At 71.6% G+C, this 56,696-nt stretch carries 53 protein-coding genes (2 of these 53 running past the window's edge); 30 read left to right on the top strand and 23 right to left on the bottom strand.

All coding sequences use genetic code 11. The annotated features are described in order from the left end of the window. Window positions 1-189 carry the 5' portion of an MFS transporter gene (locus tag ACFY7E_RS18610; protein ID WP_389486109.1) on the bottom strand. The gene continues 1,068 nt to the left of window position 1, outside the view, so only the first 189 of its 1,257 coding nucleotides appear in the window; the start codon lies at window positions 187-189; the stop codon falls past the left edge of the window. A 140-nt stretch (window positions 190-329) separates the two neighbouring features. On the opposite strand from ACFY7E_RS18610, the gene ACFY7E_RS18605 reads away from it, so the two are divergent. The 8 genes from ACFY7E_RS18605 to ACFY7E_RS18570 all read left to right on the top strand — a co-directional run bounded on the left by ACFY7E_RS18605 (window position 330) and on the right by ACFY7E_RS18570 (window position 10,194). Beyond that, a complete protein-coding gene (locus ACFY7E_RS18605) occupies window positions 330-1,211 on the top strand; it encodes a winged helix-turn-helix transcriptional regulator (RefSeq protein ID WP_389486107.1) in 882 nt (293 codons plus the stop codon). Between the two features lie 377 nt (window positions 1,212-1,588). Beyond that, the gene (locus ACFY7E_RS18600; protein ID WP_389486143.1) at window positions 1,589-2,746 is read left to right on the top strand and encodes a pyridoxal-phosphate dependent enzyme; all 1,158 of its coding nucleotides are present in this window, start codon (window positions 1,589-1,591) and stop codon (window positions 2,744-2,746) included. 25 nt (window positions 2,747-2,771) lie between these two features. Further along, window positions 2,772-3,458, top strand: coding sequence for a transcriptional regulator (locus ACFY7E_RS18595; RefSeq protein ID WP_389486105.1), 687 nt, complete (start codon window positions 2,772-2,774; stop codon window positions 3,456-3,458). Between the two features lie 589 nt (window positions 3,459-4,047). Continuing rightward, window positions 4,048-5,667 carry a choice-of-anchor P family protein gene (locus ACFY7E_RS18590; RefSeq protein ID WP_389486103.1) on the top strand — a complete coding sequence of 540 codons (1,620 nt, stop codon included), beginning with the start codon at window positions 4,048-4,050 and terminating at the stop codon, window positions 5,665-5,667. Between the two features lie 371 nt (window positions 5,668-6,038). Next, window positions 6,039-6,203 (top strand): hypothetical protein, encoded by a 165-nt coding sequence (locus tag ACFY7E_RS18585; RefSeq protein ID WP_389486102.1) that lies wholly within the window; start codon window positions 6,039-6,041, stop codon window positions 6,201-6,203. A 290-nt stretch (window positions 6,204-6,493) separates the two neighbouring features. After that, a complete protein-coding gene (locus tag ACFY7E_RS18580; protein WP_389486100.1) occupies window positions 6,494-8,743 on the top strand; it encodes an FG-GAP repeat domain-containing protein in 2,250 nt (749 codons plus the stop codon). Between the two features lie 97 nt (window positions 8,744-8,840). Then, window positions 8,841-9,215: a hypothetical protein gene (locus ACFY7E_RS18575; protein WP_389486098.1), complete on the top strand. Its 375-nt coding sequence runs from the start codon at window positions 8,841-8,843 to the stop codon at window positions 9,213-9,215. 49 nt (window positions 9,216-9,264) lie between these two features. Continuing rightward, window positions 9,265-10,194, top strand: coding sequence for a hypothetical protein (locus ACFY7E_RS18570; protein ID WP_389486096.1), 930 nt, complete (start codon window positions 9,265-9,267; stop codon window positions 10,192-10,194). 180 nt (window positions 10,195-10,374) lie between these two features. On the opposite strand, the gene ACFY7E_RS18565 is transcribed toward ACFY7E_RS18570, so the two are convergent. Both ACFY7E_RS18565 and ACFY7E_RS18560 read right to left on the bottom strand, forming a co-directional pair. Next, a complete protein-coding gene (locus ACFY7E_RS18565) occupies window positions 10,375-11,970 on the bottom strand; it encodes a phosphodiester glycosidase family protein (RefSeq protein ID WP_389486094.1) in 1,596 nt (531 codons plus the stop codon). Continuing rightward, on the bottom strand, window positions 11,967-12,674 hold the full coding sequence (locus ACFY7E_RS18560; protein WP_389486092.1) for a peptidase inhibitor family I36 protein: 708 nt from the start codon (window positions 12,672-12,674) through the stop codon (window positions 11,967-11,969). Before ACFY7E_RS18560 ends, ACFY7E_RS18565 begins: the two co-directional genes overlap by 4 nt. A gap of 559 nt (window positions 12,675-13,233) precedes the next feature. Here ACFY7E_RS18560 and ACFY7E_RS18555 point away from each other — a divergent pair. After that, on the top strand, window positions 13,234-13,476 hold the full coding sequence (locus ACFY7E_RS18555; RefSeq protein ID WP_389486090.1) for a WYL domain-containing protein: 243 nt from the start codon (window positions 13,234-13,236) through the stop codon (window positions 13,474-13,476). A 141-nt stretch (window positions 13,477-13,617) separates the two neighbouring features. Here the strand turns inward: ACFY7E_RS18555 and ACFY7E_RS18550 are convergent, their stop codons facing one another. Together ACFY7E_RS18550 and ACFY7E_RS18545 are read right to left on the bottom strand one after the other, a co-directional pair. Beyond that, window positions 13,618-14,523 (bottom strand): PaaX family transcriptional regulator C-terminal domain-containing protein, encoded by a 906-nt coding sequence (locus ACFY7E_RS18550; RefSeq protein ID WP_389486088.1) that lies wholly within the window; start codon window positions 14,521-14,523, stop codon window positions 13,618-13,620. After that, window positions 14,520-15,167, bottom strand: a complete 648-nt coding sequence (locus ACFY7E_RS18545) for a GNAT family N-acetyltransferase (protein ID WP_389486086.1) — start codon at window positions 15,165-15,167, stop codon at window positions 14,520-14,522. The genes ACFY7E_RS18550 and ACFY7E_RS18545 overlap by 4 nt, the downstream gene beginning before the upstream one ends. Before the next feature lie 107 nt (window positions 15,168-15,274). Between ACFY7E_RS18545 and ACFY7E_RS18540 the strand changes: the two genes are divergently transcribed. Both ACFY7E_RS18540 and ACFY7E_RS18535 read left to right on the top strand, forming a co-directional pair. Next, window positions 15,275-16,330: an alpha/beta hydrolase family protein gene (locus tag ACFY7E_RS18540; protein ID WP_389486084.1), complete on the top strand. Its 1,056-nt coding sequence runs from the start codon at window positions 15,275-15,277 to the stop codon at window positions 16,328-16,330. 362 nt (window positions 16,331-16,692) lie between these two features. Continuing rightward, window positions 16,693-17,376 carry an SMI1/KNR4 family protein gene (locus ACFY7E_RS18535; RefSeq protein ID WP_389486082.1) on the top strand — a complete coding sequence of 228 codons (684 nt, stop codon included), beginning with the start codon at window positions 16,693-16,695 and terminating at the stop codon, window positions 17,374-17,376. A gap of 278 nt (window positions 17,377-17,654) precedes the next feature. Here the strand turns inward: ACFY7E_RS18535 and ACFY7E_RS18530 are convergent, their stop codons facing one another. The 7 genes from ACFY7E_RS18530 to ACFY7E_RS18500 all read right to left on the bottom strand — a co-directional run bounded on the left by ACFY7E_RS18530 (window position 17,655) and on the right by ACFY7E_RS18500 (window position 26,532). Then, on the bottom strand, window positions 17,655-19,055 hold the full coding sequence (locus ACFY7E_RS18530) for a sulfatase (RefSeq protein WP_389486080.1): 1,401 nt from the start codon (window positions 19,053-19,055) through the stop codon (window positions 17,655-17,657). Window positions 19,056-19,181: 126 nt separating this feature from the next. Next, window positions 19,182-19,274, bottom strand: a complete 93-nt coding sequence (locus ACFY7E_RS18525) for a putative leader peptide (RefSeq protein WP_383446154.1) — start codon at window positions 19,272-19,274, stop codon at window positions 19,182-19,184. A gap of 204 nt (window positions 19,275-19,478) precedes the next feature. Continuing rightward, window positions 19,479-19,679 (bottom strand): hypothetical protein, encoded by a 201-nt coding sequence (locus ACFY7E_RS18520; RefSeq protein WP_389486078.1) that lies wholly within the window; start codon window positions 19,677-19,679, stop codon window positions 19,479-19,481. A 779-nt stretch (window positions 19,680-20,458) separates the two neighbouring features. Beyond that, window positions 20,459-23,881, bottom strand: coding sequence for a tetratricopeptide repeat protein (locus tag ACFY7E_RS18515; protein ID WP_389486076.1), 3,423 nt, complete (start codon window positions 23,879-23,881; stop codon window positions 20,459-20,461). A gap of 31 nt (window positions 23,882-23,912) precedes the next feature. Beyond that, window positions 23,913-24,242 (bottom strand): trypco2 family protein, encoded by a 330-nt coding sequence (locus ACFY7E_RS18510; protein ID WP_389486074.1) that lies wholly within the window; start codon window positions 24,240-24,242, stop codon window positions 23,913-23,915. A 78-nt stretch (window positions 24,243-24,320) separates the two neighbouring features. Continuing rightward, complete coding sequence (locus ACFY7E_RS18505; protein ID WP_389486141.1) at window positions 24,321-25,700, bottom strand: NAD(P)/FAD-dependent oxidoreductase; 1,380 nt, start codon at window positions 25,698-25,700, stop codon at window positions 24,321-24,323. 289 nt (window positions 25,701-25,989) lie between these two features. Further along, complete coding sequence (locus ACFY7E_RS18500; RefSeq protein WP_389486072.1) at window positions 25,990-26,532, bottom strand: DapH/DapD/GlmU-related protein; 543 nt, start codon at window positions 26,530-26,532, stop codon at window positions 25,990-25,992. A 130-nt stretch (window positions 26,533-26,662) separates the two neighbouring features. Here ACFY7E_RS18500 and ACFY7E_RS18495 point away from each other — a divergent pair, with 130 nt between their 5' ends. Further along, window positions 26,663-27,043 (top strand): thiol-disulfide oxidoreductase DCC family protein, encoded by a 381-nt coding sequence (locus ACFY7E_RS18495; protein WP_389486070.1) that lies wholly within the window; start codon window positions 26,663-26,665, stop codon window positions 27,041-27,043. A 627-nt stretch (window positions 27,044-27,670) separates the two neighbouring features. On the opposite strand, the gene ACFY7E_RS18490 is transcribed toward ACFY7E_RS18495, so the two are convergent. The 3 genes from ACFY7E_RS18490 to ACFY7E_RS18480 form a co-directional block, all read right to left on the bottom strand. After that, window positions 27,671-28,204, bottom strand: coding sequence for a hypothetical protein (locus ACFY7E_RS18490; RefSeq protein ID WP_389486068.1), 534 nt, complete (start codon window positions 28,202-28,204; stop codon window positions 27,671-27,673). Window positions 28,205-28,388: 184 nt separating this feature from the next. Continuing rightward, window positions 28,389-28,775: an STAS domain-containing protein gene (locus ACFY7E_RS18485; RefSeq protein WP_389486066.1), complete on the bottom strand. Its 387-nt coding sequence runs from the start codon at window positions 28,773-28,775 to the stop codon at window positions 28,389-28,391. A 160-nt stretch (window positions 28,776-28,935) separates the two neighbouring features. Beyond that, a complete protein-coding gene (locus tag ACFY7E_RS18480) occupies window positions 28,936-30,606 on the bottom strand; it encodes a PP2C family protein-serine/threonine phosphatase (protein WP_389486064.1) in 1,671 nt (556 codons plus the stop codon). Between the two features lie 225 nt (window positions 30,607-30,831). Here ACFY7E_RS18480 and ACFY7E_RS18475 point away from each other — a divergent pair, with 225 nt between their 5' ends. The 5 genes from ACFY7E_RS18475 (at window position 30,832) to ACFY7E_RS18455 (ending at window position 34,947) form a co-directional block, all read left to right on the top strand. After that, window positions 30,832-31,167, top strand: a complete 336-nt coding sequence (locus ACFY7E_RS18475) for an STAS domain-containing protein (protein ID WP_389486062.1) — start codon at window positions 30,832-30,834, stop codon at window positions 31,165-31,167. A gap of 460 nt (window positions 31,168-31,627) precedes the next feature. Next, window positions 31,628-31,921: a hypothetical protein gene (locus ACFY7E_RS18470; protein ID WP_389486060.1), complete on the top strand. Its 294-nt coding sequence runs from the start codon at window positions 31,628-31,630 to the stop codon at window positions 31,919-31,921. Window positions 31,922-32,040: 119 nt separating this feature from the next. Continuing rightward, window positions 32,041-32,436, top strand: coding sequence for a hypothetical protein (locus ACFY7E_RS18465; protein ID WP_389486058.1), 396 nt, complete (start codon window positions 32,041-32,043; stop codon window positions 32,434-32,436). An 82-nt stretch (window positions 32,437-32,518) separates the two neighbouring features. Further along, window positions 32,519-33,655, top strand: coding sequence for a PLP-dependent cysteine synthase family protein (locus tag ACFY7E_RS18460; protein ID WP_389486056.1), 1,137 nt, complete (start codon window positions 32,519-32,521; stop codon window positions 33,653-33,655). A gap of 50 nt (window positions 33,656-33,705) precedes the next feature. After that, window positions 33,706-34,947, top strand: coding sequence for an MFS transporter (locus tag ACFY7E_RS18455; RefSeq protein WP_389486139.1), 1,242 nt, complete (start codon window positions 33,706-33,708; stop codon window positions 34,945-34,947). 90 nt (window positions 34,948-35,037) lie between these two features. Here ACFY7E_RS18455 and ACFY7E_RS18450 read toward each other — a convergent pair whose 3' ends face one another. Further along, window positions 35,038-35,982 carry an SDR family NAD(P)-dependent oxidoreductase gene (locus tag ACFY7E_RS18450; protein WP_389486054.1) on the bottom strand — a complete coding sequence of 315 codons (945 nt, stop codon included), beginning with the start codon at window positions 35,980-35,982 and terminating at the stop codon, window positions 35,038-35,040. A gap of 318 nt (window positions 35,983-36,300) precedes the next feature. After that, on the bottom strand, window positions 36,301-37,227 hold the full coding sequence (locus ACFY7E_RS18445) for a helix-turn-helix domain-containing protein (RefSeq protein WP_389486052.1): 927 nt from the start codon (window positions 37,225-37,227) through the stop codon (window positions 36,301-36,303). 443 nt (window positions 37,228-37,670) lie between these two features. Here ACFY7E_RS18445 and ACFY7E_RS18440 point away from each other — a divergent pair, with 443 nt between their 5' ends. The 8 genes from ACFY7E_RS18440 (at window position 37,671) to ACFY7E_RS18405 (ending at window position 47,763) form a co-directional block, all read left to right on the top strand. Further along, window positions 37,671-40,664: an amino acid adenylation domain-containing protein gene (locus ACFY7E_RS18440; RefSeq protein ID WP_389486050.1), complete on the top strand. Its 2,994-nt coding sequence runs from the start codon at window positions 37,671-37,673 to the stop codon at window positions 40,662-40,664. A gap of 7 nt (window positions 40,665-40,671) precedes the next feature. Then, window positions 40,672-41,451, top strand: a complete 780-nt coding sequence (locus ACFY7E_RS18435; protein WP_389486048.1) for a leucyl/phenylalanyl-tRNA--protein transferase — start codon at window positions 40,672-40,674, stop codon at window positions 41,449-41,451. A gap of 97 nt (window positions 41,452-41,548) precedes the next feature. Continuing rightward, complete coding sequence (locus tag ACFY7E_RS18430; RefSeq protein WP_389486046.1) at window positions 41,549-42,307, top strand: N-acetyltransferase; 759 nt, start codon at window positions 41,549-41,551, stop codon at window positions 42,305-42,307. A 41-nt stretch (window positions 42,308-42,348) separates the two neighbouring features. Continuing rightward, complete coding sequence (locus ACFY7E_RS18425; RefSeq protein ID WP_389486044.1) at window positions 42,349-43,398, top strand: methyltransferase; 1,050 nt, start codon at window positions 42,349-42,351, stop codon at window positions 43,396-43,398. Next, a complete protein-coding gene (locus ACFY7E_RS18420; protein WP_389486042.1) occupies window positions 43,395-45,191 on the top strand; it encodes an acyl-CoA dehydrogenase family protein in 1,797 nt (598 codons plus the stop codon). Before ACFY7E_RS18425 ends, ACFY7E_RS18420 begins: the two co-directional genes overlap by 4 nt. Then, window positions 45,184-45,846 carry a hypothetical protein gene (locus ACFY7E_RS18415; RefSeq protein ID WP_389486040.1) on the top strand — a complete coding sequence of 221 codons (663 nt, stop codon included), beginning with the start codon at window positions 45,184-45,186 and terminating at the stop codon, window positions 45,844-45,846. Before ACFY7E_RS18420 ends, ACFY7E_RS18415 begins: the two co-directional genes overlap by 8 nt. Before the next feature lie 57 nt (window positions 45,847-45,903). Next, a complete protein-coding gene (locus ACFY7E_RS18410) occupies window positions 45,904-47,133 on the top strand; it encodes a cytochrome P450 (protein ID WP_389486039.1) in 1,230 nt (409 codons plus the stop codon). 117 nt (window positions 47,134-47,250) lie between these two features. Beyond that, on the top strand, window positions 47,251-47,763 hold the full coding sequence (locus ACFY7E_RS18405; protein WP_389486037.1) for a pyridoxamine 5'-phosphate oxidase family protein: 513 nt from the start codon (window positions 47,251-47,253) through the stop codon (window positions 47,761-47,763). A gap of 17 nt (window positions 47,764-47,780) precedes the next feature. Here the strand turns inward: ACFY7E_RS18405 and ACFY7E_RS18400 are convergent, their stop codons facing one another. Continuing rightward, window positions 47,781-48,362, bottom strand: a complete 582-nt coding sequence (locus ACFY7E_RS18400; protein WP_389486035.1) for a TetR/AcrR family transcriptional regulator — start codon at window positions 48,360-48,362, stop codon at window positions 47,781-47,783. A 94-nt stretch (window positions 48,363-48,456) separates the two neighbouring features. On the opposite strand from ACFY7E_RS18400, the gene ACFY7E_RS18395 reads away from it, so the two are divergent. The 3 genes from ACFY7E_RS18395 to ACFY7E_RS18385 all read left to right on the top strand — a co-directional run bounded on the left by ACFY7E_RS18395 (window position 48,457) and on the right by ACFY7E_RS18385 (window position 51,060). Then, window positions 48,457-49,863, top strand: coding sequence for an MFS transporter (locus ACFY7E_RS18395; RefSeq protein WP_389486033.1), 1,407 nt, complete (start codon window positions 48,457-48,459; stop codon window positions 49,861-49,863). 205 nt (window positions 49,864-50,068) lie between these two features. Then, a complete protein-coding gene (locus tag ACFY7E_RS18390; protein ID WP_389486031.1) occupies window positions 50,069-50,392 on the top strand; it encodes a hypothetical protein in 324 nt (107 codons plus the stop codon). Between the two features lie 296 nt (window positions 50,393-50,688). Continuing rightward, window positions 50,689-51,060, top strand: coding sequence for an STAS domain-containing protein (locus ACFY7E_RS18385; RefSeq protein ID WP_389486029.1), 372 nt, complete (start codon window positions 50,689-50,691; stop codon window positions 51,058-51,060). A gap of 6 nt (window positions 51,061-51,066) precedes the next feature. On the opposite strand, the gene ACFY7E_RS18380 is transcribed toward ACFY7E_RS18385, so the two are convergent. The 5 genes from ACFY7E_RS18380 to ACFY7E_RS18360 form a co-directional block, all read right to left on the bottom strand. Continuing rightward, a complete protein-coding gene (locus ACFY7E_RS18380; RefSeq protein ID WP_389486027.1) occupies window positions 51,067-51,354 on the bottom strand; it encodes a hypothetical protein in 288 nt (95 codons plus the stop codon). Next, complete coding sequence (locus tag ACFY7E_RS18375; protein WP_383442939.1) at window positions 51,351-51,761, bottom strand: DUF1622 domain-containing protein; 411 nt, start codon at window positions 51,759-51,761, stop codon at window positions 51,351-51,353. Before ACFY7E_RS18375 ends, ACFY7E_RS18380 begins: the two co-directional genes overlap by 4 nt. A 178-nt stretch (window positions 51,762-51,939) precedes the next feature. Continuing rightward, window positions 51,940-52,200 (bottom strand): hypothetical protein, encoded by a 261-nt coding sequence (locus tag ACFY7E_RS18370; protein ID WP_389486024.1) that lies wholly within the window; start codon window positions 52,198-52,200, stop codon window positions 51,940-51,942. A 250-nt stretch (window positions 52,201-52,450) separates the two neighbouring features. Next, complete coding sequence (locus tag ACFY7E_RS18365; protein WP_389486022.1) at window positions 52,451-52,888, bottom strand: hypothetical protein; 438 nt, start codon at window positions 52,886-52,888, stop codon at window positions 52,451-52,453. A 164-nt stretch (window positions 52,889-53,052) separates the two neighbouring features. Further along, window positions 53,053-53,964 (bottom strand): LysR family transcriptional regulator, encoded by a 912-nt coding sequence (locus tag ACFY7E_RS18360; RefSeq protein WP_389486020.1) that lies wholly within the window; start codon window positions 53,962-53,964, stop codon window positions 53,053-53,055. Window positions 53,965-54,664: 700 nt separating this feature from the next. Between ACFY7E_RS18360 and ACFY7E_RS18355 the strand changes: the two genes are divergently transcribed. Both ACFY7E_RS18355 and ACFY7E_RS18350 read left to right on the top strand, forming a co-directional pair. Next, window positions 54,665-55,462: a serine/threonine protein kinase gene (locus ACFY7E_RS18355; protein ID WP_389486018.1), complete on the top strand. Its 798-nt coding sequence runs from the start codon at window positions 54,665-54,667 to the stop codon at window positions 55,460-55,462. After that, window positions 55,459-56,696, top strand: the 5' portion of a protein-coding gene (locus tag ACFY7E_RS18350; protein WP_389486016.1) for a serine/threonine-protein kinase. Its footprint extends 307 nt past the window's final position; 1,238 of the gene's 1,545 nt are visible here — the first part of the coding sequence; the start codon lies at window positions 55,459-55,461; the stop codon falls past the right edge of the window. Before ACFY7E_RS18355 ends, ACFY7E_RS18350 begins: the two co-directional genes overlap by 4 nt.

Raw genomic sequence — 56,696 nt, 5'->3', positions numbered from 1 at the left:
CAGGGCGATCTCGAAGGCGGTGGCGTCGAGAACGGTGAGGGCGACGAGCGGCAGGGCGAGGGCGGTGACGGCGGTGCCCGCGCCGCTGACGGTGGCGGCGGCCCAGTAACGCCAGAAGACGCCCGGCGGCGAGGTGTCCCGCTCGTCGTCGCGTCGGTCCTGTTCCGGGACCGCCCGTGTTCCGCTCATACGGCGCCCACCCCCCTGAATCTTGTCAGTCTCTTTTGGGAACTTAATCGTTCCGGGTGAGTTTCTATCGGGAACCGACCTCATGGCGCAAGATGGTCCCGATGGGCGGTCGCCGTGCGCGGAGGAGTGGGAACGCTGTGATGAGGTCGGTGCCCGAGAGGGACGCGGCCTGCGCGATCGCGCAGGCGGCAGCGGTGGTCGGCGACTGGTGGAGCCTGCTCCTGCTCCGGGAGGCCGCGCGCGGACACCACCGCTTCGACGCGCTCCAGCAGGAATTGGGCATCTCCCGGAAGGTGCTCACCGAGCGCTTGGCGCACCTCGTGGAGACGGAGGTCCTGGAGAGGGTCCCGTACCAGGACAGGCCGGTGCGGTACGAGTACCGGCTGACGGAGCGGGGCCGGGGGCTGCTGCCGGTGCTGCTGTCCATGCAGGACTGGGCGGACCGCTGGGTCTTCGGCGACGGCTCGCTCAGCGGTACCGCCGACGAGGCGGGCGCGGAGGCGCGGCGCGTCGCGGGCCTGGTGGGTGAGCGGCTGCCGCGCCTGGAGCTGCCGGGCCATCGGGACGGCACGCCGGTGGACCCGGTGGCCGGCGGTGCGGCCACCGTCCTGTTCTGCTATCCGGCGACCGGGGCCCCCGGTCCCCTGCCGGAGGGCTGGGCGGGCATCCCCGGCACCGTCGGCTGCACGCTGGAGAACCGGCTCTTCCGGGACGCGTACGAGGACTTCCGCGCAGCGGGTGCGGAGGTGCACGGTGTCAGCACCCAACGTCCGGACGAACAGAGGCTGTTCGCGGTCGAAGAGGGGCTCCCTTTCACCCTCCTCTCGGACGTCGACCTGCGCCTCGCCGCCGCCCTACGGCTGCCCACCTTCCGCGCCGGGCAGCTGCTGCGGCTGAAGCGGGCCGTGCTGGTGGTGGACCGCGAACGCGTGGTGCGGCACGCGCGTTTCCCCGTGGCGGACATCCCGGCCGCGGTGGGGGAGGCGCTGGCGCAGGTGCGGCGCCTGGCGAGGGAGGAGTGACGGTAGCTCTGCGAACTTTCCGTCCGGCTGCCGCGGACCACGGCGGGTGGACTTCCCGCCCTTGCGCCAGACCGCTCCCCCACCGTCTTCGAGGCCGACGGAGCGCAGCACCGCGATCGGCCGGACCCGGCCGGCGGGCAGAGCGACTGGGCGGGTGCGTCTGGAGGCCGACTACGGCCGCGTCAAGCAGTTGGATCACTTTGCCGGACCTCGTCGACACCGGTCATTTCCTGCTCGGCGTGATGCGGCGCATCGACGAGTGGTTGGACTCATTGTCTAAAGTTGGAAGTTTTGTCTATCGTGGGGGGTGACAGGGTGCCTGCCGGGTCGTAGGAACCGGTGACGGCATGACGAACGAGGAGAGGCCGGAGCCGACCATGAACGCCGAACAGCCCTTAGCCGTCACCGCCCCCGGCCTGTACGACCGGTCCGGAAAGCGCTATCCCCTGGACGGGCTCCGCTGGCGGGGGGAGGACGGCGGCCCTCTCGCCGTCAGTGCACTGCCGGGCTTGCGTCCCGAGCAGATCGACACCGCCGAACGGTCTCTGTGGCGCTACCACGCGGTCCTGCCCGTCGAGGCCGCCCGCCGGGTGAGCCTGGGCGAAGGATGCACCCCGATGATCCCGGTCGACTGGGCGGGCCAACGCGTCCACTTCAAGCTGGAGTGGTTCAACCCGACCTCCAGCTTCAAGGACCGGGGCGTGTCGGTGATGATGTCCCACCTCGTGGCACAAGGCGTCGACCGCGTACTGGAGGACAGTTCGGGCAACGGCGGTTCTGCCGTGGCCGCCTACGCCGCCGCTGCCGGCGTCCGCGCCAAGATCATCGTTCCCGCCGCCACCTCGGAGGCCAAGATCCTCCAGTCCCGCGCCTACGGAGCGGAGGTCGAACTCGTGGACGGCACCCGCGACGAGGTCTCGGACGAGGCGATCCGCCAGTCGGAGCGGATCCCCTACGCCAGCCACAACTGGCACCCCATGTTCATCCAGGGCACCAAGACCATCGCCTACGAGATGTGGGAGTCCCTCGGCTTCACCGCTCCCGACAACATCGTCCTGGTGGCCGGCGCGGGCAGCAACGTCATCGGGTGCGACCTCGCCTTCGGCGAGCTGCTCGAGATCGGCCAGATCGACCGGCGTCCGCGCCTGTTCGTCGGGCAGCCCGAGCACTGGGCGACCATCGCCGACACGTTCAACGGCATCGATCCGGCCGACCGCGGTGAACGGGTGCCGACGATCGCCGAGGGCGCGTCGATCGCCCGCCCGGTCCGGCTGCCCGAGGCGGTAGAGGCCATCCGCCGCTCCGACGGCGCCGCCTACGCCGTCCCGGAGGCGGAGATCCACGCCGCGGTCCGCGCCCTGAGCGCGCGGGGTCTGTATGCCGAGCCGACCAGCAGCGTCGCCGCGGCAACCCTCGACCACTTCCTCGCGACGGGCGACATCGCACCGGGCGAGACGACCGTGGTCGTACTGACCGGTGCGGGACTGAAGTCCGCCGAGAAGATGGCCTCGGTCTTCGCCCGGCCCGCCACCTGAGCCCGCACCAGAAAAGGAGAGCGCGATGGCACACCGCTCCCAGGACGATCTCGCCGACGAACAACCCGTAAAGGAAGAGGAGCCGCTGGTAGCCGAGGACGAGCACCTCATACGGGAAGCCGAGCGCATCGCCGTCGCCGTCGGACGCATGTTCCCGGGCCTGTGCGAAGTCGTCCTGCACGATCTGCGCCGGCCCGACAGCGCCATCCGCGCCATCGAGAACAACCTGTCCGGGCGTCAGGTCGGCGACTCCGCCACCGAGCTGGGGCTGCTCCGCATCGCCGATCCCGACTACCCCAGCGTCATCCAGAACTACAGCAACCGGTTCCCCGACGGACGCCCGGCCAAGAGCACCTCGATCGGCATCAAGAACGCCGACGGGCGTTACATCGCGGCCCTCTGCCTGAACCTCGACGTCAGCACGCTGTCCCCACTGGCGCTGACCCTCGCCAATCTCGTCGCCACGGACATCGGACACCCGAGCGAGGCTCTGGAGACGCTGCGCGACCGCACCGGACGCGAACTCCAATCGGCCATCGACGCCTTCGCCGCCCGGCACTCCAGCACCCCTCGCAGCCTCAACCGCGACCAGAAGCGCGAACTGGTCCGGCAGCTGCACCGCGAGGGGTTCTTCGAAACCCGCAGTTCCGCACGGCTCATCGCCGACCGGCTCGGCGTCTCCCGAGCAACCGTCTACAACTACACGAAGTAGCCGGGGACCTGTGTCAGGGACGACCCCCTCGAGACGAAGAGCTTGCTCACCCTCTGTACGTGGGCGTGAGCGGTGCTCTCGCCGATAGGGAAGCCTGCTACGAGCTTCACGTGGATGGTGCGCTCACACAGGTGCGCCAGAACGATGGCCGCACGCTGTGAGGACCGCGGCTTGTACCAGCGGTCTCCCCCACGGGTCCCGTCGCGGCCGGATACCCGAGGCGGCAGTCCCTCGGCGTGGCCGGAGAGGATCTGACGGCGCATGCGCCCGGCGCGCGCCGCCCTGCCCTCCCGCGTGCGCTGCTGCCGGGTCCGGGCGCGGCAGCCAGACTGGTCATCGTTTCGCGGCCGGGCATCGCCTGCCGGGTCGGGCCGCGACCGTCGGGCGGCCCGCGCCGCTCGACGACGGGCGTCCCGCACACCGCGGTGCGGTCTGCGAGGCGAATCGAGGAGGGGAAGACGTGTACAGACACTTACCGGGTCGGCCGCGCCGGACCGTACCGTTCCTGCGTGCCGTCGCGACGTCCGGCCTGTCGTGCGTGGCGTTGCTGGCTGCCGCATTGCCCGCGGCCGCCGCACCGGACGCACCCGTGCCCACCGGAACCGCGACCGTGTCCGCGCCGGTACCCCGCGCGGCGACCGTGCTCTTCGAGGAGGGGTTCGAGAACGCCCCGGGGGCTCCCCGACTGCTGACCGCGTACACCGGGGCTCCGCCGCTCGCCGAGACGTACACCGCCGACCCGGCCTGGCTGACCGCCTGCAACGGCTGGCTGGTCTCGGCGGCCGACCCCGCCACCGCCCCGGCCGGCAGCGGCTGCGGGACGTCCTGGCCCTCTCAGCAGGCCATGGCGTCGGCGCTGGCCGAATGGGCCGGCGGCGACCCGGCCGCCAATCACGCCGTCACCGCGTACACTGCGGGGAACCCCGGAGCCGGAAAGACGCAGTTGGAGACGGTGCAGCCGGTGCCGATGGCGTCGACCGGCCGCTTCCTGACCTTCTCGGTGGACGCGGCGGCCGTCAACTGCTTCGCCGCGCACCCGCTGCTGGAGTTCTTCCTGCTCGACGGAGAGCGGGCCGTACCGGCGTTCACCGATCCCGTCGACACGTGCACCGACGCCGACACGGTCACCGCGAACGGCACGCGCGTCGGCACCTACGCGGGTGACGACGCCGTGCTCTTCTCGGGCTCCTCGGCCGGTGTCCGCATGGTCAACGCGCAGGCCAGCGGGACCGGCAACGACGGCGCGATCGACAACCTCCGGATCCTGGACGCCACACCGCAGCTCAGTACGTCCTTCGACCCCGACCCGGTGGGCGTCGGCGACCCGACCACACTGAACTTCACCGTCACCAACACCACCGAGAAGGCGGCGAAGCGCGGCTGGTCCTTCACCGAGCAGCTGCCGCCCGGGCTCGTCGCCGACCCCGGCTCCGCCACCACCGGCTGTTCTTCCGGCACGGTCACCGTCGACCCCGACGGGCGCGGTCTCACCTCCGGAGGCGACCTCGCCGCCGGTCAGGAGTCCTGCACGATCACGGTCCGGGTGACCTCGGCCCGCAGCGGCACGTACACCCTGTGCGCCGCGGCGACCACCGCCCGGCACGGCATCGACCCGCCCGGCTGCACCTCGGTGACGTTCGTGGCGCTGCTCATGGACGCGCACGCCCAGGCCGTCACGGCCGCTCCGGCCGCGCCACTCGCTCCTTCGGACGTCACCTGCACCGAGGACCCGGCCACCGACAACGCCCAGCTCGGCAACACCCATGTCGGCTCCTCCACCGGTTCGTTCACCTCCGCCACGACCCACGCGGCGGGCACCGCAGGCACCGGTAGTGCCCGTACGGCCACCTCCACCGCCACCGTGAACGGGCTGCACCTCCTCGGCGGCCTGGTCAGCGCGGGCACGGCAACCGCCACGGCCACCGCGACCGCACCCACGGCACTCGGCGCGATCACCGTCACCGGCGCGACCACCCTGACCGGAGCCCGTGTCGGCAACACCACGCTCGCCGCCCACCCGGCGCCGAACACCGTCATCACCCTCCCGCAACTCGGCACGGTCACCCTCAACGAACAGCGGGTCTACGGCGACGGGCGCGGTCTCGTCGTCAACGCCCTGCACGTCCGGCTGTCCGACGGCACCGACATCGTCGTCGGCGGCGCCCGCGCCTCCCTCACCCGAACCCCGGGCCCCTGCCCCTCGCCCTGACAACGGAATCCCCTGATCGGCCCCGTCCAACTACCCCGGCGATCGCCGGCCCGCGCGGCCCCTCCCGTACACATTGGCGGCGAGGGGCCGCGCCGTGCCCAGGTGCAATCGACACGTCCCCCGGCGCCGGGTAGAGGGCCGGCCTCACGCGCCGGGTGGTCAACGGCGAGATCCGGCGGGCGGGTTCGCCGCCGGCGTGCCGGACAGCCGGGCGCGCTCCCGGGGCGACGGGCGAGATCGTCGGTCGAGGCGCTGGACGCCGGTGCCGTGCGGGCCGCGATGAGCAGGGAGCCGATCTCCGGAGGGGAGGAACAGCGGACCGGATCGCCGAGGCGCTCGGCACACCGAATGTGCGCGGGCAGAAGGCGGCGGTGACGTCCTTCGTGGTCGGCCGGTTCATCACCCGTGACTTGCGGTCGGCCAGCGTGCAGGTGCCGTCCGCGTTCTTCTTCAGATCCTTGCTGTACCCGGACGGCGTGACGAGCGTGCCGTCGGCGTTCTTGGTGAAGCGCACCGCCGCGCCGGTGGCGTCGTAAAGGAATTGCAGGTCCGGGTCGGCGGCGGCTTCTGGCCCACTCCGGCGATGTCGAAGTCGGTCGCGGCCGGCATCAGGTTGCCGTTGGACAGGTTCGCCCGTGCCACCAGGGCGTCGGTCAGGCGCGTGTCGGAGTGCAGGCGAAAGAAGCGGCTGTCCGGGAAGGTCCGGGCGGCCGCCTCTTCGGATGCCGAGCGGGCGGGCGGGTCGTACAACCTTGCGAGGCCCTCAGAGGTCATGTGGGTGCAGCATGGATCGCCGCACCCACAGCACCCGAGGGGAAATTCCGCTTTGTCCCATGCCCGTACGCCCCGCCGCCACCTCACCGCCGCCGTCGCCGTGGTCCTCGCCGCCGCCTGCGTGGGCACGCTCACGACGGGCGCGGCGGGCGCCGCGACTCCCGGGGCCACGACGACAATCACCGTTTCGAGCGGTACGGCCCAGGAGGGCGTCGCCGCGCTCCTGCCGGACTCCGTGGTCCTCGGCCACGGGCCGACCGGGTTCCTGACCTCGCACAAGGACGGCGCGACCGGTGCGACCGTCCACCGGTGGACGCGGTACGCGGACGGCGTCAGCACCGTCCTGCCCGCGGGCACGTACCGGGGCGGCCTCGGCACGGACGTGATCGTGAAGGCCGAGGGCAGCACGTACACGCTGCACGACATGGTCACGGGCGCCGCCCCCACGGTCATCGACACCAGCTCCCTGGGTGGGAACGCCACGCTCGCCTCGCTCCACGGCACGACCCTCGTCATGCGGGTCCCGCGTGCGGCGGGCGGTGTCGATCTCCACCTCGTCGGCAAGCCGGCCGGCACGTTTGAGGACCGTGTCGTCACCGGGATTCCGGCGGCCGCCCAGAACGTCGAGTTCCTCGTGGACGGGCCGAACACCCTGGTGATCCGCTACGCGGTCCCCGGGGAGGCGGACTCGCGCGCGGCCCTCGTGAATGTCGCCACCGCCCGGGTCGTGGGCGACCAGGTCCTCACGGCCTCCGGCACCAGTCCCGTCCTGACCGCGTCCGACGCCCATCTGGCCTGGACCGAGCCGTATGTCTACGGCAGCGACTCCCGGGCGCTCCGGGTGGCCCCGGTCGGCCGGCAGGAGTCCGTCCGTATTCCGATCGGCTCGGGTAACCGGATGGCGCTCGGGTTCTTGGGCGACGACTGGGTGACGTACGCCGACAGGGAGGGGCCCTGGTCGTACAGCCCCAAGCCTCTGCACGCCCTGACGGCCCACTCCCTGACCGACGGCCGGACGGTCAAGCTCCTCGACCTCACGCTCCGCATCCTGCCCGGCAGCGACGGCGAGCTGCTCGTACACGGCGCCACCCTCGAACACGGCGAGGGCCTCTACCGGGTCACCACCGGCCCGGACGGGACCCCGGCCGCCACCCTCGTGGCGAGCACCGGCCGCCCCCTCGCGTACACCGTCACCGGCGTGAACGTCCCCGCGACCGTCGACCTGACCACGGCGAGCGGCGACCCGACGCTGTCGTGGACGGCCACCGGCATCAGCATGGGGAAGCTGACCATCGAGCTGACGCACACGGCCACGGGCGTGCGCCGGACCATCCTCACGATCGCCACCCGTGACGCGGCGCAGAGCTGGGACGGTCTGCTCGACGACGGCACGGCCGCACCTCTCGGCGACTACACCTGGCGGATGACGACAGAACCCACCAACGGCATCGGCCCGACGACCGAGCGGCAGGGCACGCTGAAGGTCGTCGGCGAGCCGGGGCCGCACGACTTCTCGAACAGCACCGCGCCCGATCTGCTCTTCCGCAGCGGTGGCCGGCTCTCCGTCTTCGACGCCCGGCAGATCCTCGGCACCGATGACCGAGACACCCTGTCGGAGGTCGTCGTCGGATCCGGATGGGACACGTACGACCGGATTGTCACTCCTGGAAATCTGGGCGGCACCGCCCACGCCGATCTGCTCGGCCGGGACAAGAGCGGCGTGCTGTGGTCGTACGCGGGCACCGGCAAGGCCTCGGCCCCGTTCGCGACCCGGGTGAGGGTCGGCGGCGGCTGGGGAATCTACAACCAGCTCACCGCGGGCCTCGACGTCAGCGGTGACGGCCACCGCGACCTCCTCGCCACCGACATGGACGGCGTCCTGTGGCTCTACAAGGGCACGGGCTCCCTCAGCTCGCCCTTCTGGCCGCGCGTGCGGGTCGGCGGTGGCTGGGGGATCTACAACAAGGTCACCGCCACGGGGAACGTCGGTGGCGGCCCGGCCGGAGACCTCATAGCCCGCGACGCGAACGGTGTCGACTGGCTCTACCTCGGCAAGGGCGACGGCACCTTCGCCGGCCGGACCCGGGTGAACAGCACCTGGGGCTACTACACCGACCTGATCCCGCTCGGCGACGCCGACCGCGACGGCCGTGCCGACCTCGTCGTCCGTCATGTGACCGGCGGCGGCTCGGGCAGCCTCAGCTTTTACCGTGGCAGTGGCGACTGGCGGGACCCCTTCCCGAATGTGGAAGACATCGACGCATCGTGGCGCTTCATCGGCGACGGCTCCCTGCTGTTCTGACCCGCTGCCCGCCCCGTGCACCCCAAGAGAGCGGAGCCGCCACCCCGCTCGACTCGCCCACCTGGTGTCTGGGGCGTCGGCGGTTGCCTCCGGCAGGGTGACGCTGTCGGCCGCCGGCAGAAAGGCGGGAAACAGGGGGAGGGTGGTGAGAAGAAGAGCGGGCAGACCGCGTCGCATCAGGGTGGAGAGGGAGGATGACCGGCCGGTGCCCCGTGTGCACGGCGAGGAGATCACGGTCGACGGCGAGACGCAGCCGGTGACCGTGAAACCAGGCGTATGGATCTCCAACACCAAGAGCCGGCGAGACAAGCCCACCACCGACCAGCTCGCCGTCCTCGCCAAGCTTGGCAGGGACTGGACGAAGCCTGTTGCGGTCCCCCAGCCGCCCCGGACACCTCTTGACCACCTCATTGATCATTTCAGGATGAGGTTCGGAGGCGACGGAGGCGTACGGGGCCACCAGCCCGGCTGAGGCCACCGTCCCCGTCCCGTCCAGGCTGGAGGGCGGGGAGGGGGCGAGCGTGGTGCAGTTGGAGAAGGCGTCGGCGCGGGTGAGATCCACGTACCGGCGGAGTGCGTGGACCACGCTCACCGGTTGGGGGATGCTGCTCAGCGGCGCGGGGGCGGTCGGCTGCGTGTTGTGGGGCGTCAGCCCGTACCCGCCGCTGGTCACCGAGACGGGGCTGGCCGCGCTGGCCGTGGTTTTTGCCGTTGCCTGGATCGTGGCCTCCCGTCGGGCCCCGCAGCGCACCGGTCTTCCTCCGGACAGAGGCCGCGCGCTGGTGTGGTTGGTCGCCTGGCTGGTGCCGCTGGCCACGATGGCCTGCTTCAACCTCAGGTTCATGGTGTCCCCGGAGTACGGGCGGGAGACCGAGCGTCTGGAAGCGGCCCGGTACGGGGAGTATTCCGTCACCGTCGTCCGGCTAGCGGGGAACCCGGTCCGTGGCGACAACGCCTCCGACGAGCCGGTGTTCTTCGAGACCGACCTGGTCCTGCGCATCCCGTACGACAGCGGTCCGCGCGAAGTGACCGTGCCCAAGATGTACACCCGTCACAAGCCGCCGAAGGCGGGCATGAGGATCGACGTCTCCTACGCGCCGGGCGACCCCCGCCCGGACTCGCCGGTCCTGGAGGACGGTCGCCGCTGGGGCACGGGGGTGATCGGCTCCCGAATGCTCGTCCTCACCATCGTCCCGGTCATCTGTGCGGGAGCCATTCTGACGGGGGCGCTCTCGTACGGAACGCCGCGCGCGGCAGGGCGATTCACCCCGTCCGTACACCTGCCCGCCTTCGGCATCCTCCTCCTCGGTCTGCTCCTCCTCCTGCCGACGGCCCTGGGCCGGGAGGCCGGCGGCCCGGCCGGCCTGGCGGCCTTCCTGTCCTGCGTGACGCCGGGGGCCGCGCTGGCGTGGATCTGGTGCTCGTCCTTCCGACTGATCGATTCGGAATGAGTCGAGCTGCAGGTCCTGTACTCGCCGATCCGGGCCGTACCCCGGGCTGCCGCCTTCGCATGAATGCGGAGCTCCGCATTCGAACCGCGACAGTGAGGGTATGCAGCGCGCAGCCTCCGCCGGTGCTCCGGTGGGGGCTGCGTGCTGCTCAAGGGACTGGAAGGGCGGAGGGCGAGGGCTTCAGCCGCCCGGGGTGACGACCTCTCCGCCGAGGCCGACGTACACGGTGTCGAAGACCGGGCGGTGCTTGAGGTCCGTCAGGCCGCTGTACCGCCGGTAGTTCGCCGCCGTGTCGGCCGGGTTGGTGTTCTTCTGCCGGATGAGGAGGGTGGTGGAGCCGCCGCCGTCCAGGTTGATCGCGTCCATCACGCCCAGCTCCCTCAGCGGCTTGGTGACGTCCACGAAGAACCCACCGTCGTAGACCGCGATGTCGGCCTCACCCGTCACGGGGTTCTCGTCGCGGGGGCCGGTGAGCGTCGCGAGCACGGTGCGGCCCCGGCCGTCCACGCCCACGACCGTTCGGGAGTCCTTGCATATGATCTGCTCGTCTTGGCTGACCAGGCGCGCGCACGATGTCGGATCGCCCTGTCCGTCACGGTTGCTCGGGAACTTGTTCATCCCGTTCATGATCAGACGGTGGCCGCCGGAGACGATGTCCACGGACTCGTCGAGCGGTATGTCACGGCCGTCGAAGATGTCGGTGACCCTCTGCTCCAGCGTGAGCTTGGCACCCGCGGCGTACATCTCCTTCAGCCACGCGGTCGGCTGCGTACCGACGGTCTGGAGGACGTGCTTGCCCCTGGGAACGTCCTTGCCGCCGCGGACGGTGCTCCAGGTGGAGGGACGGGTCAGACTGCCGTCCGGCTCGATGACCACCTCGAAGCCCTCGGAGTTGTCCGAGCCGATCGCGGGGTTCAGGTCCGGCTTCGGGGTCTTCATCCCGTACCGGTCGTTGAAGAGGACGAATTCCGTCGGGTCCTGGTAGGCGGTCATCGACCGGCCCTCGGAGTCCGTGTACTTGCGTCCCTCCGCGTCGTTCGGGTCGTCGGGGTCCTTGTCGCCGACCCCGTCCGTCTCGTCGCGCGGGCAGGCCAGTGCACCGCCGGGGTTGCGGTTGACGTCGTCGACGACCTGACGGGTGGGGCCCCCGGCCGCCGGAGCCCGGTCACTGGTGACGGCGATGCTCGTCGACACCTCCGTGATGTACGGGATGCCGTACTGGAGGACGAGGGACCGGCGGCTGGTCTTGTCGGGGTTGCAGGCCGCGCCCAGCAGGACCCCGTCCCGGACCGTCGCACCGTAGCTCTGCACCGACTCCTCCTCCCCCACGACGGCTTGGGCATGGCGGCCCTCGGGGGAGAAGAAACTGCCGTTGATCCCGGCAACGGGGAGATTCTTGTTGAGGTTGAGCTGGTCGCGGACGATCTCGGCGTCGCCGGCGGCGCGCCCGTACGAGCTCTCGATCCGCAGGGCACCCCCGGCGGGGTCGATGCGCAGGACGTTGAGTTCGCGGCGCGGCTTTCCGTGGCGGAGATCCCCCGGCGGCGAGGCGGCCTCCTGGTAACGGAAGTGCTCGACGCCGGGGGCGAGGATCTTGTTGCTGTCCGTGGCGGTGATCGCTTCCCAGCCGGCCAGCGGCGGTGCGGCCGTGGTGGCGACGGCGGCGGAAGGGCCGGGAAGGGGCGCGACGAGCAGGGCGGTCGCCAGAGCGGTGACACCGGCCAGCGCGGCACGGCGGGTGCCGCTCCCGGCAGTGCGGCGGAGGACTGTGCTCACGAGCAGTTCTCCTCGGCGCTGAATCGGTGGGAGTTGAAGGTGTTGGCGTGGCTCCCGCTGATCGAGGTCGCATCGCCGGGCAGTACGCGGAAGGGCTGGTCCGCCGCGGTGAGCTGGTCGAGGTGCTTGGTGTAGAAGCACACCGTCTTGTCGGTGCGGTTCACGACCGACTCGACCTGGTTGCCCCAGACGTCGGGGTGGTAGGCGCGGTAGTCCTGGGTGACGCCGGTCGTCCGGCCCCGGCCGGACGGCTCCTGGAAGAGGCACAGCATGCCGTCGGCGCAGCGCTCGAACCCGGTGAAGCAGTGGCCCTGTGAGGGAGCCAGCTTGTGCGAGCTCACCTTGCCGCCGAGGTTCGGGGCGAGGGCTGCCAGGTTGCCCTTGGTCCCGGGCGCCACGGCCTTCACCTCACCGCCGTAGCCGGATTCGGCATAGAGGCAGGCCCAGTAGGGGGAGTTGTTGTACAGGGACTCGGCGCGGTTGCTCCACGCACCGTAGGACTGGGCATCGGAGTTCGCGGTCACTCCGTACGCGTGCACCGCATCGCCCTCGTCACTGGTGCCGTCGGCGGCACTGTAGAGGCAGAGGGAAGCAGTCGGACAGGCCTCGTAGCCGGCGGCACTCGCGGGCCAGGCCACGAGCGCCGATCCGAACAGGGCCAGGACGCTCGCCGTCAGGGCGGCGCGCAGTGTGGTGATCTTCAAAGCTCTCCTACGTGGTTTCCGGGGCGTTCGCACGAGCCGGGTCCCCAGGTCCGGCAGGACCCGTGACGGACTCCGGCCGCACTGCGGTGAGCGGCACGCGGCATGTGATCGCAGCGCGCGCGGCAGGAACTGCGCCCACGCGGCCGGCGAAGGTGCGACATCGGCGGCGTGGCTCGGCGCAGGCTGTGTGAACAGGCACATTGTCGTTCGCCCGGACGTACGGAACAAGTGGCTTTGTCGACGAGCGAGGCGCAGGACCGGGCCTCCGCCGACCTGAAGGAGCAGGTCGGGTCCGCGGCTCCTGGTTCAGGGCGAGGTATCCGCCGAAGGCGCCCTCGCCGGATGTCTCCACCGTGCGTTTGTAATCGCCGGGAAGGCGCGTGCCCACCTCTGCCTCGATCTGCGACCAGCCCACGTCCGGCCGCTGCGGGGGGAAAGGTCCAGGCCGTGATGCCGATGAGCCGCTCCGCCCAGTCCTCGTCCTGTCCGGTCGCTCCTGGAGGCGGCACCTGTACCCGCCTCGGCGCGACCGCCAGCACCGGCCGGCGTCGTCTACCCGGTGTACACGACGATCCGTCTTCCGCTGCCTCTGGACCGCGCCCTGCAAAAGGTCCCGCCTACCATCGGCACACACAGTCCCGACGGGCCCGAAGCCACCGTGGTCCGGATCGGTGGCAACAGTACGGACTGCCTCGTCACCTACCTCCTCGGCCTGGCCACACCCCTCACGGTGCTGTCCCCGGACGAAGTACGCCAGGAACTCGTCCGGCACGCCCAGGCCCTCCTGGCAGCCAATCGCTGAAAGCGACGGACGCCGAGGTGAAGGACGTCGCATTCTTCGGAGCGAATCCACGGGAACGCGGTCGCACAGCCCGCAGTGGGTTCGGCCCGCCCCGGGGTACTGCCGCTTCACACGGCCGTCGTGTCGCGCTGGAAGGTCCGGTCACGAGGGATCTTTCTCGTGCGTCGAGAGCAGGGCGTCGGAGTAGAGGGCGAACAGGAGGGGGGTGTCGGTGCCGTCGGGAGAGGTTTGCCGGAGGTGGTTCCAGCAGGTGGCCGCCAGGCTGCGGGCGCGTGCCCCGGACCAGGGTCGGGGCAGGAGTTCCGGTGGCAGGAGGGGGTCGGGCTTCATCGCCGTGGTGAAGTGGGCGGCGAGTTCGACGGCCATGGTGAGTCGTTCGGTGCCGGAGAGGGCCGGTTCCTCGGTGAGCCTGGCCAGGCAGCCTTCGGTGAAGGCTGCGAGGTGGTCGTGCTTTTGAGCGATCTCGGTGAGCGGCCACAGTGCGGCGGCCAGCGCGCGGGGTTCGTCGGTGTCCCCGATTCTCAGGTCCGTCGTGGTGAGGCAGGTGAGGGTGTCGATGACGCCGAGGTGCCGGGCGTGGGCCTCGACGACCTCGGCGACGGGGTTGGCGGCGACGTACAGGCCGTTCTGGATCGAAGCGGCGCCGAGGTGGAGCAGGTGTTCGCGCAGCGTGTCGCGGGCGGTGCGGCGCGATTCGGGGACGGCGAAGGCGAACAGGTGCCAGGTTCCGTCCCAGGGGTTGTGCCCGGCGTCCTGTCGATAGGCATGGCGGACATAGGCGGCGTCGGGTGCGAGGGAGCCGGTGACGTCGGTCAGGGCGCGGAGGGTGGCCCTGCGGCCGCGGCCTTCCTGGGTGAAGCGGCCCTCGGCCACGAGGCGCTTGACGCAGAGTCTGATCTGCGTCTCGCTCATGCTGAGCAGGTAGGCGACGTCGTACAGCTGGTCGGCGTCGACGGTGCCGTCCTTGCGGACCAGGGAGTGGACGACCAGCCGGGTGGGGATCTCCGGCCGCTCGGTGCGGCCACCGGTGTGGGTGCTGTCGGTCATCGGGTCTTCCGTTCGCCGGTTCCGTCCGTCGCGGTGATCGGGCGGTGCATGGTGGTGACCGCGCCGAAGCCCATCAGGCGCCGCAGGTAGGGGGTCTGTTCGGTGCGGTGGGTGGTGAAGCCGTGCCGTTCGTACAGTGCGCGGGCGCGGGGGTTGGTGTCGATGACGTCCAGGCGGATGCGACGGCAGCCGTGCTCGGCGGCGACCGCCGTGATCTCCGCGAGGAGGAGACCGCCGACGCCCCGGCCCCGGTGTGCCGCGTCGACGGCGATCCCGTCCATGACGAGTTCACCGGCGGCGGGAGTACGTTCGAACAGGGCGAGTACCGCCAGTCGGGGCAGGCCGCGGAGCGGACCGTAGGCGGACAGGACGTCTCCCGCACCGCCTCCGGTGAGCGCCCTGCCGCCGAGCCGGTAGCCGGCCACGCCGATCACCCGGTCTCCCGCGAGTGCGACGACGCCTCGATCGTGCTGGAGGTGGGCGGCGATGAACGCGCGTCCCTTCTCCGGCGGGTCGAGCGCCGGGGCCAGCTTGCGGCCGAACGCCTCCCAGTACAGGGCTGCCACCCGGTCTTCGCTGCCGGCGGGGACACCCCGGCGCACCGCCGTTCCGTCGCTTCTCGCAGGACTTCTGCGCTCTGTCATCTCCGTACCGGTCCTTCCATCGGGAGGATCACCCTTGCACGATCAACTCTAGTACGTTCATTGTGGGAACGATCGTTGTTGAGTTGATCGTATGATGAGGAGTGTTCATGGGGCTGCGGATGCCGAAGCGACGCGGATGGCGCTGGACGGTGTGGGCGCTGGTGGGCGTTCTGGTGGCGGGCGCGGGTCTCACCGGGTTGACGGTCTGGCAGAACACCTACGCCCTGCGCGAGGAGACGGTGGCGCTGCGGTACGAAGGGAAGTCGCTCAAGGGGGTGCTGGCCCGGCCCGATCGGGGCCCGGGGCCGTTCGGGCTGGTGGTGTTCGTTCACGGTGACGGGCCGGTCGATGCGACGCACGAGACGTTCTACCGGCCGTTGTGGGAGGCCTTCGCCCGCGCCGGGTACGCGTCGCTGTCGTTCAGCAAGCCCGGCGTCGGGGACTCGGAGGGCGCCTGGCTGGAGCAGAGCATGGACGACCGGGCCGAGGAGACGCTGGCCGCTGTGAGGTGGGCCCGCAGCAGGCCGGACATCGACGGCCGCCGTATCGGTCTGTGGGGAGCGAGCCAGGCGGGCTGGGTACTGCCCAAGGTCGCCGTACGGGATCGGCGGCTTCAGTTCGTCATCGCCGTGTCTCCGGCCGTCAACTGGCTGCGGCAGGGCCGTTACAACCTCCTTGCCGAACTGGATCGGGACGGCGCGAGCGACCGGGAGAAGGAGACTGCGCTGCGCCGGCGCGACGTCGTCCTGGACCTGCTGAGGAGGAGGGCGTCCTTCGCCGAGTACCGGGCCACGGTCGGTGATGCGGAGGGCATGACGGCGGCACGGTGGGCATTCATCGCCAAGAACCACCGGTCGGACGCGACCGCCGATCTGCGGGCCGTGCCCGGCACGCCGATGCTGCTCGTGCTGGCCGGCCACGACGTCAACGTGGACGTCGCCGAGACCGAAGCCGTCTACCGTGAAGCGCTGCCCGGAACGTCCTTGAGCATCGCTCACTATCCGAACGCCACGCACTCCCTGGTCGACCACGACGTGGAGAGGTCGGACTGGCGCCTGACGGCGACCGCGATTTTTGCACCTCGCAGGCTGTACACCGATCACTTCCTCGCGGATCAAGCCCGTTTCGTAGAGCAGTTGAACTCCGGCGAGGGTGTGCGGTGACCGGGATCGGAGCACGCCGCCCCATGGGCGTAAGTACGTGTCCTTGAACGTCGACCGCAGTCAGCCGGAGGGTGTCGCCGGTGCAGCAGAAGCGGCGGACGACGCCCGGGCCGGGCTCGCGCGGCTCGCCGGGGCACGGGTCGTACAGCGCCCGCCCGCCGGGCCACCTCGACAGCTCGGTGGCCAGGGCGACTCCGTCGTCGGTCTCCTCGGTCCGCCGGCCGTGGCGCTGCCGTTGAACGCCCCGGCGCGAGGTGTCCTGAGCGCGGTTCTCCTCCGGGCGGCGACGTTCGATTCCGCCGGTCCGTTCAGGCAGTCTCCGCCGTCCCCGCCGCCTCTCAGACACTCATACGGTTGGCGCCGTGAGCGGTGTCATACAGGCCTGGACCCGTATCGAGAACTGGCTTCATCAGCACCGATGCACCGTCGATCTCGAAGCTCTGCATCCTCCTGTCTCCGAAGAGGCACTCCAGTCCCTCCAGAGCACCGTCCCGTACCCGCTTCATCCACACCTCGTGGAGTGGCTCCGGATTCATGACGGCGCCCTTCAAGATCGTTCCGTCTGGCCGTTCCGTTACTTCCCCATCAGGGCTGAGGGGATGGAGGACGGGCCGCAGTATTTCGGGGAGGCTTTCGAGGATTTCCGCGCCGAGTTCACGGATGACGGTTTGGAACCCGAAGGGCCTGAGGGGGCATGGGACCCGCCGAATGCGTACGAGTTCTGGGTGCCCATCGCGATCACCGTCACCGGAGAGTACCTCGCGGTGGACCACCGGCCCGGTGACACCTACGGAACGGTCCGGGAGATCGACTACGAGTGCTCCTACATGTGGGGCGTGATCCTCTGGGAGAATCTGGGGAAGATGTTCGAGGAGATCGCGGACGGTCCGGAATCCGGCTCCGGTGTCCGGGGCCGCGGGCGAACGTACCGGCACGTCCCGCTGGTGGTCGAAGTTCCTCCGACCACCAGCATGCCGGAGTCGTACAGCACGCCTGTCGTGGTCGACGGCGATCCGGTGAAACGCCTGCAGTGGCGCATCGAGTGACCCGGGGGCGCCGATGAAGTACGGGGCGTTGTCCGGCGTCCTCTCCACGGAAGCCCGCGCCCCGGGCGTCCTCGGCCCCTCGTGCGGCATGCCGGGGCCCAGCCTGCATCAGTGCGTACAAGGCCGTGTGCCGCCTGGCCGCGATCCGACGACTGCCGAAGGAGACGTTGCCGGGGTCGTCGGACTTCCGGTACGTGCCCGCGCGGACGGGGAGCAGAGGACGCACCCCCTCCGCACGACCGACGGGACGGATCCGCTCCCGCGCGGGCCGGCCGCGCTCAGTAGCGGAGCAGTTCCGCGTCGACGCGCTCCCAGGCCGTCCGTAGCTCGGCGAGCCGTGCCTGTTCGAAGGGTGCTCGGTCCGCCTGTTCGCGAGCGTCCTCGGACAGGTGGAAGAGCTGGTCCCGGCCGGACTTGCCGCGGTAGTACTTCCAGTCCCCACGGCGCAGGGCCCGCTCGCCCCGTACCCGCCAGAAGAGGTCTCGCTCGGGCACCTCGGCTCCGCGCAGCAGGTACCCGGCAAGGCTGGAGCCGTCGAGGGGGTACGCGGGGTGGGCGCGGGCGCCGGCCAGGTCGAGGAGGGTCGCCGTCCAGTCGGGCGTGAACACCGGCAGGTCGCTGACCTGTCCGCCGTCGATCCGCGCCGGCCAGCGCAGGATCGACGGGACCCGGATCCCACCCTCCTGGAGGGAGCCCTTGTTTCCGGCGAGCGGCCAGTTGTAGGAGAAACGCTCCCCGCCGTTGTCGCTGGCGAAGAAGACGAGGGTGTCCTGCTCCTGGCCGGAACGCTTCAACGCGTTGAGGACCTGCCCGATCGAGCGGTCGAGATCCTCGACCATCTCCTTGTACTTCTCGATCGAACCACCGTCCTGGTGCCAAAGGGCGGAGCGGTCGCCGGCCTTGATCCGGCGGACGATCTCGGCGCTCGCGTCCTCGTCGCCATCGGCGATCCAGGGCCAGTGCGGGGTGGTGAAGTTGAGGTTGAGCAGCCAGGGCTTGTCGTGGTCGCGGCTGACGTACTCGCTCGCCCGCTCGGTGAGGATCCGTGTGTAGTAACGCAGGTCCTTGTACTCGGCGTCCCCCTCGTAGAGGTCGTACTCACCGGCGAGGCCGAGCTTGGAGTAGTACTCCAGGGCTCCGCCGAAGTTGCCGAAGAACTCGTCCCAGCCGGAGCGGGTGGGAGAGTAGTCGGGAAGGTGTCCGCAGTGCCACTTGCCGATGAGGGCGGTGGCGTAACCGGAGTTTCGCAGCAGCGAGGCGAGCGTGGGATGGGTGGGCTCGAGGCCTGCCGACTTGTCGGCGATCGGCTCGGCGAGTCCTCCCTTCGTACGGCCCGGGTAGCGGCCGGTGTAGAGGCTGAAGCGGGTGGGCGAGCAGGTGGCGGAGCCGGAGTAGGCGTTGGTGAAGCGGATGCCGCCGCGCGCGAGGCGGTCCAGGTGGGGGGTGCGGATGTGCGGAGACCCGTAGGAGGAGAGGTCCGCCCAGCCCAGGTCGTCGCCGAGGACGAAGAGGATGTTGGGCCGCCGGGAGTGGCGGCGCGGGCGCGCGGCGCGGAAGGGGCGCTCCCTCAGGTCGTTCGGGGTCGCCTGCGCGGAGGGCGCGGTGGCACCCAGGACGGCCGCGGCGGCGACACCGGCGGCGGCCCCGCCGAGGACGCGGCGGGACAGGGGCGTGGACATACGGATCTCCAGAAGGACGTGCGGATGACGGGCATGCCTCCGAACCCGGCGTGCGGGGACGGCACCGCGGGCGATGCGGGCGGAGGGGAATGCGACTGTGACCGGTGGAGCGGGAAGACCGGACGGTCAGGGGCAGCGACAGGCCGCGCTCGTGACACGGACGAGATCCACGTGCCGGCGCTGGACGAGGGTGACCGAGTGGCCACGCGGGGGCTGCATGAGCCAGGAGTCTCGCCGGGGTGGGCGGGGGCGTCAACCGTGCCGGGGCAGGTCGACGCGCGTAGTTCGCATGATCGACATGCCACCGCGCGCCGGCTGCTCCACGCCCTCCTCGTGATCCGCGTGTTCCTGGCGCGCCGCCGTTCGGCCGGCCGGCTCGAAGACCTTCGGCCTTCCCGGGCACGCTTCGCCGTGCGGGAAGCCTCAGTACGTCCCGGACACGTCCGGGTAGACGTATCCCCCGCGGAGCATCGCGGCCCGGGTGGCGGTCGCCATGACGCCGTACCGGTACAGCCGGCGTTTCCGCCGCGCGCGGATCACCCCGTACAGGCCCGTCCACGGACCCAGCCGGCTCAGGCAGCCGAACAGGATCGTGACGACCAGCACGCCCCACTCGTCCAGCACGCCGGTACCGCACAGACGGTGACGAGCACCAACAGGTGCCACGGCGCGTCCCGCAGGATCCGGCGGTGGAACCCGGTACGCCGGGCGGGGGCAAGCGAACGGGGCCCCACCGAGCGGCCCTCGATGCGTGTCCGGCCCGGCCCATCGGGAGTGGAAGTGGCCTGCTCGCGCGGGATGTCGAGGACCAGACCGACGTCTCCGGCGGACAAGGCGGCCCCGCCCGGCTGGTCTACCTCGGCCTGGTGGCCGCGGCTGCGCTTCCCATGGTGTTCGCCCCGGCGACCGCGGACAGCGGCTTCGCAGCCGCCCGGATCCTCTTCACCACCGCGCCCACCAGCATGATCCCGCTCCTTCCCGACTTCGCGAACGGCGACTCCGGGGAAACCCGGCGCAGCAGGCCCGCACCACCATGTGAAAACCCTCCCCCGGCTTCGTGAAGCGCCGTGCTGTTCAATCCACGGGGAGCAGAGGCCGTGTCCTCCACGCGGACAACAGCTTCCGCGCCACGTGCGGGACCGGATGACGGCGCGGTCGCGGCGGTGACGGTGAATGCGCGGGCCGGTCACCCGGCTGCCGGTCTTCCCGCACGGCCGCCCCTGGCCGGGTCCGGGCACCTCGGTCGTGCTCGACCGGGGGGCCACCGTGCAGGTCTTCCGTCGACGGCATCATGGTCCGGTGGCCGGCGGTGAGGACCATCGTCTCGTGGGCCGTCACCGAGGGGGAACAACGGCCCGCCCCGACCTGGCCGTCACCCGGTCCGGCATGACGCGTCCATTGGATCAGCGCCGCTCGTACAGCGCCAGTTCGGGCAGGAGGCGGAACGCCTCACGGACCGCGGCAAGCGCCTCGTCCCACCGGTGCAGCCCTTCCAGCCTGCGGGAGAGGGCGTACAGGGCCCTGGCGAGGTCGGGGACGTGGGCAGGACGGGTCGCGGCCAGGGTGCGGTAGACGGCGACGGCTTCCTCGACGGCGGCGAGGGCCTCCCCCGGCCGGGCGGACTGTTCCCGCCGTACCGTTACGGCGATCAGGCTGCTCGCCAGGCCGGGCAGATGGGCGTCCGGATCGCGGGAGGCGAGGGTACGACGGATGCTCAGAGCCTCCTCGACGGCCGCCAGGGCTTGCTCCGTACGGCCCACTGCCGCCAGCCGAGTGCCCAGGGTGTGCAGTTGTACCGGCAGGTGGGGCGTGTGGGCGTCAGGGTAAGCGCGCGTCAGGCCACGGAGGATCCGTACGCATTCCTCGGTGGCGGCGAGAGCCCGGTCGGGCCGGCCCATGGTCGCGTGGAGCGCCGCGACCGTGCTCAGGCTCGCGTTGAGCGCCATGAGGTGGGCGTCGGGATGGACGGCGACCAGGTCACGGTGAATGGCCAGCGCCTCTTCGGCGGCGGCCAGGGCCTCTTCCTGTCGGCCCGAGTCCTCCAGGGCCCAGGCCAGTCGGCCCAGGCCCTGGGCCAGCTGGGGCAGGTAGGCGTCGGGACGGGTTCTGGCCATGACGCGACTGAGTTGCACCACATGCTCGGCCACCGAGAGGGCGCCTTTCAGCCAGCCCATCTCCGCGCCTTTGACCGCCATCTCGCTCAGCGTCGCGACGTGGGCGGAGGAGTACGCGGAGCCCGCACCGGCCATGTGGTCGTGCAGGCGGGCGGCTTCGATGAGCACTTCCATGGCCTCCTCCTTCCGGCCCAGGTCCCACAGGCGTCCGGAGTGGGTGTTCAGGCTCCGGGCGAGCTGACGGACGTCGGCGTTCGAACCGGTCGCGGCATCACGGCGCAGGCGCACCGCTTCTCCGGACGCGGCCAGCGCCGCTTCCCGCCGTCCGAGATCCCCCAGCAGGGCGGCGAGCCCGTTCAGACTCTCGACGAGATCGGGGATGTGGCCGTCGCCCAGGCCGCGGGAGAGGGCCACGGCCTCCGTGATCATGGTCATGGCCTCCTCACGGCGTCCCAGGTCACGCAGCCGGTCGGCATACGTGTTCAGGCTCGCGACCAGGGGGATGGCGTCAGCCAGGGAGCGGGCGACCGCGACCGCTTCCCCGGCGGGGACCAGGGCCTCCTCACGACGGTCCAGGGCCGCCAGGCGCGACGAGAGGGAGTGCAGGCTCCACACCAGGTCGGGGGTGCGGGAGAGGTCCCGGTGGCGGGAGACCAGGCACCGGGCCAGGTCACAGGCCCAGACGGCCAGACGCTGGCTGCGCGGGAGCCGGTCGTCGAGCTGTCCGAGGGTCTCCAGCGGGGTCCGGGGGTCCGCGACGATCTGCTGCAGTGCGACCACGAGCGGGCCGGGGCGCTCCACTTGGGTGGCGGCGGCCATCGCCGCGGGCGCCAGGACGGTGCGGTGCCGGACGCACAGTGCGGTCAGCCGGTCGTCTAGCCGTCCCGCGAAGACGGCGTGTGCGGCCGCGCGGCTGTAGAGGGTCAGCAGTCGGCCCGCCTGCTCCTCGGTGATGCCCGGTACGAGGTCGTGGGCGAGCCCGGGGTGCGCTTCCAGACGACGGCCGATCAGTCGCTCCGTCAGCCGGTCGGGCTGCAGGCTCCCCCACGGACCCTCATCGGACGGTGGGTAGAGAGCGGCGATCCAGGCCAGGACGGCATCGCGGCGGTCGCGCGGCTGGTCGGTCAGCCCACCCACCCTGCGCAGGACCCCTGCGGCCTGATCGCGATCGGCCGCCCCCACCAGCAGGGCGGCGGCAAGCGCGGCGTCGAGGGTGGCCGTGCTCAGCGCCGGACCGAGACCCGAGGCGGTCGCGCTCTGCTCCCAGTAACGGCGCTCGTGCAGGAGGAGGCGGTCCTCGACGCCGGCGGCGGGTCGCGCCGCGTCCTCGGCCGAACCGGGGTCGGCGGCATCCAACAGGTCGGCCAGGGCCGTCATGTGCAGGGTCAGCGCGTTGTCCATGCCCGCCCGGTCCACGTCCGGAAGGGGAAGAGCGGCGGCCAGCGCCGGCCAGTCGGGACCCTGCCGGCCGCGAACGCCGGGCAACGCGGCCGCGAAGGCCTCCGCCGCCCGCCGGTACGCCTTCGGACGTACGGCCGTATCGCTCTCCAGCACCGGCAGCGCGACCACCGGGGTGCCGTCGAGCAGTTCTTCGGCATGACGACTCACCGCCTGCGCGCTGGTCCACCAGTCTCCGGCCGTCCGGGCCAGCAGGAGGACCTTGAACGGCGTGGCGCCCCCGTGCTCGGCGGCGGCCTCCAGGAGCGCGGCGAGCTGTGCCGCGCGGGTCTCCGCGTAGTCCAGCACCACCAGCAGCGGCTTGGCGGCCCGGCCCACCGCCCGCAGCTCTGCCGGAGTGGCGGTGGCGCGCGGCCGGAGCACCGCCCAGCCGTCCGGAGCCATGGTGTTGGCGAGCTGGTGAGCCAGCCTGGTCTTCCCCTGTCCGGCCGGACCGTGCAGCAGCCAGCTGCCGAACCCCTCCTGTCGGCACCAGCGAGCCAGCCGGTCCAGCAGTTCCTCCCGGCCGTGGAACGCCACGACCTGCCGACCCGCCTGCAGCAGCGCCGCCGCCGAACCCAGACCGCCGGCCGACGCCACCGGGTCGGCCTCGGCGACGTCCTGGAACTCGACCGCTTCGAGCATCGTCGCACCGGCGCAGTGCTCGGCCAGCACGGCCCGGAAGTCCGCGTCGTGGTGCAGTACGTACGCCGGCACCACCGAGAGCGCGGCGTGTCCGGAGCGGCCCGCGTCGGCCGCGACCACCCCGGCCAGCAGGCGGCCGCAGAACACGGCGGCCCCCGACAGGCCGCCCCAGGGCGACGACCCGTCGGCCGGCCAGACCGGCGGAAACGAACCGAGGTCCATCAGGTGCCGGTTGGCCACGAAGCCGCTGCCCGGATTCACCGTCCCCGCCAACTGTGCGGCCTCCACCGCCGCTCCCGGCCGCTGCACCACGTCCGGTACGCCCCAGGTCGTACAGGGCTGCCCGGGCTGCTCGGTCACCAGGCGGCCCCAGTGCACCCCCGCGCCCGCCGGTGGTCGCCACCCGGCGTCGTCCACTTCCACCAGGGCGGCATCGTCGCGCCCACCGGGCGTGCCGCACCACACCACGGTGCCGCCGGACACCGCGTCGCCGCCCGGCCGGAACACCTGCACCGGCGTGCCGCGCCGACCGGTCACGTGTGCCGAGGTGAGCACCAGCCGGGGGCCGATCACGTACCCCGATCCCGGCCCGCCCGGTCCTCCGACCGCGACCAGACGATCCCGCCTCACCGCATCCTCCGTTTCCCGCGCCGACGCCCGGTCAGTCCTGGATCCGCCCGCTCACGTCACCGGGGCCGGCCTGCCGGTCCGCACTCCCGCCGACCAGCAGATCGCCGCCGGTGGAATTCCTCGGGGTGAGGGTGAACGACACCCGGTGCGTGCGGCCGCGGGCCACTCCGGCCTCCGCGTCCGCCGTCACGGCCCACACCCGGAAGCCCGCCCTGGCCCGCGCATCGGCGCGCAGCTCGACTTCGAACTCCATCTCCACCGGCCCGACCACGAACGAGACCTCGTGCCCCGCACCGCGCGCCGCGGCATCCAACAGCTCGTCCCGTACCGCCGCCACCGCGTCCGCCAAGCCGATCTCCACGCATCCCACCCCGTTCCCGTCGACCGCACGCCTTCCCCGGGCCGAGCGTAGAGGCACGGCATCGCTCGGCGCAGGCGGTCATGAACAGTCGTCCGATTCCGGGTGGGGGCAGAGCGGCTGCCCGCTGCGCCGGCGGGACGGACGGCGCGAGGGACATGCGGACGCCGTGGACGGCGGCGAAGCCGTGGCCGGACCCGTTCCCGTGCGGGTGGAGCGGGAGGAGTTCTCGGCCGCAGGCGTCTTCTCCGCGCTTCGGGGGGTGACCGCCGTCTTGCCGTCGGGCTTCGGCGTGCCGGTCAGGTGGTGCTTGCGCGTGGGCAGGCCGAAGGTGGGACGGGAGGTGATCCACAGGGACATGCGAAGAACGGCGGCCTTGATCCGTGCGGCTTTCCGGCCGCCCAGGTATTTCGGCTTCGCCCGCGCTTCGTGGTCGACTATCTGCAGGATGCCGTCACGCCGCCCGAGGCTGATGTGGTTGCCGATGTACTCCAGCCCGGTGTGCTCGACCTCGCGGCCGGTCAGGCACGCCACGATCGAGGCCGCGGCCTGCCGGCCGGTGCAGCCGGCCGAAGCACAGGACATCGGCAGAGGCAAACAGTTGTCGCCCATGGCGCGGGCGCTGTCACCCACGGCGTAGACATTCGGGTGCGAGACGGAGCGCATGGTGCGGTCGACGAGGATTCGGCCGTCGTCGGCGACCTCGAGGCCCGCGGCGGCGGCAATCGGGGCGACTGCGAACCCGGCCGCCCACACGGTCGCGTCGGACGCCAGAACGGTGCCGCCCGCACACAGGACCCGCCCGGCCTCGACGGCTTCCACACCGGCCTGTTCCAGGACCGTGACGCCGAGCCGGTCGCAGGCCCGGCGCAGGTGGTCGCGCGCTCCGGCGGAGAGCGAGGCGCCCAGCTCGCCACGAGCGATCAGCGTCACCGCCGACCCCGGACGGGATTCGGCGATCTCGGTGGCGGTCTCGATCCCGGTCGGCCCGTCGCCGACGATCACCACCTTCCCTCCCCCGCTCCGCAGGTCCAGACCGTCCAGGTGTTCACGCAGCCGTAGCGCGGAGGGCCGGCCGGCGACGTCGAAGGCGTGCTCGGCGACACCGGGGACGCCGCGGTCGTCGCTGCGGCTGCCGAGTGCGTAGACGAGCGTGTCGTAGCCGATCTCGTCGGCGCCGCCGTCGGTGTCCGCCACGGCAACGATCCGGCGCTCGGGGTCCAGGGCGGTGACACGGGCCAACCGGAGCCGGATCCCCGTTCCGGCAAAGACATCGGCGAGCCGTGGGGCCTCGATCTCCTGGCCGGCTGCGAGTTGGTGCAACCGCAGCCGCTGGACGAAGTCCGGCTCTGCGTTCACCACGACGACCTCGGCGCCCTCCGGCGTCAACCGTCGCGCCAGGGTCCCGGCCACGTAGGCGCCGGCGTAACCGGCACCGAGGACGACGATGCGGTGTTTCACGCCACTCCTGCTGGACATGGTCTCCTCCTCTGCTCCGAACCGCTCGAGCACAGGACACCGCGTCACCAGGCAACGTGACACGAAGCGACCCGAAGTGACCCGGATCACATCCTTGTCGAACACGTAGTCCTTTCACCGAAGCCCGGGGGTCCACCGCCGGTTTCTGCCGATGCCCCATACCGCCGCGTCGGCGCACCGACTGTCATCGGGCCGCGCCGGGGCCACCGTCGACCGGGCCGAAGCCCGTACGGCTGCGCACAGGCGGGCTCGGCGTGGTCCGGCGGTCCCGTCACCACTTCCGGTGCACGGTCGCCTTGCTCCCGGTCACCAGGCTCGCCGGCGGAACGTCGTCGGCCACGACCGCGCCCGCCGCGATCACGGCGTCGCGACCGATGCTGACGCCGGGCAGGATCGTCGCACCCGCCCCGATCCATACGTTCTCCGCGATGTCGATGGGTGCGCCGGTGAGGTACAGCCGCCGTTCCCCGGGATCGACCGGGTGGCCGCTGGTGATGAAGGTGACCTTCGGGCCGATCATCACGCGTTCGCCGACACGGATGCCGGCGTAGTCCAGGAACGTGCAGTTCTGGTTGATGAAGACGCGTTCGGCGAGGTCGAGGTTCAGGCCGTGGTCCGTGTAGAAGGGCGGGTAGATCGTGACCCTGTGCGGCAGCGGCTTGCCGAGGATCCGCTCGAACAGTTCCGCCTTTCCCGCTTCGTCCGCGAAGGGCAGAACGTTCAGGCGGGAGGTGAGCTCGGTGACCTCCAGGACCCTCTCGGCCATGGCCCGGAACTCGGCACTGTGGATGCGCATGAGACGTTCGCCGGTCATGCCGTGATTCTTTCCGCGTACCGGCGGCCGGGCAAGACGGGCCGGACGGCCGGGCCCGGGAGGTGCCGGTGACGGTGTTCCGGTGGGCGCGGCTTCGGCCGACGGGGGCGCGGCGCAGGATGATGGAGGTATGCGTTCTCGACCTGTGCTCGTCTATGACGGAGACTGCGGATTCTGCACGACGGCGGCGCGTTTCACCGAACGGCGTGTGCGGCCCCGCTGCGATGTCGTCCCGTGGCAGTTCGCAGACCTCGGCGCCCTCGGCGTCACCCGGGAGCGTGCCGCGTACGAGGTGTTGTGGGTGACGCCGGGCGGAGGGGTCGACGGAGGCGCGCGGGCCGTCGCGAAGGCGCTTGTGAGCGCGGGGGGAACCTGGGCGCTGCTGGGCCGGACGCTCTTGTTGCCCGGCGCGCGGTGGATCGCTCGGCGGGTCTACCGGGTCGTGGCGGCCCATCGCCACCGACTGCCGGGTGGGACGCCGGCTTGTGCGGTGCCTCGTCGGGACCGGTGATCCGGGCCGGGAGTCCGGTAGGCGGGGTTCGAGCGGGGCGGTTTTCCCCCGGGGGACAGTTGCCGGGCGGCGGGCGGGTGTGCGTGCGGTCGCCGCCCGGGGCTGTCGGGGCGTTTCCGTGCGCTGTGCCGGGGTCCGCGGCGACGGAGGCCGGCGATCTGCCGGAGTCGGATGCCGGAGGACGGACGGTTCTCCTCGATGGCCGGTCCGGCGGTGCGGGTGTTCAGGCCGGTGGCCTCGTGCGTGTACAGGCCCGCCACCGCGCGTGCGCGGCGGCGCCGCCGACCGGGCGCTCGGGCAGCGTCGCGCGGACCGCCGGAAGGACAGCCCGGTCAGGTCGTGGTCGGCGCCTTCATGTGGGCTCGTGGAGGCCGTCGGAGGCGAGCAGTAGCCCGGGACGCACCGGTCGCGCAGGTACTCGATCACCGGACGGACCCGGTGACGTCCGGTCTCCGCATCGTCGCGGGTTCCGCCTGGGTGCGGCGGGCGGGGCCGGCGGCGTGACGGCCGCACGCGGCCCGTGGGCAGGCCTCCACATCGCCCTCTCCGGCGGCCGTGCGGGGCGGTTCGGACCGGTTCGCGCCTCCGGTGCGGCCGGGACCGTCCCGTACCGCACCGGAGGGCCCGTCAGCCGGGGAAGGAGAAGTAGAGCGCGTCGCCGTAGAAGGAAGCGAAGTGACTCGCCCAGTCGGACCGGACCGAGGCGAGCCAGTCGTCGTTCCGGCCGGCGATCGCCGCCTCGGCGTTCGCGACGGCGTCGGGGATGCCCCCGGACACGAGGTTCCGCACGCTCGCCGCCGGATCGTCGTCGGTCATCGAGACGATCTCCCCGGTCTCGAGGACGAAGTACTTCGCCTGCTGCTTCTCCAGGTGGGCCGTGGTCCTGACGACGCATTCGGCGAACTCGGCGTCGTCCTCCAGACCCTCGCCGACCACGCTCAGGAGGCCCAGGACCAGGGCCGCCCCGTCGGCATAATCCGCGGCGATGCCGATCGGGGGATTCCAGATCATGGACGGGACGATCGTCGTTCCGCTGCCCGCCATGAGCTTGTGCGCGAGCGGGACGTCCCAGTTGTGCTCGGATACGCATCGGATCCGTTGAGGTATCTCCGCCTCGCTCGGCATCGAGTCCGCGGAGTAGAGGTACGAACGGTTGGCCATGGTGGCGAAGTTAGCACCGGGGACCGACAACGCCGGTGCCGTCGGGCCCCTCTCGTACGGGCGGACCCCGCGGGAGGGCCGTGCGTGGCCCGGCGGGCCGTACCCGTTCGAAGGGCGATCGGCCCGCCTGCTCGATCTCGCCCGGCGTCCATGGAACACGGCGGAGAGGACGGCTCACGCGTGGTCAGGTCGCTCCGGCCCAGGTCGCGTCGTGTCGATCCGTACGGGAGGCATCACCGCTCGGGGCGGTGAGATGATCCATCACATTGGTGAGACGGAGCAGGCGGTCGAGGAAGTCGGGCCTGTGGTCCAGGCGCAGGGTGAGACCGGCAGCGCTGGTGCGGCGGTGGATCATCAGCAGAGCGGAAAGGCCTGAGGAGTCGATCCAGCTCAGATCCCGGAAGTCCATGCGCATGCCGCGCAGTGCCGTGGCGCGCGGCAGGTGCTCGGTGACGGCGGCGAGGAGTTCGTCACCGGTGTCGTAGTCGAGTTCGCCGGTGACCCGCACGGTCAGTGCGGGGGGTTCGTGGTGAAAGGTGACGGTGAACCGCGTGGGTGGCAATGTCGTCATGCGTGGCTGTCGGGGTCGAGGGCGGGGACGGGGAACGCCGGTGGAGGACTTGGGCCCTGCCGGGCACGGGTGAGGGCGTGGAACCGAACGGCCGGGGCATCCGGGCCGGCGGCCCGGAAGAGGACGGGGACGTCGCGGACCCGGAGGACGTCGTCGGCCTTCACCCGTACTCCTCCTGATCGCTGTCCGCGGCGTGGCCGGTGACCACGGACAGGACGCCCGCCCTGGGCGCGCTGATGGCGACGACGGCCATGTCGTCGTGTCGACCTGTACCCAGCCACTGGGCCGCTAACATCTGTACCCGCTCCACGACGGCTTGCGCGAGCATGCCCGCGCATTCCGACAACGCCCGCTTCAGACGTTCCTCACCGAACAGTTCGTCGCCCGAAGGTCCGCCGCGGGCCTCGGTGATGCCGTCGGTGTAGAGCAGGCACGTCTCTCCCGGTTTCAGCACCGTCCTCGTCGTGTGCGTGGTCACACTCGGCAGAGCGCCGACCAATGTGCCGCGGGTGGCCGCCTCCTCCACGTCGCCGTTGGCGCGGATGAGGAGCGGCGCCATGTGTCCGGCGCTGGTCAGACGCAGCCGTGCCGTGCCGGCGCAGCGGCGTACCGAGGCCAGGACGAGGGTGGCGAAGCGGGTGTGGTGGGAGGAGAGCAGGGCGCCGTTGAGCAGTTCCAGGACGCGCTGGTGATCACCGGTCAGGGGCAGCAGGGCGTGCAGGGTGTTGCGGATCTTCCCGGTGAGCACGGCGGCCTCCAGCCCCTTACCGGCCACGTCCCCGAGAACGACGAGGGTCTCCTGGGAGGGGTCGGATCCGGGGTGGACGTCGTAGAAGTCCCCACCGACGCGCTCGTGGTCCTCGGCCGCCCGGTAACTGCCGGCGTAGTCCACCCCGTGCACGCGGTGCAGAGCCGGAGGCAACAGTTCCCTCATCAGGACGGCGGTGACGGCGGCCTGCTCGGTGTGCAGGTGGGCCGCCGACAGAGCGGCGCCCGCGCGGGCGGCGAAGAGACGGGCGAAGACCTCCTCGCCCTCGGTGAACCTCTGCTCGGTACTGGAACGCAGCAGGATCAGGGCGCCCGCGGGTACTCCGTGGCCGGGCAGCGGGCTGACGATCACCGATCCCAGGGGTTTGGTGAAGCCGGCCGGGACGATCCAGTCGGGGATCCGTGCGGGGTCGATCCACCGTGCGGGCACCGGGGGGAAACCCTGAAGCGCTTCGGCCAGGCCGGGCAGGGAGTACGGATCGATCTGCTGGATGCCCTGCGTGACAGGGCCGCCCCGCAGTGCGTGGGTCAAAGGGTGGTGTCGGCCCTGTGCGGGGGCGACGAGGACGGCGGCCTCCGCGAGGTGTTGCGCGGCCATGGACGTGGTGACCTCCATGCAGCGCGGCACGTTCAGCGTCGACAGCAGGACGGACGACACCTCGGACAGGACCTCGGAGCGGGCCCGCAACGCGTGCAGGGCTTTCTCGACCAACCGGTGGTCGGTGTCGTCGATCAGCCACCACACCACGTCACCGTCGGCGACCGCCGTGGCGTGTGCCTCGAAGAACCGGTCGTCGATGCATCCCCTCGACGGTGCGGAATCCGCGCGGTGGAGACCGTCGCCGATGCGGGTGTGGGCGTTCGACAGCCATGACGGCACCGTCTCGTGCAGCCGGTCGCCGCTCGACGCGTCCGGCCACAGCAGCCGTGCGGCCTCGTTGAACTGGACCAGACCGCCGTACCGATCGACCACCAGAACGGGATAGGGGGCATTGCCCCACGACGCACCGACCAGGGTGTCAGCGCCGCGGGAGCGGGAGGAAGAACCACGGGAAGCGGTCACAAGCGGGGGTACGCATCGCGCACCCCACCACCTTCCTGCTCTGGAAAACAAGTTGTCGTCCAGCAACCGTCCCGCATCCACCTATCCGATGCAAGCCATCCCCTGAACTCACGCCCGAGCGTCACAAACTGCGCACGGACCGGGCCGACGGCACTAGAGTGGGAATCGCAGCACCGGGAATACCTGACCGCAGGTTCACCGGCCCCCAAGGCAGAGGATCCCGCTGTGCTCCATGTCACGGCGCGTGCCGGCAACCGAGTCACCGCCCGTTTGCCCGAAGACGTCGACCTCCACACCGCTCCCCTGCTGCGTGCCGTCGGTGACCGGGTGATCGACGAAGGCTGCCGTCACCTCACACTGGACGCTTCCCGCACATCCTGCATGGACTCCAGCGGCGTCACGCTCCTCATCACCTGGTACCAGCGCCTGGACCGGCTCGAAGGCACCGTGGAACTGATCCAGGTCAGCACCAACATGTACGAGCTGCTCCACCGCCTCGGCCTGCACACCGCCATGACCATCACCCCTCGCACGCCCGCCCCCGGCACCCCGGGTCCGTAGAACACCGCTTCGGCCCGCAAACGGCTGGACCGAGCCGGCGGGACCGCCGGTTCGTGCGAGCCCTCGGAGCGCAGACGCCGAGGTCGTTCGGATGCTTCTCCGAACCGGGTCCTGCGCGGGGGCGCACCGGGCCCACCACAGGCGCATGAACGTCGGCACCGCGGTCGCGGACGTGATCAAGGAATTCGAGCAATCCGCCGGAGCGAGACGGCAGAACGTCTCCTCCGCGCGACCAGCCGTCCGAGCCCCTCCGGAAGACTCCGGCCACAAGATGCTTACGGTCGGCCCGTTGCCTTCGGACGCCGAATGCTTGAGCTTTGACGTGATTTTCCGTCCCTTTCCTCCGGTCCGGAGCCGAGCCATCGGAATCGGACAACCGAGCGCTCGAACAAACGACTTGCCCGCACCACCTTCGTGAGGGAATTCCGATCTCCTGCGCATACACGCTTAAGATAACGGCGTGATTACAGCCCAGCCGCACTCGCGTGCCGCCCGTTCCCGCCTCGTGGCGGATCTGTGGCGACTGCTCGGCACGGCTGCGCTGTTCTTCGGTCTGCTCGTCGCCCACGGAGCCGGCGCGGAAGCGCACGCCGGGTGCACCGTCCCGGCTCGGGTCACCGCCTCCCAGACCGGTGGGACGTCCGACGAGCACGCGCCGGTCCGTCCGGGCCACGACTGTTCGCCGATGCCGGCGCAGGCGAGCGCGGCTCCTCCGGCATCCGTCACCAGATCCACGCCGGTCCTCCGGGCGTAGTCCCTCCCGCGCCGGGCCGGAACCGGCCGACGCGTTCCGCTCACCCCCCTGATCTCTCGCGGACAACGCTCTCTCCTGCCCTCGGCGGATCGAGGCGGTACGTGCCGCCCGGAGGAACCGTGCGACGTCATCCCCACCGTTCCGTACTCGCCGCTGTCGTCGGCGCGCTGCTGATGTCGGTGGCCCTCTGCTTTCCACCGCTCGACGGGGCCGCCCACACACGCGCCGTCGGTCACGTCGCCACGGCCGCGACGGTCGCCCCGCACTCCGGCCATACCGGGGAACCGGCCCCCCGTCACCACCATCACCACCACGGAGCGGACTGCGCGGCGCCCGGCCTCGCACCCCAGACCGCCGCCGCGCAGTACGAGGCGGAAGCCGCCGCCACGGAGCCGGCCTTCGACGACAGCCCCACCCCGCTCCGTCTGCGCGTCCCGACGTTCGCCGGGTCCCGAAAGGCCGTGGCCGACACGGGTCGCTCGACGCTGATCAGAGTCCGCAGGTGGCGCGTCTAGGCCGTTTCGCACGCGAGCCGCGGACCCCGCGGCCGCTCCCGGACGGCATCTTGACGTGCACCACCGAAACGAGAAGCGGAACATGTCCCTTCCCCTCACCGACGTCACACCCCCCACCCGCTCAGCCCTGTCCGGGCTGGTGGGCGACACCCCTCTGCTCCACGTCTCCGAGCCGCTCGCTTCCGCGGGCCGCGGGTTCTGGGCCAAGCTGGAGGGCTTCAACCCCGGCGGCATCAAGGACCGCCCCGGGCTGCACATGGTCGAACGGGCCCGTGCTCGCGGCGACCTGCTCCCCGGCACCCGCATCATCGAGTCCACCAGCGGCACGCTCGGTCTCGGGCTCGCCCTCGCCGGCATGGTCCACGGCCACCCGGTCACCCTGGTCACCGATCCGGGCCTGGAGGTGCCCATGACGCGGCTTCTCACCGCGTACGGCGCCCGGGTCGACGTGGTCGCCGAACCCCACCCCACCGGCGGCTGGCAGCAGGCCCGCCGCGACCGCGTCGCCCAGCTCCTCGCGCAGCACCCCGGCTCCTGGTGCCCGGACCAGTACAACAACCCGGACAACGCCACCGCCTACACACCGCTCGCCCTCGAACTCGCCGGCCGGCTCGGCCACATCGACGTCCTGGTGTGCAGCGTCGGCACCGGCGGGCACTCGGCGGGGGTCTCGCGCGTCCTGCGCCATCTGTATCCCGACCTGACCGTGGTGGGCGTCGACACCATCGGCTCGACCATCTTCGGCCAGCCCGCCCGACCCCGGCTCATGCGCGGTCTCGGGTCCAGCATCCACCCCCGCAACGTCGCCTACGACCAGTTCGACGAGGTGCACTGGGTGGCCCCGCGCGAGGCGGTGTGGACCTGCCGCCGGCTCGCCGCCTCCCACTACGCCACCGGCGGCTGGAGCGTCGGCGCCGTCGCCCTGGTGGCCGGCTGGCTGGCCCGCACCATGCCGGAGCGGGCCCGGATCGTCGCCGTCTTTCCCGACGGCCCCCAGCGGTACCTCGGCACCGTGTACGACGACGACTACTGCGCCGCCCACGGCCTGCTCGACGGGGCGCCCGCCCCCGAACCGGACGTGATCGGCCGCCTCGACGAGAAGGAGGTCACCCGCTGGACCCGGTGCGCCGCCGTGGTCGACCCGCTCACCCTCGGCGGCGAAGGCACTCCGGCCACCGGGACCGGGACCGTGGACTCCACCGAGGGGCGGGTCCGGTGACGAACGGCTTCTCCCAGTTCCGTTCGTACGAACGGAGCGTGCGGTTGCTGATGGTGAACCAGTTCGCCATCAACCTCGGCTTCTACATGCTGATGCCGTACCTCGCGACGCACCTCGCCGGACCGCTCGGGCTCGCGGGCTGGCTGGTCGGGCTGATCCTCGGCGTCCGCAACTTCAGCCAGCAGGGCATGTTCCTCGTCGGCGGCACGCTCGCGGACCGGCTCGGCTACAAGCCGATGATCATCGCCGGCCTCGTCCTGCGCACCGTCGGCTTCACGACCCTGGGCCTGGTGGACTCCGTACCCGCGCTGATCGCCGCCTCCGCCGCCACCGGCCTGGCCGGCGCCCTGTTCAACCCCGCCACCCGCGCCTACCTCGCCCTCGACGCGGGCGGGCGCCGGGTCGAGGCGTTCGCGCTGTTCAACGTCTTCTACCAGGCCGGCATCCTGCTCGGCCCCCTCGTCGGCATGGTGCTGACCGGCGCCGGCTTCCGCGTCACGTGCCTCGTCGCGGCCGGCACCTTCGCCGTGCTCGGCGTGGTGCAGATCCGCGCCCTGCCCGCCCGCCGTGCCGAGGAGACGAAGGCGGAAGGGGGACGGGGCGTCCTCGCGGAGTGGCGCGGCATCCTGGCCAACCGTCCCTTCCTGCTCTTCTCCACGGCCATGATCGGCTCGTACGTCATGTCCTTCCAGGTGTACCTGGCGCTCCCCCTGGAAGTACGGCGGCTCGGCGGCGGGGGCGCCTTCGGCGTGGCGGCCGTGGCCGTCATGTTCGTCGTGTCGGGTCTCAGTACGATCCTGTTCCAGACCGGGGTGACCACGTGGTGCAGGGCCCGGATGGAACCGGGGCGCGCCCTCGCCCTGGGCGTGCTCGTGATGGGCACGGCGTTCCTGCCGCTCCTCGTCGCCACGGCCGTGCCCGTGCCGGACCACGGCATCGGCCTCCGGCTCCTGGCCTCCGTACCCCCGACGCTGTCGGCACTCCTCCTGTCGGTCGGGACGATGATCGCGTACCCCTTCGAGATGGACACCGTCATCCGGCTCTCGGGTGATCGTCTCGTCGCCACGCACTACGGCCTCCACAACACCGTCTGCGGGGTGGGCATCACGCTCGGCAACCTGTTGACCGGCGCGGCGCTCGACGCGGCACGGCGGGCCGGGATGTCGGCCCTGCCCTGGCTGGCGCTCGTCGCGCTCGGTCTGGTGTGCACGGTGGCGCTCCATCGGCTGCACAGGACCGGCCGGCTCTCCGCGCCTCCGGCGAAGACCGGTACGCGGCCGCTGACCGTCTGACCCGACACCCGGTACGAGGGGGGAGCGCCCGCCCGGCGCCCGCCCCTCGTACCGGGGAGCGTCGACGGTCCGGCGGGGCCCGCGTCGACGTCATACGGGGTCGTGGGCGGCGCCCTCCACCGCGGGAGGCGGCGCCGCGTCCGTCAGGGCGCGGGCCGCGGCCAGTTCGTCGCGGGCCGCCTGTTCCACGGCTTCGAGGTAGGAGAAGGCGTCCTGGCCGATCGGGACCCGCAGCGGTGTGGCGCTCCCCGCGGCGACGAGGGCGAGTACCCGGGCCGCGAAGTCCTCGGGCCGGCCCAGCGCCGTGTCGTCGGCCATGCCGCGCAGTCCGTCCAGCATCCCCGCGGTCGCGGGGGCGTACTCGGGCAGCTGTCGCGCGGACCGGACGAGCGAGGTGCCGTAGCGCGTGGCGAAGCCGCCCGGTTCGACCACGGTGACCCGGACGCCGAGGGCGGCGACCTCGGCGGCGAGTGCCTGGCTCATGCCCTCCAGGGCGAACTTCCCCGCGACGTAGGCGCCGAGGCCGGGGAACGCCATCCGGCCGGCGAGCGAGGAGACGTTGACGATGTGGCCGTGGCCCTGGGCGCGCATCGCCGGCAGGACGAGGCGGATCAGCCGCCACGGGCCGATCAGCAGGGTCTCCGTCTGGTCGCGGATCTCGGCGTCGGAGATCTCCTCGACGGCGCCGAAAAGCCCGGCCCCGGCGTTGTTGACCAGGACGTCGATGCCGCCGAGCCGTGCGGTGGCGTGACGGACGGCCTCCTCGCACTGGGCAGCGTCACGCAGTTCCAGTGGGATCGGCACGATCCGCCCCGGATGGCGGGCGGCCGTCTCCTCCAGCGCCGCGGTGTTCCGGGCGGTGACCGCGACCTCGTGCCCGGCGGCGGCGGCCGCCTCCGCCAGTGCCCGTCCCAGACCCGACGAGCCTCCGGTCACCAGCCAGCGTCGTCCCATACGTCCCCCCGGGGTGTGCGGCACCGCCGCCGGTCCTCGTCCGGTGCGCGGTGTGGTCCGCGCCCCGGTGCCGGTGCTCATGGTGGAGCCGTACGGAGCCGCGGACCATGCCCCTGCGGGGGGCGCGCGGACGCACGGAAGGAGCGCGCCCGGCGCGTCCGGGCACGGCGGATGCCTCCCGTGTCACCCGCGTCCCCTGTGCCCCGTGCCCCTACGGCCCTCGGTCCCGGTGCCACCTGTGTGCGCGGCGGCCGTTCTCCGCCGTTCACGCCGCCCGTTCCCCACGGTCGCGTCCGACCGGGGCATCCCACCAGGATCGGGCCAAGATCCCGTGGGAGCCGTCGAGCGATCGGAGATTGGACAGCACGCCATCTTTCGTTCGGATTTCAACCGGGAATTTCAACCGGAAATTCCAATCGATTCCCTCCGCTTCCGGTACCCCCTGGGGCTCACCCCGTACCGGTCCCGGAAAAGACGACTGAAATGGGATGCCTCATGGAACCCCGATCTCTCTCCGATCAGCGCGATGGAGAGATGATCGAGTCCCGGATCGTTCAATTCGGAACGACAACGGGCCAGCCTTTCGTCCCTGATCCATCGCGCCGGGCTGGTGCCGCGCTCGTGGAACATCTTCTGGAGATAGCGGAGCGACACCTTGTGGAACCTGGCCACCGACATCGGGCTGAGGTCGGGGTCGGCCAGCCGGGCGCGGATGTGGGCCTGGATCGTGATCATCAGGGCGTTCCTGCCGACGTCCGGGTCGGAGGCGACCGAGCGGATGCGCTCCGCGAACAGGGCCGCGGCCAGGCCCGCCATGCCACCGCCCAGAAAGTCGATCGAGGCCTCGATCTCCTCGCCGTACCCCTCCAGGCCCACGAGCAGGTCCGACATCAGCGCGCCCAGCCCCTGGGACCCGTACCACGCCCTGGCGGTGATCAGCTCGGCCTCCTCGACGTCGAGGCCGATCAGCCGGTGCGGCAGCAGGAGCGTCACCATGCGGAAGGGTCCCGGCATGACGATCCGGTAGGGGCGGGAGCTGTCGTAACAGACGATCCGGGTGCCGGAGGCCACCGACTCCCGGCCGTCCTGGAAGACCCGCACCTCGCCGGAGAGCGGCCGGCACACCCTCACGTACGGTTCGGCCGGGGGCCCGGTTCCGATCCACTCGCACGGGCCCCCCTCGACCACGGAGACCTGGACCTGCCCGAACCGTCTGCACAGCGTGGTCCCTTCGAACTCCTCACCACGGCTCCGGATGACCCGCGCACGTCCCCGTACCGTGCCCACCGTCCCGGGACGGGCGGTGTCCCGGCGGACACGCGGCATGTCAAGACGCTGCATCGGCCCCCCTCGAAGGCTGAGGACTCCGGGGATGCCTGCCATCCGCCGGACCGTCGAGATGGGAACACATCGACGGGTCGACATTCCATGCTGATCGGAACCTCCGATGGCATGTTTGAGCGCCGTCCAGAAGCCGTGCGCGATTCGTCAACTATCGACCGGGAAACCCCGCTAGCCTCACCCATCACAACGGCCCGTCGCTTCCCCGGCGAATCGTCCGGGGCTCCGACCGCTCTCGGGCGGGTTTCGAAAGGGAGTTTTCTTGTGCGTTCCGCTTCGGGAGCGATCGACTGACGGGCGTGCCATCCGAACCACCTTTCGACCGGGCGTTTTTCGGAGCTGCCGGCAATGGATCAGTGGCGAGCCCGGGAATTCGTCCGCCGATGTCAACAGCCACGACCCAGAGGGAACACATGGGAGACGACGGCATGCCACTCATACCCGAACGGTTCGCCCTCCGCGCCGCTGCCGACCCCGGCGCCCTCGCGGTGGTCCAGGGAGATCGCCGGGTCACCTACGCCGAACTCGACGAGCGGGCCGATGAGATCGCCGCCCGGCTGCGGCAGCACGCCGTCACCCGCGGCGACGTCGTCATGGTGCACCTCGAGCGCTCACCGGATCTGATCGCGGCCATGTTCGCCGTCTGGAAGGTCGGCGCCGTATACCTCCCGACGGATCCCGGCATGCCGGTGGACCGCACGAAAAGGATCCTGAGCGAATCGAAGGCTTCGGTCGTCGTCACCGACGGCGCGCCCTTACCGGACATCGGCCCGCCCGGGATCGACCTCCGCACCCGCTCGCCGAAGCCGACGCCACGACACGCCGACACGTCCTCGCGCGGTGACGACCCGGCCTACCTGATCTACACCTCCGGTTCCACCGGGGCGCCCAAGGGCGTCGAGGTCGAACACGCCTCCCTGGCCTACCTGCTCGACCACATCAACGACCGCTACGGCATCACCGCCGACGACAGGGTGCTGCAGTTCGCGGCCACCACTTTCGACACCTCGATCGAACAGATCCTCGTGACCCTCCTCAACGGAGCCACGCTGGTCCTGCCCGACCGCCTGTGGGCCGCCGGCGAACTGGCGGAGGAGCTGCACCGGTACGACGTCACGGTCATGGACCTCACCCCGTCCTACTGGCGGGCGTTCCTCGCCGAGCTGCGGCGGGATCCCCGGGACCTCCCCGTGCGCCTGACCGTCGTGGGTGGCAGCGCCGTGCACGCCGCCGACTGCCGCACCGCCCTGGAACTGCTCCCCCGCACCCGTCTGGTCAACGCCTACGGGCTCACGGAGGTCACCATCACCTCCTGCACCAAGGAGATCACGTACGACGCGTTGCCGGAGCAGGGCGTCGCGCCCGTCGGCCGGCCCCTGCCCGGCACGAGCGTCCACGTCCTCGACGAGGCACTTCAGCCGCTGCCCGGGGGAAGCCAGGGGGAGGTCTACCTCGCGGGTCCCGGTCTTGCCCGCGGCTACGTCAGCCCCGGGGCGGCCGGCACCCGCTTCGTCGAGGGCACCGGTTCCCTGGCCGGTCAGCGGCTCTACCGCACCGGAGACCTGGGGCGCCTCCTCGACGGCGAGCTCGTCGTCACGGGCCGCGTCGACCGGCAGCTCAAGCTCCGCGGGTTCCGCGTCGAGCCGGCCGAGGTGGAGGAGGCGCTCACCGCGCATCCCGGTGTCGCGGACGCCGCGGTCAAGACCTTCGAACAGCACGGCGACCTCGCCCTGGCGGCCTACTACACCGTTTCCCGGTCCGACCGGCCGGACACCGGGGAGCTGCGCGAGCACCTGCGTGAACGGCTGCCGTCGTACATGGTCCCCACCGCGTTCGTCGCCCTGCCGGCCATGCCGGTGAAGCCCAACGGGAAGATCGACCTCGACGCCCTGCCCGAAGTGCCCGCGGCACGGCCCTCCTCCGAGACCCGTGACGACCCGACGCGGGAGGACGTCACGCCGGTCGAACGCGCGGTGGCCGGGATCTGGCGCAACGTCCTCTCGCTGGACCACGTCGCCCGTACCGACAGCTTCTTCGCCCTCGGCGGCAACTCCCTCCTGGCGGCCCAGCTGCTCGCCAAGGTCCGCGCCTCTCTCGGCATCATGATCACCCAGGTGCGGCCGCTCATCAGGACCCTGCTCGACGGCGCCACCTTGCAGGAGTTCGCCCTGGCAGTGGCGTCCGCCCGGGCCGGGACCTTCGCCGACACCGGGGCCAAGGCGATCGACTTCGAGGCCGAGAGCGCCCTCGGCCTCACCATCGGCGCTCCGGTCGACCCCGCCGACTGGCAGACGCCCCGGACCATCCTGCTGACCGGTGCCACCGGCTTCCTCGGCGTCTACCTGCTGCGCGAACTGCTGGCCACGACCGAGGCGACCGTTCACTGCCTGGTCCGTGCGCAGAATCCCGAGCACGCCATGCGGCGCGTGCAGGACAACGCCCGGCACTACTTCCAGGACGATCTGGCCGAATACCGCGACCGGGGTCGCATCGTCGCGATCCCCGGCGACCTCGCCGAGCCCGGCCTGGGCCTGTCGGAGGAGCACTTCGACGACCTGGCCGCGACGGTGGACGTCATCCACCATCCGGGCGGCCTGGTCAACTTCATCTATCCCTACAGCCACATGCGCGCGGCCAACGTCGAAGGCACGCGGGAGATCATCCGGCTGGCGGCGCGCTACCGGCACGCCCCGATCCACTACACCTCGACCATGGCCGTCATCTCCGGCTTCGGCACCGCCGGCGTGCGGCACGTCGACGAGAGCACGCCGCTCGCACACGCCGACCGGCTGTCCGTGGGCTACGTGGAGAGCAAGTGGGTCGCCGAGGCCCTCCTGAGGAACGCCGCCGAAGCCGGGCTCCCCGTCGCCGTCTACCGCGCGGCCGACATCTCCGGCGACCAGCGCAGCGGTGCGTGGAACACCTCCACCGAGATGTGCGCCATGAAGCGCTTCATCGTCGACACCGGCACCTCGCCGCTCGCCGAACTCCCCCTCGACTACACCCCGGTGGACGTCTTCGCCGCGGCGGTCGCCCACACCGCCCGGACCCGGCCCGCCGACGGACGGGTCTACCACCTGACCAACCCCGGCAAGGTCAACGTCGCCCGGCTCACCGACCGCCTGCGCGCCCACGGCCACACGATCAGGGACGTCGCCTGGAGCGAGTGGCTGGAGCACGTCGTACGCATCGCGGTCGAGGAGCCGGACCACCCCATGACCCCCTTCGCCCCGCTGTTCATCGACCGCTGCTCCACCGGTGAGATGAGCGTGGCGGAGATGTACCTGGAGACGACCTTCCCCGTCTTCAGCCGTCACCACGTCGACGCGGCCCTCGAGGGGAGCGGCATCCGCATCCCGCCCGTCGACGACGCGATGCTCGACCGCTACATCCGCTACCTGACCGACATCGACTTCCTGTGAGACGCGGATGCTGACCACCACCTCGAACCGGATGGCCTCGGTCTGGGACCGACTCGATCTGGCCTCCGCGCCCGCCGACGGCCCCCTCGCCTTCGGCGACGACCTGAGTCCCCAGACCCTGCTCGGCGCCTACCGGCGCGGCCTCTACCCGTTCCCCGCCGAAACCGTCGAGCACGAGCTGCTCAACGAACTGGGTTACGAGGCGGACGTCGCGGCCGGCCGCGTCCACCTGGTCGACACGGGCCGCTCCCCCTTCTCCGTCGCCTGGTGCTCGCCCGACCCCCGCCCCCTGATCAGGACCGACCGGTGGCGTCCGGCACGGAGCCTGCGCAGGTTCCTGCGCGGGTCGACCTGGACGACGACGCTGGACGCGTGCTTCCCGCGCGTGGTGGACCTGTGCGGTCGTGGACGCTCCGAACGGTGGCTCACCGGCACGCTCACCGCGAGTCTGCGGCGCCTGCACGAGTGCGGTTACGCCCACAGCGTGGAGGTCTGGGACGGGGACGAGCTCATCGGCGGGACCTTCGGAGTGCGCATCGGCCGCGTCTTCAGCGCCGACTCCCAGTTCACCCTCCGCAGCGGTGCCGGAAAGGCGGCCGTCACCGACCTGTGCCGGCGGGTGGCCGACGCCGGCGGCACGGCCGTCGACGTCCAGCGCGACAGCGAGCACGTCCGGCTCCTGGGGGCCGAACCCGTCCCGCGCGCCGATTTCCTCCGCCTTCTCGGCTCGTCGGGAACGCTCGCCCTTCCCACCGGGGCGCTGCCGGCGCGGCGCCTCGCCGTCTGAACCACCGGGGCGCTGCCGGCGCGGCGCCCCGCCGTCCGAACCACCGACGGACGCACCCCATGGACCACCGACGGAAGCAACCCACAGGAGCACCTCCGTGTCGTCAGCCACCGACATCCCCCTCAAGGTCGCCAGCCTCGCCGAACGGCCCGACCTGGAAGAGGCCATGCTCACGATGGACTCCACCTGGCCGGCCTACATCCGGCCCGACCCCGTCCTCGTCCACTGGGTCTTCGAGCGGCACGCCCGGTTCCAGCTCGTCGTGCTCGACGAGGAGGAGCGTGTCGTCGCCCGGGCCGCGAGCGTCCCCGTGTCCTGGGACGGCACCGACGCCTCCCTGCCGGACACCGGCTGGGACGGCATCCTGCGCCAGTGCGTGGAGGACACCTACCGGGGCGCACCGCTCAACACCCTGTGCGCCCTGGAGATCGCCGTGGACCCGCACCACAAGGCGCGGCGGCTGTCCGGCCGGGTGCTGGACGCGCTCAAGGAAGCCGGACGCGGGGCCGGGCACGGCGACATGATCGCGCCGGTGCGGCCCAGCGGGAAACACGCCCGGCCCCGGCTCTCCATGGAGGAGTACGTCCGGCACACCCGCGAGGACGGGCTCCCCGACGACCCCTGGCTGCGCGTCCACGTCCGGTCGGGCGCCCGCGTCGTCAAGGTCTGCCCCGTCTCCATGACGATCTCCGGATCGCTCGACCAGTGGCGGGGGTGGACCGGGCTGCCCCTGGACCACAGCGGGACGGTCGACGTTCCCGGGGCGCTCTCCCCCCTGCGCGTCGACACCGGCCACGACCACGCCGTCTACATCGAGCCCAACGTGTGGGTCCACCACCCCCTGGCCCGCACCTGAGCACCCGTACCGCCGAATCCACCGCCCCGAAAGGCCACACCATGACGACGCACACCGACTCCGCGGACAAGCTGGCTCTGCGCAACACCCTCATCGAGGGCATCGGCGGCTACATGACCGCCCACTCCATCGGAGTCTTCGCCGAGCTGGGGATCGCCGACCTGATCAAGGACGGGGTCCGCGGCAGCGACGAGCTCGCCGCCGAGAGCAACACCCACGAGCCCTCCCTGCGCCGCCTCCTGCGCACGCTCACCGCCGTCGGACTGGCCACCGAGCCCGAGCCCGGCCGGTTCGGCCTGACCGCCGTCGGCTCCCAGCTGCGCAGCGACTCCCCCGACTCGCTGCGGGCCTTCTCCCGCATGTTCTGCCACCCCATCCTGCTGCGCGCCTGGCAGGGGCTGGAGCATTCCGTCACCACCGGCGAGCGCGCCTTCGACCACGTCTACGGCAAGGACTTCTACACCTACGTCGCGGAGCAGGGCGCGGCCAACAAGCTCTTCAACGAGGCCATGGGAGAGGAGTCCCGGATAGCCGCGGCCCGTCTCGCGGCCGGCTACGACTTCTCCCGCGCGGAGAAGATCGTGGACCTCGGCGGCGGCGACGGCACGCTCCTGGCCGCCGTCCTCCCCGCCCATCCGCACCTGAAGGGCATCGTCTTCGACAGTCCCGGCGGCGTCGCCGAGGCCCCCGAGGTCCTGAAGAGGGCCGGCATCGAAGAGCGCTGCGAGGCCCGCGCCGGCGACTTCTTCCAGGACATCCCCGGCGACGGCGACCTCTACGTCATCAAGTCCGTCTTCCAGGACTGGAGCGACGAGGACTCCTACGCCCTGCTGCGCTCCTGCCGCGCGCAGATCCCCGCCTCCGCCACCCTCCTGATCGTCGGGACGGTGATGCCGGAGACCTCCTCGCCGGAGAACCCCATCATGTTCTTCACCGACCTGAACATGCTGGTCAACACCGGTGGCAGGGAGCGCACCGAGAACGAGTTCCGCACCATGCTGGAAGAGACCGGCTTCAGCGTCGAGCGGGTCCTCCTCGGCGCCGCCGGTCCGCTGTCGGTCATCGAGGCCCGCCCGGCGGCGGCCCGGTGACCGAGCCCGTCAGCTACGGTGCGCAGCTGTTCCGGGGCCGGCTGCGCACCGACCTCCTGCGACTTCCGGCCGGTGACCCCCGCAGGCTGCCGGCCGGGGAAGAGGCCTTCCTGGAGAGGCTGCGCCGTTACTGCGCGCAGGACATCGACGCCGAGGCCATCGAACGCGACGACCGGATCCCCGACGAGGTGATCGAGCGGCTCAAGGACCTGGGAGCCATGAGCATCAAGCTGCCCACCCGCTGGGGAGGGCAGGGGCTGTCCAACCTCTGTTACCTGCGCGCCCTCATGATCGTGAACAGCGTGCACGCCTCCCTGGGCGAACTCCTCGCCGCGCATCAGGCCATCGGCCTGATCCAGCCCCTCCTCCTGTTCGGCACTCCCCCTCAGCAGGACGCCTTCCTGCCGCGCTGCGTGCGCGGGATATCGGCCTTCGCACTGACCGAGCCCGAGACCGGCAACGGGCTCGAACGCCTGCGGACCACCGCCGTCCTCGATCCGGCCCGCGGCACGTACACCCTCAACGGCACCAAACTGTGGACCACGAACGGCGTCATCGCCGACCTGCTGGTCGTCATGGCCGACGTCCCCGCCACCGCCTCCACCAAGGGCGGCACGAGCGTCTTCGTCGTCGACGCGGACGCTCCCGGGGTCGGCGTCGAGCACCGCAGCACCTTCCTTGGCCTGCGGGGGCTGGAGAACGGTGTCATCCGCCTGCGCGACGTCGTCGTACCGGCGGACCACCGCATCGGGGAGGAGGGGGACGGACTCGAAGTGGCCCTCGCGGCCCAGGACACCGGGCGTCTGTCGCTGCCCGCCGTCAGCGCCGCCTCCGCCAAATGGAGCCTGCGGATCGCCCGTGAATGGGCCTGCGCCCGACTCCAGCAGGGGCGCCCCATCGGCCGGTTCGAACCGGTCGCCGCCAAGGTGGCCTCCATCGGCGCCACCGCCTTCGCCCTCGAGGCCGTCGTCGAGGTCACGGCCCGCAACGCCGAGCGGGACGTGTGCGACACCCGCTTCGACGCGGAACTGGCCAAACTCTTCGCGGCCGAACACAGCTGGCGGATCGCCGACGAACTCCTGCAACTGCGCGGCGGACGGGGCTACGAGACCGCCTCCTCGGCCGCCGCGCGCGGGGAACGCGGCGTGCCCGTCGAGAGACACGCGCGCGACGTCCGCATCGGCCGCATCTTCGACGGGTCCACCGAGGCACTGCGTCACTTCCTCGCGGACGCCGTCCTGCTCCGGCGGGCGGAGGAGGGACCCGCCGTCCGTCCGGACGCCGCACCGGAAGAGGCCGGCGCGGCACCGCGCACGGTGCTGGACGACCACCGTGACCGGGCCCTGCGGGCCGCCGAACGGCTGGCGTCGCTGACCGACCGGCTGCACGCGGATCCGACGGCGCGCCGGAGCCGGCAACGCGGCCTCGGCCGGCTCGTCGACATCGCCGCCGAGCTGTACGCCGTCGGCGCCTCCTGCGCCTACGCGGAGGCCCTGCGGGCCCACGAGCCGGGCTCCGTCCGCCTGGCCGACGTCTTCTGCCGCCAGGCCCTCCAGCGCGTCGAGCACCTCTTCGCCAGGTTCGACCGGAACACGGACGCCGACGACCTGGCGCTGGCGCAGGAGGTGTTCGAAGCCGGCCATCTGTGGCTCGAGGACGGGGTGATCGACACCTCGCTCGACGGGCCCTGGGTCGCCGCGCTCCCCCACGACAGCAGCCGGCCCGACCTTCGCCGCCGTGTCCCGCGGCGTACGACGGCGGCCCACGAGCGACCCGGGAACCCCGATGGATGACATCACCCAGTTGATCGAGGCGGCGCGGACCGGACCGCCGGAGAACGCGGGAGGGGACCGCTTCCAGCGCCTTCTGCGGGACCGCCGCGTCACCGAGGGCACCTTGACGGTGCTGGCCTGCGAGCTGTACCACCTGGTGCGCAGCGACCGGAGGAGCTTCGCCCTGCTGGCGTCCCGGTTCCCCTCCGGCACTGCGGGAGAGCTCTTCCTGGAGATGGCCCGGGGAGAGGGCGAGGCCCTCCGGCTGCTCCTGGACTTCGCCGGGGCCCTGGGCCGGGACGAGGCGTACCTGCGCGCCCACGCCCCCCGGCCCCTGGCGCACGCCTATCCGGCCTATCTCACCCAGGCCTCGCTGTACGGGTCGCGGAGTTCGGTGGCGCTGGCGCTGCTGGCCAACTCCGAGGAGTCCGGCGAGCAGTACGCCCGCGTGGCCGACGCCCTCCGGGACCACTACGGCCACGACGACAAGGCGCTCGGCCACTTCCGCTACTTCGCCGAGACCCCCCGGGAACTCGTCGACATGGCCGTCGCCGCGGTCGGAGAAGGGCTGGCCGCCGGTGAGGACCCCGAGGAGGCCGTACGGACGGCCAGAACGGTCCGGGCCTACGAGGACCTGTTCTGGTCCTGCCTGGCCGACGGCGTGGAACCGCTCTGACCGCGCGCGGCTCCCGCCGCTCCCGCGAGTACACCGACCGACCGGAGGACCCACCCCATGATTGGCTTCAGCACGCCGGCCACCGAACCCCTCGACAGCTCGGGCGGCACGTGCATGTACGCACAGGTCGACCGGCTGCGCACGATGGGCCCCGCGGTGCCCGTCCAGCTCCCCGAGGGCGTCTCGGCCTGGTCCGTCACACGCGGCGACGTCGTCCGCCTGCTGCTCACCCACCCCGGCGTCTCCCGGAACCTGAAGAAGAACTTCCCCGCCTACGTGCCCGGTTCGGTGCCGTGGCTGGCCCCCTGGGTGGACGTGGACTCCATGGCGACGGCGGAGGGCCAGGAGCACCTGCGGCTGCGCAGGCTCATCACCCCCGCCTTCACCCCCCGCCGGGTGGAGGAGATGCGCTCCCAGGTCGAGGACATAGTCCACCGTCTCCTCGACGAACTGCAGCGGCAGCCGGCGACCGAGGCGATCGACCTGCACGCCCTCTTCTCCTACCGGGTGCCCACCGAGATGATCTGCGATCTGTTCGGCGTCCCCGCCGAACAGCGGGCCCGGGTCCTGCGGCTCTTCGTGGCCGTGGGGGAGACCGGTGTCTCGGAGGAGGAGTCCCTGGCCATCAACGACGACCTGGTCGCCACCATGCGCACGCTCATCGACTCCAAGAGGAAGGAGCCCGGCAACGACCTGACGAGTTTCCTGCTGGCCGCGCGCGAGGCCGGCAGCGAGCCGCTGACGGAGCACGAGCTCATCTCCACCCTGCTGCTGATGCTCGGCGGCGGCAGCACCACCACCATCAACCTCATCGACCACACGGTCCGCGAGCTGCTCGCGCGGCCCGAACACCTGCGGACGCTGCGCCGGCATCCGGAGCGCTGGGGCGAGGCCGTCGAGGAGTCGCTGCGCGTGCACTGCCCGGTGATGCACCTGCCCATGCGCTGGGCCGTCGAGGACATCGACCTCGGCGAGGGCGTCACGATCCGCAAGGGCGACGCCATCCTGATCTGTTACGGAGCCCACGGCAGGGATCCCGGTGTGCACGAGGAGCCGGAGACCTTCGACCTGGACCGGGCCGACAAGGACCACTTGGCGTTCGGTGCCGGTGCGCACTTCTGCCCGGGCTCCCACCTGGCCCGGCTGGAGGCCCTGGTCGCCCTGCCCGCGCTGTTCGACCGGTTCCCCCACATGCGGCTCGCGGTCGCCCCGGAGGAGACGGAGCACGAGCACACCTTCATCGGGAACGGTCTGACGAGCCTGCCCGTCGTCCTCAGCCACGTCTGACCCCGGCGCCGCGACCCCATTCCTCCCGACCGCCCCGCCGCCACGCCCGCACACGCGCGGGCGTGGCGGCGCCACTCCCCCGGAGACGCCGTGCGCAGCCCCGAAGAAACTCCCGCCGTGCCGAACGAGGAGCTGACCGAACGCGTCCTGCGCCTCCTGGAACAGGCCCGTTACGTCAGTCTCGCCACCACCTCCTCTCAGGGGTCCCCGTGGGTCTCCGTCCTGGAGTACGCGTGGTTCGCCCGGCCCCTGCGTCTGGTCTTCGGCTCCCCCGCCCAGTCCCTGCACAGCCGTCACATCGCCGAGCGCCTCCAGGTCGCCGGCGCGCTCTTCACCGCGGGCGGCGGACCGGAGCTGGACGTGGACGCGATCGACGGGGCCCAGTTCTCCGGCAGGTGCCGCGAACTGTCCGGCGAGGACCTGCTCGCCCACCACCGGCCCTACTACGAGAAGCTCTTCTCCGAGGAGGAGGAACGGGCCCGGTGGATGCTGCCGAGCTCCTCGCTGCGGCACCCCGCCGCCCACCGCCTCTACCTGATCGAGGTGGACCGGCTGTGGCTGGTGGACACCCGCACCTGGGAGGAGGACCGCGTCGAACGGCGCGTGGAGGTCCCCCTCACCGGCCTGTAGGGCGGGTTCCGTCCCGGTCAGCGCCGGGCACAGGCGCCGAGGAACGTCTCGGCGATGAAGCGCGGGGCGTCCTGTTCGTCTAGGCGCCCCGCACCCACGTCCCCGGCCGCTCCGTTGATGACGTGGTGGAGCACGCCGGTCAGCCATGACGTCGGCAGGTCGGTGCGGAAGACGCCCTCGCGCCGGCCCCGCTCGATCAGCTCGCTCACCCTCTGCTCGGGCCGGGCGTGGAGGGCCTGGACGCGGCCGGCGGGGAGGGCGCTCTGCGCCGCCTCCAGCACCGCGCGGTACTGCGCGAGCATGAGCCAGCTCGACGTGATGAGCGTCCTCAGTGCCTCCTGTGGAGAGCCGGACAGTTCGAGCCCTTCCAGGACCCGGTCGCCGCGGTCGATGAGGCGCTTGACCGCCGCCTCCACCAGGTCGTCCCGCGTGGCGAAGTGGCCGTACAGCGTCACGCGTCCCATCCCGGCCCGTTTGGCGATCTCGCTCATGCTCGCCGCCGGGTCCCGGGCCAGGCAGACGATCGCCGTCTCGACGATCGTCTCCGCGTTCTGCTGCGCGTCCGCCCTGCGTGGGGACCGTGCTGCCGCGTCGGACATGCGAATTCCTTATGTCGAACAGCCTTGTATGAGTTATCGTAACCGAAATAACTCGTACAGCCCTGTTCGACTTGTCACGGAGGAGTGTTCCGCCATGGCCGATCCCCTGGCCGCCGAGACGCCCGCACAAGCCCCTCACCCCGGACGCTGGAAGATCCTCGCTCTCGTCGGCGTCGCCCAGCTGATGCTGATCCTCGACGTCACCGTGGTGGCCATCGCCCTGCCCAGCATCGGCGCCGACCTCGGCCAGGGACGCGAGACCCTCACCTGGGTCGTCAGCGGATACACCCTCGCCTTCGGCGGCCTGCTCCTGCTGGGCGGCCGCGCGGCGGACCTCTTCGGCGCACGCCGGCTCGTACTCGCGGGCGTGCTCCTGTTCACCCTCGCCTCACTGGCGGCCGGCCTCGCCGCGACCGGTCCCGTGCTCCTCGGCGCGCGCGTCGCCCAGGGCCTGTCGGCCGCCCTGCTCTCACCGGCGGCCCTCTCCCTCGTCGTCACCCTCTTCGAGGGCGAGGAGCGCAACAAGGCCCTCGGCATCTGGTCGTCCCTCGGCGGCAGCGGCGCGGCGCTCGGCGTCCTGCTCGGCGGTCTGCTCACCGCGGGCGCCGGCTGGCCCTGGGTCTTCTTCGTCAACGTGCCGGTCGGTGTCGTCCTGCTCGTCGCCCTCGCCCTCCGGCTCCCCAAGCCGCAGCCCGCCGCCGCACGGGGCACGCTCGACGTACTGGGCGCCGTTCTCGTCACCGCGGCCACCGGCACCCTGACCTTCTCCCTCGTACGGGCGGGCGACAAGGGCTGGCTCACCGCGAGCACCCTCGGCCTCGTCCTCGCCGCCGCCGTGCTCTACGCCCTGTTCGTGTGGCGCCAGAAGTCGGCGGCCGCTCCGCTGATGGACATCGGCCTCCTCACCCGCCGTCCCGTCGCCACCGGCACCCTGCTGATCCTCGTCGCCACCGCGCTGATGATCACCGTGTTCTTCCTCGGCACCTTCTACCTGCAGGACGTCCGGGGTCACAACGCCCTGACCACGGGGCTGCTCTTCCTTCCGGTCGCCGCGGCGACCATGGTCGGGGCGAACGCGGCCGGACGCGTCATCGGGCGGACGGGGCCGCGCGCCCTCGGCTCCATCGGTCTCCTGCTCGCCGCCCTGGGCATGGCCGTGCCCGCCCTCTGGGACGGCACCGCGCTCATGGTCGTCGGTGTGGCCCTGGCCGCCGCCGGTACCGGAGTCGTCTTCGTCGTGGCGTCCGCCACCGCACTCGGCCAGGTCGAGCCCCACGAGGCCGGTCTCGCCTCGGGCATCGTCAGCACCTTCCACGAGTTCGGTGCCTCCCTCGGCGCCGCCGTCGTGTCCAGCATGGCAGCGGCGGGCATCGCCGGAACGGACGCCTCCGGGTTCTCCCGCGGCTTCGCGGCGGGAGCCCTCGCGGCGGTCGTCAGCGCGGCGCTGGTCCTCCTGATCGCCCCTGCTCCGCGCCCGCAGAGCGCCCCGGCGACATCGTGAACCGGGCCGCGGCGCTCACCTGGTGACGTCGTCCCGTACAGGACGGCTCGCCTTCGCCGGCACGGAGGGCGACGGTCGTCCCGGCGGTCCTCGCCCCCGCACCCTCCCGGCCTCTGGGTCCGAGTGGCGTATCCCGGGATGCGGGTGGAGACGGGCACTGGTGAAGTCTGCAGTGTCCCCGACCTCCACTTCCTGGAGAAAGATCATGCTGCTTTTCCGTAGGACCTTCGTGGCCGTCGCCCTCTCCGCCGCCGCGGTGATGGCCGGTCCGGGCATCGCCTCGGCCGACCACCACCTCGAGCGCGGGGAGGAGTCGGCGCCCCACGGGCTGTGCAACGACTTCACCACGCAGGTCGGCGCGGTGAACGTCAACCAGGGTCCGGTCTGCATCGACTTCGGTCCCCTCGACGAAGCGGGCGAGAGCAAGGGCGGTGACGGCGGCGGTGACACGGACTTCACCTGCAACGCCGCCGTCACGCAGGTCGGCCTGATCAACGTGAACCAGGGCCCGGTCTGCATCGACTTCTGACCCGCTCGAAGAACAGACTGCTCCCGGGCCCGTCTCAGCGGTGTGTCCGTCTCGGCGCGTACCGACGAGCGGCCGGGAGCAGTCGCGTGCGGCGCGGGAAAAGCGAAGTGGTCCGGGGTCGTACGGCCGGCCCGCGCCACCCCCACGCTCACCGCCCCCGGCCCACCGCCGTTGCCCGCACAGCTGTGGCCACACCGTGTCCCCCGCCCTGCTCCCCCTCCGGGGGTGCTCTCACAAGCAGGGTCGAACGGCCCTACACATGCGGATGGGCATATGCCAGGATCACGATCATGGCTATGGGAGAGACGACAGGTACCGGGCACGCGGGACAGTCCGAACGGTTCTGGGCGACAGCCGCCGATGTCGACGGCGTGCGTGTGGTCACCTTGGCCGGAGAGATCGACCACACGACCGGTGACATCCTGCGCCGGGCCCTGGCCCTTCCCGACACCCCCCGTCCCCACGTCGTGGCCGACATGCGGCAGGTCACCTTCATGGACTCCAGCGGCATCAACATCCTCATCACCGCCCACCAGGACCTCGTCGAGAACGGCGGCCGGCTCCGCCTGGCCGGAACCACTCCCCCCGTGACGCGCACCATCGGTCTCGTGGGCCTCGACACCGTCATCGAATGCCACCGCACCCTCGCGCAGGCCCTCGGCGCCTGACCCTCCTCACGGTTGGTCGGCCCCGGGCGACCGCCGGAAGAACGGGCCTGCCGGAAGAGGGGAAAGCGTCAGTCCCGTGCCGAGAAGTCTGCGCAGGACGACGACCGCCGCCGCCTGCAGGATGCTGTCCCACGACGGGTCGCCGGCCAGTCCGACCAGACCGGCCGCGGTCAGGAAATCGAGAAGAACCGCCAGGGCGGAGCGGAAGGCGCGCGAGATGCGATAGGCGGCTGCCGCGCAGAGCAGCCCGCAGGCGGTGATCAGGACGGACGCGGCGTGCAGCCACGTGTTCACGTCGGCAGGCCCTTGGAAGAGGGCGGGGGCGTCGTGTCGCTCCGTTCGATCTCGGCCCGCTCCTGAGCGATCTCCCGGCCCAGGAAGTAGTTGAGCGCGGTCCGGATGGCCGCGATGGCGGCCAGTTGGCCGATCTCGGTGAAGCTCGGCGCGACCGCCGTACGCAGCACATCACCCGCGAGCTGGAACTCCAGCCCCAGTACGAGGAAGCGGCCCAGGCTCAGCCGGATCCGGTTGAAGCCCTCCACCTTCCTGCGGCCGCCCGCCCCGGCCCTCAGGAACTGCACGAACGCCCACACGGCACCGATGAAGATGATCAGAGCACCGGCGAACTCGATCAACCGGACCATGAAACCGATGACCTCACGCAAGGCCGACTCGGGCAACACTTCCGACGACAAGATCATGCATGACCTTCTACCCCTTGAAGACCCTCCTCGGGGACTTCCGGCCACGGTGTGACGCGTGTCGGCGATTCGCCCGGTAGACGGCCTCGCCGCGACAGAGGCTTGGCGAGGTGCGAGCCGGGTCTACCACGGGAAGGAACCCAGGACTGGGGTCGGCGTCTGCAAGGGGTGCGGGGGTTCAGGCTTGCTGGGGGTGGCCTGCGTCGCCTTCGACGACCAGGCGGTCGGTGCCCGGCTCTTCGGCGCGTTCGACGATGGTGACGTCGATCTGCCCGTCACCGGTGGTGTCGAACTGGTAGAGGTCGGGCTTCCCGTCACCGGTGGTGTCGGTCATCCACACATCGGTCTTGCCGTCACCGTTGGTGTCGGCGCTGAGGACGACATGGTGTTCGTCACCTCGGGGCTCGACCGCTTCTCCTGTACGTGCTGAGGTGTCCATGACGCCCGGATGCCCCGGGGTGAAAAAGTGAAACCGGCGCAGACCGGTGTGCGGTGCGGGAGCGGCACTCGGTTCGCCGTGCCTGCCGGAGGAGCGGATGTCCGTCGAGGGCTCGGGCTTCCGCCGCGCTTCGGCCGGGGGACGGCCGAAAACCGCTGCGCTCCCCCGTCTCGACGGAGTCTTCCGGCGACGCACGCGGTCCCCTTCGGCCCACTCGCCCGGGCAGGTCCGGCCGGGGCCCGTGGGGCGGTCAGCTCTGATCGGCCTCGTCCCCGGGTGGCCAGGCCCAGGGCCTCGCCGCGGGCGGTGGGCCCTCCACGGCGCTGCGGAACTTCTCCTTCAGGCTCTTCGGCGGCGCCTCCTTCTCTTCTCGCGAGTGCACGAGCCGGGCCGTGGTCACCCGTATGTGGCACTCGCGGTGACGTTGCTTCACCAGCACCACCCACGCGCCGTCCTGCGTGAGCAGGGCATGACGAGCGGGCTCGTCTCCCGGGCGCGCGTGCCGGGCCAGAAGGCCCGGCAGGTAGCGCAACGCCGCGTCCTCGGCGGCCGCGACCGCCTCCGTACGGTCCGGGCCGATGCGGTGCGTGCCGGTGAGCATCCACCGGTGCAGCCTGAGCTCCTTGCCGTCGGCGCGTTCGGTGGTCCGGGTGTCCTCCTCGATGAGGACGTACCAGTCGGCGGTCATGGCCGGACCCTATCCACTGCCCCGGAGAGCTACACCATCGAAGCGGGCAAGGCCGTTCCGGTGCCGTGGGCACATGATGTCGTCGGGTGGTCGGCACGAGCCCTCCCGACCCGTACCTGGACGGGGTGGGCCCCGGGTCGCCCGCTCGGCCTCCGCCACCGGCCTCAGAAGGCCGCTCGGGCCGCCTCGCGTACGGCGCCGATGGTGGGCTCGTCGCGTCTTCGGGCGAGCCAGGCCAGGGCGGCGGTGCAGGGAGGGAGGTCGGTGACGTCGACGTAGCGGATGCCGGGGCGGGGGAACAGGTCACGCGCGGCCGCGGGGAGGAAGCACATCGCCTCTCCCCCCGCCACGGCGTGCAACAGGGACTCCATGTCGGTGACGACCGGCCCGTACCTGACGGGGCTGCCGTCGGGGCGCGGATTCACCGTCCAGAAGTCCCACCACACCCGCGGCACCTTCTCGGGCACGGCGACCACGGGCCGGTCGGCGAGCTGCGCCAGGGTGACGGCGGGCAGGGCGGCCAGCGGGTCGTCGGCGGAAAGACAGGCCACGCGGGGCTCGGTGGCGAGATGGCACACCTCCACGCCGGCGGGGACGGGAGGCCGCAGGAACATCACGTCGACCTCCTGCCGGACGAGGGCGGTGAGGTGGTCGGCGATGCTGAGGCTGACCATCTGCAACGTCATCCGCGGGTTCCGGACCGTCAGCGCGCGCAGGACGGCACGGGTGTGCGGCATGGCCGCCTCCGCCCCGACGCTCCCCACGACCAGTCGGCCCGACACCTGGCGCGCCTGGGCGTCGGCGATCCTCCGGATCCTGGCCACGGCGTCGACGGCCGCCCGCGCCTCGGGGAGCAGGGCCCGCCCGGCGGCGGTGAGGGCGACCGCGCGGCTGGTGCGCTCGAACAGCCTCACTCCCAGGCGCCGTTCCACGTCCCGGATCTGCTGGCTCAGCGCCGACTGCGTGATGAACAGGCGTGCGGCGGCGCGGCTGAAATGGAGTTCCTCGCCGAGCACGACGAACAGGCGCAGCTGGTGAAGGCTCGGTGCCGGCCCCTCTACTCCGCCGCCGGCCATGGCAGTCGCCCGCTTTCCCCATGCATGAGGTTCACCTTATCGATCCGTCGGGATTCCGCACGCCCGAACCCCATGACAACGAGGGCGCTGCCGTGTGAGTGTTCTGAGCGCCGCCCCGGCCGCCGGACCGACCCTCCGGCTCGAGGCCGGGCCGTGCGTCGTCGCACTCGCGTGCGGCGGGGAACCGGACGGGGGAACGACCTTGAGACCGTGAACAGGACGCCGTCGCCGGAGCACGGCCGATCCGCGGGTTCGGTCCCCTCCCGCGGGCGGGCCCGGTCCGAGGGCCGTCCCACCGCGCGCCACACACCGCGCACCGCGCGTTCCGGCCCGGTGCTCGCCTCCGGCACGCCGGACGGCCGGACCGGACCCGTCGTCCCCGCGACCGGCGCGGCACGCTCGCGTCCGCGTCCGCTCGCGGGACGCACCCGCGACATCTCCGTGACGGTCGCCGGGAGGAGACGATTCACTCCTTCGGGGCGACTCCACGGACAACGCCCACGAGCTGGAACCGGTACCGTCGCCGTCGCCTCTTAGGTGCGGAACAGACCGAACGCCTCCGGTCGTCGCGGCCTCCCGGACGACCGGCCACCGAGCCCCCACCCGAACCCCGTATCCCCTGTTCCGCCCCTGCTGCTCCGGAGCGCTCCGTCCCGGCGGAGCCGGGGGCACCAGGATCTCGATGATGGAGAAGGAGACCATGAGCGGCGTACTGGTTCACCTGTCGTCGGACGGGAGGGCGGACACCGCGTCCGCCCCGGAGCCGGTGAGCCTCCGGCTCGGACCGGGGGACGTCGCCCGCTTCGGGCGCGGCTCCGCGTCCGTCCCCGTCGACCTGCCGCTGGCGAATCCGGCGGTCTCCCGGCTCGCGGGCGAGATCCGGGTGACGGAGGACCACTGGCAGCTGAGCAACTTCAGCGCGTCCCAGACCTATCTGGTGGAGAACCCGGAAGGGGCCGGGGAGTACTTCAGGGTTCCGCCCCGCAGGGCTGGGGCGCCCGTGCCCTTCGAGTTCGCCCGCGTCATCCTGCCGGCCCGGGGCTCCGCCGTGAGCTTCCAGGTGTTCGCCCCCGACCACGTGTACCTCGGGGGGACCGGCACGGCGGGCCTGGCGGGCACCGGAACGCTCGCCGGCTTCTCCCTGGACGAGACCTCCACATACTTCCTCGTCCTGGTCGCGCTGTGCGAGCCGCGCCTGCGCGACGAGTCCACGGTGGCGGTGGCGACCACCCCCCGGATCGTCGAGCGGCTGCGGAGCCGGCCGGGCTGCGAGCGGCTGACCGCCAGGGCGGTCAACTCGCACATCGACTACCTGGCGGACGAGAAGCTGCGGATCACCACCCCGGCGACCGGGCAGGGCAGGGCCGTTCGGCACAACGGCAAGCGGGAGGCGGTGGCCGGACTCGCCCTGCGTTTCGGGCTCGTGCGCGAGGAGCACCTGGGTCTTCTGCCGTCGAGGGCGGCCGCCCTCCACCGGGCGGGGGTCGCGGGAGGATGAGCGGCGGATCCGTGGAAGTGGTCCCGGCCGGCTACCGGGTCGGCGCGTGGGAGGTCACCCGTCTGATCGGGGTGGGTGGATGGGGAACGGTGTACGCGGCCAGGCGGGCCGACGTTCCGGACGGTGGCGAAGGCGCGCACGGGGAACCGGCCGGACCGGCCGCCGACGACAACGACGACAATGGCGGCGACGGGGAGACGGCTCCGACGGAGGTCGCCCTCAAGTTCCTGCCCACGGCCGGACTCGCCCCGCGCCAGGCGCGCGGTCTGGTGGAGACCGCCCGGCGCGAGACCGAACTGAGCCGGCGCGTCCGGCACTCCCGGCTGATCAGGCTGTTCGACTCCGTCACGCTCGACGAGTCCGCCGGCCCGGCGCTCGACGGGACCGTGGTGCTCGTGATGGAGCGGGCCGAACGGAGCCTGCGCGAACGGTTGACGGCGCCCTCCCCCTCCGGCCGGGTTCCCGCCCCGTCGTCCGGTGCGCGGTCCGCCGTCCCGCCCGGAGGGGAACCCCTGACGGTGGACGAGGGGGCGCGGCTGCTCACCGAGGTCTGCGAAGGGCTGGCGCACCTGCACGGGCTCGGCTGGGTCCACGGGGACCTCAAACCCGACAACGTCCTGATCATGGCGGACGGGTCGGTGCGGCTGGCGGACTTCGGCCTTTCGGTGGAGCTGTCCGGTACCCACGCCTACGCCCCGCCCCTCGGCACCCCCGACTACCTGCCGCCGGAACGCTGGCGGGCGCCGCTGGGCGAACAGGGCGTACAGGTGCGGCAGAGCGCCGACGTCTGGGCCCTGGGTGTGATGATCCACCAGGTCTTCACCGGGGGCGCCTCGCCGTTCCCCGGAGCCACGCCGACGGCCCGTGCGGCCGCCGCCCAGGAGTACGCCGACGGACGCGCGCCACTGCGGATGGACCTGCGCGTGCCGCCCTTCTGGCGCGATCTGGCGGCCGACTGTCTCGGCCCGACCCACGACGACCGCGCCGCCCACACCGTCGAGAGCCTGCTGGGCCGCATCCGGGCGGAGCGGGAGCGGCCCCGGGCGTCCTCGGGGGTACGGCGCGGGCGCACGGTCCTGCTGGTCGCCGCGCTGGCGGTGACGGTGGGCGGAGCCGGTGCCGCCGGGTGGCTCCAGTCCGGCGACGACCGGTCACCGGGCGGCGGCGCGCCCCGGCCGGGCGGGGCGTCCGCGGTCACCGTGCCGAACGCGCGCATCGAGGTGTACAACGCCGA

The sequence above is a fragment of the Streptomyces sp. NPDC012825 genome, from assembly GCF_042900925.1.
Lineage (GTDB): Bacteria > Actinomycetota > Actinomycetes > Streptomycetales > Streptomycetaceae > Streptomyces.
This window is presented reverse-complemented; position numbering and strand designations above follow the sequence as displayed.

Bases quoted from the DNA above. Each gene is read 5' to 3' on its own strand.
- ACFY7E_RS18530 (WP_389486080.1), bottom strand. From the start codon at position 19,055: ATGTCCACGCCCCTGTCCCGCCGCGTCCTCGGCGGGGCCGCCGCCGGT.
- ACFY7E_RS18500 (WP_389486072.1), bottom strand. From the start codon at position 26,532: ATGACCGGCGAACGTCTCATGCGCATCCACAGTGCCGAGTTCCGGGCC.
- ACFY7E_RS18445 (WP_389486052.1), bottom strand. From the start codon at position 37,227: ATGCCGCGTGTCCGCCGGGACACCGCCCGTCCCGGGACGGTGGGCACG.
- ACFY7E_RS18440 (WP_389486050.1), top strand. From the start codon at position 37,671: ATGCCACTCATACCCGAACGGTTCGCCCTCCGCGCCGCTGCCGACCCC.
- ACFY7E_RS18490 (WP_389486068.1), bottom strand. From the start codon at position 28,204: ATGGCCAACCGTTCGTACCTCTACTCCGCGGACTCGATGCCGAGCGAG.
- ACFY7E_RS18460 (WP_389486056.1), top strand. From the start codon at position 32,519: ATGTCCCTTCCCCTCACCGACGTCACACCCCCCACCCGCTCAGCCCTG.
- ACFY7E_RS18455 (WP_389486139.1), top strand. From the start codon at position 33,706: ATGGTGAACCAGTTCGCCATCAACCTCGGCTTCTACATGCTGATGCCG.
- ACFY7E_RS18540 (WP_389486084.1), top strand. From the start codon at position 15,275: ATGGGGCTGCGGATGCCGAAGCGACGCGGATGGCGCTGGACGGTGTGG.
- ACFY7E_RS18595 (WP_389486105.1), top strand. From the start codon at position 2,772: ATGGCACACCGCTCCCAGGACGATCTCGCCGACGAACAACCCGTAAAG.
- ACFY7E_RS18400 (WP_389486035.1), bottom strand. From the start codon at position 48,362: ATGTCCGACGCGGCAGCACGGTCCCCACGCAGGGCGGACGCGCAGCAG.
- ACFY7E_RS18485 (WP_389486066.1), bottom strand. From the start codon at position 28,775: ATGACGACATTGCCACCCACGCGGTTCACCGTCACCTTTCACCACGAA.
- ACFY7E_RS18435 (WP_389486048.1), top strand. From the start codon at position 40,672: ATGCTGACCACCACCTCGAACCGGATGGCCTCGGTCTGGGACCGACTC.
- ACFY7E_RS18385 (WP_389486029.1), top strand. From the start codon at position 50,689: ATGGGAGAGACGACAGGTACCGGGCACGCGGGACAGTCCGAACGGTTC.
- ACFY7E_RS18450 (WP_389486054.1), bottom strand. From the start codon at position 35,982: ATGAGCACCGGCACCGGGGCGCGGACCACACCGCGCACCGGACGAGGA.
- ACFY7E_RS18360 (WP_389486020.1), bottom strand. From the start codon at position 53,964: ATGGCCGGCGGCGGAGTAGAGGGGCCGGCACCGAGCCTTCACCAGCTG.
- ACFY7E_RS18375 (WP_383442939.1), bottom strand. From the start codon at position 51,761: ATGATCTTGTCGTCGGAAGTGTTGCCCGAGTCGGCCTTGCGTGAGGTC.
- ACFY7E_RS18395 (WP_389486033.1), top strand. From the start codon at position 48,457: ATGGCCGATCCCCTGGCCGCCGAGACGCCCGCACAAGCCCCTCACCCC.
- ACFY7E_RS18495 (WP_389486070.1), top strand. From the start codon at position 26,663: ATGCGTTCTCGACCTGTGCTCGTCTATGACGGAGACTGCGGATTCTGC.
- ACFY7E_RS18600 (WP_389486143.1), top strand. From the start codon at position 1,589: ATGAACGCCGAACAGCCCTTAGCCGTCACCGCCCCCGGCCTGTACGAC.
- ACFY7E_RS18425 (WP_389486044.1), top strand. From the start codon at position 42,349: ATGACGACGCACACCGACTCCGCGGACAAGCTGGCTCTGCGCAACACC.
- ACFY7E_RS18370 (WP_389486024.1), bottom strand. From the start codon at position 52,200: ATGGACACCTCAGCACGTACAGGAGAAGCGGTCGAGCCCCGAGGTGAC.
- ACFY7E_RS18355 (WP_389486018.1), top strand. From the start codon at position 54,665: ATGAGCGGCGTACTGGTTCACCTGTCGTCGGACGGGAGGGCGGACACC.
- ACFY7E_RS18545 (WP_389486086.1), bottom strand. From the start codon at position 15,167: ATGACAGAGCGCAGAAGTCCTGCGAGAAGCGACGGAACGGCGGTGCGC.
- ACFY7E_RS18415 (WP_389486040.1), top strand. From the start codon at position 45,184: ATGGATGACATCACCCAGTTGATCGAGGCGGCGCGGACCGGACCGCCG.
- ACFY7E_RS18365 (WP_389486022.1), bottom strand. From the start codon at position 52,888: ATGACCGCCGACTGGTACGTCCTCATCGAGGAGGACACCCGGACCACC.
- ACFY7E_RS18550 (WP_389486088.1), bottom strand. From the start codon at position 14,523: ATGACCGACAGCACCCACACCGGTGGCCGCACCGAGCGGCCGGAGATC.
- ACFY7E_RS18525 (WP_383446154.1), bottom strand. From the start codon at position 19,274: ATGCAGCCCCCGCGTGGCCACTCGGTCACCCTCGTCCAGCGCCGGCAC.
- ACFY7E_RS18410 (WP_389486039.1), top strand. From the start codon at position 45,904: ATGATTGGCTTCAGCACGCCGGCCACCGAACCCCTCGACAGCTCGGGC.
- ACFY7E_RS18390 (WP_389486031.1), top strand. From the start codon at position 50,069: ATGCTGCTTTTCCGTAGGACCTTCGTGGCCGTCGCCCTCTCCGCCGCC.
- ACFY7E_RS18605 (WP_389486107.1), top strand. From the start codon at position 330: ATGAGGTCGGTGCCCGAGAGGGACGCGGCCTGCGCGATCGCGCAGGCG.